General features: G+C 44.2%; 40 protein-coding genes. 17 read left to right on the top strand and 23 right to left on the bottom strand.

The genetic code is table 11. From position 1 onward, the window contains the following. Nucleotides 1-119: 119 nt before the first annotated feature. The 10 genes from LN893_RS13805 to LN893_RS13850 all read right to left on the bottom strand — a co-directional run bounded on the left by LN893_RS13805 (nucleotide 120) and on the right by LN893_RS13850 (nucleotide 12,031). The gene (locus LN893_RS13805) at nucleotides 120-596 is read right to left on the bottom strand and encodes a DinB family protein (RefSeq protein WP_229971002.1); all 477 of its coding nucleotides are present in this window, start codon (nucleotides 594-596) and stop codon (nucleotides 120-122) included. Between the two features lie 331 nt (nucleotides 597-927). Beyond that, the gene (locus LN893_RS13810; RefSeq protein WP_229971004.1) at nucleotides 928-2,061 is read right to left on the bottom strand and encodes an MFS transporter; all 1,134 of its coding nucleotides are present in this window, start codon (nucleotides 2,059-2,061) and stop codon (nucleotides 928-930) included. Nucleotides 2,062-2,292: 231 nt separating this feature from the next. Further along, nucleotides 2,293-2,727, bottom strand: a complete 435-nt coding sequence (locus LN893_RS13815; RefSeq protein WP_229971006.1) for a hypothetical protein — start codon at nucleotides 2,725-2,727, stop codon at nucleotides 2,293-2,295. 147 nt (nucleotides 2,728-2,874) lie between these two features. Continuing rightward, complete coding sequence (locus tag LN893_RS13820; protein ID WP_229971008.1) at nucleotides 2,875-4,326, bottom strand: alanine/glycine:cation symporter family protein; 1,452 nt, start codon at nucleotides 4,324-4,326, stop codon at nucleotides 2,875-2,877. A 429-nt stretch (nucleotides 4,327-4,755) separates the two neighbouring features. Next, entirely contained in the window at nucleotides 4,756-6,753 is a 1,998-nt protein-coding gene (locus tag LN893_RS13825) for a retaining alpha-galactosidase (protein ID WP_229971010.1), read from the bottom strand. Nucleotides 6,754-7,332: 579 nt separating this feature from the next. Beyond that, on the bottom strand, nucleotides 7,333-7,599 hold the full coding sequence (locus tag LN893_RS13830; protein ID WP_229971012.1) for a hypothetical protein: 267 nt from the start codon (nucleotides 7,597-7,599) through the stop codon (nucleotides 7,333-7,335). Nucleotides 7,600-7,836: 237 nt separating this feature from the next. Next, entirely contained in the window at nucleotides 7,837-8,931 is a 1,095-nt protein-coding gene (locus tag LN893_RS13835) for an ABC transporter permease (protein WP_229971014.1), read from the bottom strand. Further along, the gene (locus LN893_RS13840) at nucleotides 8,931-10,043 is read right to left on the bottom strand and encodes an ABC transporter permease (protein WP_229971015.1); all 1,113 of its coding nucleotides are present in this window, start codon (nucleotides 10,041-10,043) and stop codon (nucleotides 8,931-8,933) included. Before LN893_RS13840 ends, LN893_RS13835 begins: the two co-directional genes overlap by 1 nt. A gap of 8 nt (nucleotides 10,044-10,051) precedes the next feature. Next, nucleotides 10,052-11,770 carry an ABC transporter substrate-binding protein gene (locus LN893_RS13845; RefSeq protein WP_229971017.1) on the bottom strand — a complete coding sequence of 573 codons (1,719 nt, stop codon included), beginning with the start codon at nucleotides 11,768-11,770 and terminating at the stop codon, nucleotides 10,052-10,054. A gap of 60 nt (nucleotides 11,771-11,830) precedes the next feature. After that, a complete protein-coding gene (locus LN893_RS13850; protein ID WP_229971019.1) occupies nucleotides 11,831-12,031 on the bottom strand; it encodes a hypothetical protein in 201 nt (66 codons plus the stop codon). Between the two features lie 325 nt (nucleotides 12,032-12,356). Between LN893_RS13850 and LN893_RS13855 the strand changes: the two genes are divergently transcribed. The 3 genes from LN893_RS13855 to LN893_RS13865 are packed head-to-tail and all read left to right on the top strand — an operon-like array spanning nucleotide 12,357 to nucleotide 16,788. Then, nucleotides 12,357-13,844: a hypothetical protein gene (locus LN893_RS13855; RefSeq protein ID WP_229971021.1), complete on the top strand. Its 1,488-nt coding sequence runs from the start codon at nucleotides 12,357-12,359 to the stop codon at nucleotides 13,842-13,844. 59 nt (nucleotides 13,845-13,903) lie between these two features. Continuing rightward, complete coding sequence (locus LN893_RS13860; RefSeq protein ID WP_229971023.1) at nucleotides 13,904-15,412, top strand: hypothetical protein; 1,509 nt, start codon at nucleotides 13,904-13,906, stop codon at nucleotides 15,410-15,412. Between the two features lie 50 nt (nucleotides 15,413-15,462). Then, nucleotides 15,463-16,788, top strand: coding sequence for an MFS transporter (locus LN893_RS13865; RefSeq protein WP_229971025.1), 1,326 nt, complete (start codon nucleotides 15,463-15,465; stop codon nucleotides 16,786-16,788). A gap of 215 nt (nucleotides 16,789-17,003) precedes the next feature. On the opposite strand, the gene LN893_RS13870 is transcribed toward LN893_RS13865, so the two are convergent. Further along, entirely contained in the window at nucleotides 17,004-18,665 is a 1,662-nt protein-coding gene (locus tag LN893_RS13870) for an amidohydrolase (protein ID WP_229971027.1), read from the bottom strand. Nucleotides 18,666-18,674: 9 nt separating this feature from the next. Further along, entirely contained in the window at nucleotides 18,675-19,448 is a 774-nt protein-coding gene (locus tag LN893_RS13875; protein WP_229971029.1) for an AMP nucleosidase, read from the bottom strand. 83 nt (nucleotides 19,449-19,531) lie between these two features. Between LN893_RS13875 and LN893_RS13880 the strand changes: the two genes are divergently transcribed. Continuing rightward, on the top strand, nucleotides 19,532-19,990 hold the full coding sequence (locus LN893_RS13880) for a type I restriction enzyme HsdR N-terminal domain-containing protein (RefSeq protein ID WP_229971031.1): 459 nt from the start codon (nucleotides 19,532-19,534) through the stop codon (nucleotides 19,988-19,990). A 74-nt stretch (nucleotides 19,991-20,064) separates the two neighbouring features. Here LN893_RS13880 and LN893_RS13885 read toward each other — a convergent pair whose 3' ends face one another. The 3 genes from LN893_RS13885 to LN893_RS13895 form a co-directional block, all read right to left on the bottom strand. Then, a complete protein-coding gene (locus LN893_RS13885; RefSeq protein ID WP_229971033.1) occupies nucleotides 20,065-21,942 on the bottom strand; it encodes an LTA synthase family protein in 1,878 nt (625 codons plus the stop codon). A 136-nt stretch (nucleotides 21,943-22,078) separates the two neighbouring features. Next, entirely contained in the window at nucleotides 22,079-23,191 is a 1,113-nt protein-coding gene (ald, locus tag LN893_RS13890; RefSeq protein ID WP_229971035.1) for an alanine dehydrogenase, read from the bottom strand. Nucleotides 23,192-23,407: 216 nt separating this feature from the next. After that, nucleotides 23,408-24,190 (bottom strand): DUF1573 domain-containing protein, encoded by a 783-nt coding sequence (locus LN893_RS13895; protein ID WP_229971037.1) that lies wholly within the window; start codon nucleotides 24,188-24,190, stop codon nucleotides 23,408-23,410. A 194-nt stretch (nucleotides 24,191-24,384) separates the two neighbouring features. On the opposite strand from LN893_RS13895, the gene LN893_RS13900 reads away from it, so the two are divergent. Beyond that, entirely contained in the window at nucleotides 24,385-26,793 is a 2,409-nt protein-coding gene (locus tag LN893_RS13900; RefSeq protein ID WP_229971039.1) for an alpha-ketoacid dehydrogenase subunit alpha/beta, read from the top strand. Nucleotides 26,794-26,872: 79 nt separating this feature from the next. Here LN893_RS13900 and LN893_RS13905 read toward each other — a convergent pair whose 3' ends face one another. Beyond that, the gene (locus LN893_RS13905) at nucleotides 26,873-27,424 is read right to left on the bottom strand and encodes a hypothetical protein (RefSeq protein ID WP_229971041.1); all 552 of its coding nucleotides are present in this window, start codon (nucleotides 27,422-27,424) and stop codon (nucleotides 26,873-26,875) included. 73 nt (nucleotides 27,425-27,497) lie between these two features. Between LN893_RS13905 and LN893_RS13910 the strand changes: the two genes are divergently transcribed. Continuing rightward, nucleotides 27,498-28,493 carry an acyl transferase gene (locus LN893_RS13910; protein ID WP_229971043.1) on the top strand — a complete coding sequence of 332 codons (996 nt, stop codon included), beginning with the start codon at nucleotides 27,498-27,500 and terminating at the stop codon, nucleotides 28,491-28,493. Between the two features lie 33 nt (nucleotides 28,494-28,526). Next, nucleotides 28,527-29,444 (top strand): zinc-dependent peptidase, encoded by a 918-nt coding sequence (locus LN893_RS13915; RefSeq protein WP_229971045.1) that lies wholly within the window; start codon nucleotides 28,527-28,529, stop codon nucleotides 29,442-29,444. 86 nt (nucleotides 29,445-29,530) lie between these two features. Here LN893_RS13915 and LN893_RS13920 read toward each other — a convergent pair whose 3' ends face one another. The 7 genes from LN893_RS13920 to LN893_RS13950 all read right to left on the bottom strand — a co-directional run bounded on the left by LN893_RS13920 (nucleotide 29,531) and on the right by LN893_RS13950 (nucleotide 43,837). Continuing rightward, nucleotides 29,531-30,697 carry a sigma-54-dependent transcriptional regulator gene (locus LN893_RS13920; protein ID WP_229971047.1) on the bottom strand — a complete coding sequence of 389 codons (1,167 nt, stop codon included), beginning with the start codon at nucleotides 30,695-30,697 and terminating at the stop codon, nucleotides 29,531-29,533. Between the two features lie 146 nt (nucleotides 30,698-30,843). Next, complete coding sequence (locus LN893_RS13925) at nucleotides 30,844-31,737, bottom strand: transglutaminase-like domain-containing protein (RefSeq protein WP_229971049.1); 894 nt, start codon at nucleotides 31,735-31,737, stop codon at nucleotides 30,844-30,846. 306 nt (nucleotides 31,738-32,043) lie between these two features. Continuing rightward, nucleotides 32,044-33,111 (bottom strand): hypothetical protein, encoded by a 1,068-nt coding sequence (locus tag LN893_RS13930; protein WP_229971051.1) that lies wholly within the window; start codon nucleotides 33,109-33,111, stop codon nucleotides 32,044-32,046. A gap of 93 nt (nucleotides 33,112-33,204) precedes the next feature. Continuing rightward, complete coding sequence (locus LN893_RS13935) at nucleotides 33,205-33,993, bottom strand: FRG domain-containing protein (protein WP_229971053.1); 789 nt, start codon at nucleotides 33,991-33,993, stop codon at nucleotides 33,205-33,207. 271 nt (nucleotides 33,994-34,264) lie between these two features. Continuing rightward, the gene (tamL, locus tag LN893_RS13940; RefSeq protein ID WP_229971055.1) at nucleotides 34,265-36,643 is read right to left on the bottom strand and encodes a translocation and assembly module lipoprotein TamL; all 2,379 of its coding nucleotides are present in this window, start codon (nucleotides 36,641-36,643) and stop codon (nucleotides 34,265-34,267) included. A gap of 3 nt (nucleotides 36,644-36,646) precedes the next feature. After that, nucleotides 36,647-41,659, bottom strand: coding sequence for a translocation/assembly module TamB domain-containing protein (locus LN893_RS13945; RefSeq protein WP_229971057.1), 5,013 nt, complete (start codon nucleotides 41,657-41,659; stop codon nucleotides 36,647-36,649). 534 nt (nucleotides 41,660-42,193) lie between these two features. Continuing rightward, the gene (locus LN893_RS13950) at nucleotides 42,194-43,837 is read right to left on the bottom strand and encodes a M28 family peptidase (protein WP_229971059.1); all 1,644 of its coding nucleotides are present in this window, start codon (nucleotides 43,835-43,837) and stop codon (nucleotides 42,194-42,196) included. Nucleotides 43,838-44,146: 309 nt separating this feature from the next. Here LN893_RS13950 and paaE point away from each other — a divergent pair, with 309 nt between their 5' ends. From paaE to LN893_RS14000, 10 genes are all read left to right on the top strand, one after another. Continuing rightward, nucleotides 44,147-45,223, top strand: a complete 1,077-nt coding sequence (gene paaE, locus LN893_RS13955) for a 1,2-phenylacetyl-CoA epoxidase subunit PaaE (RefSeq protein WP_229971061.1) — start codon at nucleotides 44,147-44,149, stop codon at nucleotides 45,221-45,223. Between the two features lie 47 nt (nucleotides 45,224-45,270). Continuing rightward, nucleotides 45,271-46,218: a 1,2-phenylacetyl-CoA epoxidase subunit PaaA gene (paaA, locus tag LN893_RS13960; RefSeq protein ID WP_229971063.1), complete on the top strand. Its 948-nt coding sequence runs from the start codon at nucleotides 45,271-45,273 to the stop codon at nucleotides 46,216-46,218. 365 nt (nucleotides 46,219-46,583) lie between these two features. After that, complete coding sequence (gene paaB, locus LN893_RS13965; RefSeq protein WP_229971065.1) at nucleotides 46,584-46,871, top strand: 1,2-phenylacetyl-CoA epoxidase subunit PaaB; 288 nt, start codon at nucleotides 46,584-46,586, stop codon at nucleotides 46,869-46,871. A gap of 3 nt (nucleotides 46,872-46,874) precedes the next feature. Continuing rightward, nucleotides 46,875-47,705, top strand: a complete 831-nt coding sequence (paaC, locus tag LN893_RS13970) for a 1,2-phenylacetyl-CoA epoxidase subunit PaaC (RefSeq protein ID WP_229971068.1) — start codon at nucleotides 46,875-46,877, stop codon at nucleotides 47,703-47,705. Next, the gene (gene paaD / locus LN893_RS13975) at nucleotides 47,699-48,202 is read left to right on the top strand and encodes a 1,2-phenylacetyl-CoA epoxidase subunit PaaD (protein ID WP_229971071.1); all 504 of its coding nucleotides are present in this window, start codon (nucleotides 47,699-47,701) and stop codon (nucleotides 48,200-48,202) included. The genes paaC and paaD overlap by 7 nt, the downstream gene beginning before the upstream one ends. Nucleotides 48,203-48,205: 3 nt before the next feature. Beyond that, nucleotides 48,206-48,991, top strand: a complete 786-nt coding sequence (locus LN893_RS13980; protein WP_229971073.1) for an enoyl-CoA hydratase-related protein — start codon at nucleotides 48,206-48,208, stop codon at nucleotides 48,989-48,991. Next, nucleotides 48,988-50,148, top strand: a complete 1,161-nt coding sequence (locus LN893_RS13985; RefSeq protein WP_229971075.1) for a 3-hydroxyacyl-CoA dehydrogenase NAD-binding domain-containing protein — start codon at nucleotides 48,988-48,990, stop codon at nucleotides 50,146-50,148. Before LN893_RS13980 ends, LN893_RS13985 begins: the two co-directional genes overlap by 4 nt. Continuing rightward, nucleotides 50,145-50,573 carry a hydroxyphenylacetyl-CoA thioesterase PaaI gene (gene paaI / locus LN893_RS13990; protein WP_229971077.1) on the top strand — a complete coding sequence of 143 codons (429 nt, stop codon included), beginning with the start codon at nucleotides 50,145-50,147 and terminating at the stop codon, nucleotides 50,571-50,573. The genes LN893_RS13985 and paaI overlap by 4 nt, the downstream gene beginning before the upstream one ends. 284 nt (nucleotides 50,574-50,857) lie before the next feature. After that, nucleotides 50,858-52,063 carry a 3-oxoadipyl-CoA thiolase gene (pcaF, locus tag LN893_RS13995; protein WP_229971079.1) on the top strand — a complete coding sequence of 402 codons (1,206 nt, stop codon included), beginning with the start codon at nucleotides 50,858-50,860 and terminating at the stop codon, nucleotides 52,061-52,063. Between the two features lie 2 nt (nucleotides 52,064-52,065). Next, nucleotides 52,066-52,710 (top strand): acyltransferase (locus LN893_RS14000; protein WP_229971081.1); only part of this gene is annotated, 645 nt, incomplete at its 3' end.

Consider the following 52,710-nt stretch of genomic DNA (forward strand, 5'->3'; position numbering starts at 1 on the left):
ATAAACTCGCTTTGCAGAAAAGTTATGAAACAGGATAAGGCCTCTAGGCTCGTGCTTACTATCACAAGGCCTCTGGCCTTGAAAAACCTACAAATACCCTAAACCATTTACAAAAGGCTTTACTTCCAAATCCCCAGCAACCTTCTCAACACCAGGATCTCGCCCAAATGATAAGCGTTATGTTCAGCTACAAGCATCGCTTCGCGGAGTAAGTTTTGCCCGCTTCCATGAGCGAAGGGTTCGAAAAGATCGTTGTTCTGGTCTTGTACCAGTTGCACCATAGCGGCAAGCCCTTCTTTGATAGAGTTGATACTTGCATGTAGTGCGGCCTGGTTAGAGGGGACATCTTCTGTTGGCCAGTAGCCCTCAGGCCACGCAGGTGACTCATAAGAAGGATTTCGGCTGAACTCCAGAATGTCGTATAATGCAATGCGCAGGTGTTCTATGAGTTTCCAGAGCGTGTAAGGTAGTTCGGGTACTTTTTTACCTGCATCTTCTGCTGAGATTCCATCGAGTAGTTCATCAAGGGGAGTAAACGCCTGCCCACCCTGCATCAGTTTAACTAACTGATTTCGTAGTTGCTGATCATGTTCCATAGCACTTGTTAAGTTGTTCTATGAAATAAACGGGAATTTAAGCGGTGGGTATTTTGAAAGTGGTATTTTGATATTAGCCTCTGCTTCTTGATCCAACCACCCCCTGCCCCTCCTTTTCTAAGGCGGGGAGATCTTCTTACTGAAGCAACAGCTGTTCCCAAGTAGCCAACTTGCATCAGGCCACACTACTAGTTACCGCTTCGCTCAAACTGGCGGTAGGTATAGATTGTATTGATGAAAACTTCGTTTTTTCCCTTCATAGTTAATTTGGGAAATGTTCGATAACTTAACCAAATACGCTGCAGTACACCTTTAATTTCTAATTTCTCTATTAGTTTTTCAGCTTAAAGAACAGCTGTGAAATGGGTATTAGCATAAGTCCTGAGAGGGCGAAGGTGATAAAGGCAAACTTTAGGCTGGTAGCATGGGCAATGTAGCCGATCAGCGGTGGTCCCATCAGCATACCAACTATACCGTAAGTTACAATAAGAGAAAGGGCTATGCCTGGAGAATACTTTTTGGAGGCACCTGCCAACGTGTACGTCATGGGTATAACAGAGGCTGTGCCAAATCCTACAAGCGAAAAACCGATCATGGCTGGCCAGAAGCTTGGGAAGAGGATGGCCAGTGTAATGCCGCAAAAGATAAGTGTTGCGCTGAAAATATACGTCTTCGGCATGCCGATCCTGTCGATGATCTTATCTGAAATAAATCTGGAGAGCGCCATGAATGACATGAAAATCAGGTAACCAGCCGTGAACACATCTTCTTTTACCACCTGCTGGAAATAGATGCCGCTCCAGTCGAACATGCCTCCTTCACAAACGGCAGCAAAGAATACGAGCAGGCCCAGGTACAGAATATAAGGATCTGGCTTGCCAAAAGCGAGTTTGTTACCAGAGGTGGCTTTGTCGTTTCGGAGCAGAAACCTGGACGCTGTGATGGTAATGAGTATAACAGCTGTTGCAACAGAAAGTAAATGTGGCGTAATAGCAACGTTAAGCGAAACAAGTAGGGTTGTAAAACCAATACCCACAATGCCGCCTGTGCTCCAAAGGGCGTGAAAAGAGCCGTTTATTTTGAGGTCGAATTGTTTTTGCAGTGTAATGGCCTGCGTGTTAACGGCAATGTTGAAGATACGCATGGTTAAGGAGAGCAGGAAGAGCGCCATGATCAGTGCCACCGTGGTGTTGGCAAAACCTATGCAAGCAAGTGCTACCGCATGAAACACCATCGCTGCTGTTAAAGGTACCCTGCTATCGAACTTGCTCACCAGCCATCCTGATAAAGGTAAACCGATAAGGGAGCTGATGGGCATGGTCAGAAGAACGGTTCCCAACTCGGCCTCGTTTAAATGTAAAGCCGCTTTTATGGTTGGTATTCTGGAGGCCCAACTGGAGAAGCTAAAGCCAGAAAGAAAGAAGAATAGACTAAGGGAAATTCGTTGCTTATCTAGTAACCGCATTATCGTAAAATATATGAGCGCAAATATCTGACTTATTTGCGCTCATAGTACGGTTTTAAAGCTGGAAGGGAGAGCTTTATTTTTTGATTAGTTTAGCAGGTAGTACAGTAATTCTCCAACTCTTTTACCGCCTTCGTAAATGAAGAAGGCAGATAACATGATGAAAATATACCTAATATACCTGTTGCTTAAAAAGATGGTGTACTTCTCCATGTGCTTGTTTCGGGTGGTTTACTCAAGTATAATTGTTCTTCTATCGTTTACATCTTTGGGAATAGGAGCGCCATTTAGGAAAGCCTCTTCTATGGTTAAAGAGGAGCAGCACTTTCCAGTTCTGTAATCCAGGTTGAACGAAAGATTATAAAGATCATAACCATCTACTTGTAGAGTATAATCCGTGATCTGCCTGTTTAAATAGACTTCCATATAGCTTTCCGCTGCCTGCTCCACAAAATAAAGTGGTAGGGTGTCTGACGGACTTCCAGCAGCATAAATCTTTACCTGATTTTGCTCTAAAGTACCGTTGCTTATCAAGTTTTCACCCTGCGGGTCTGTCAACTTAAAAACAAATGGTTCCTGTATACACTCCAGATCTTCACATTCATTCCCACAGCCACAAAAGAACAAAAGGGAAAGGAAAAGCAGGACATAAGGGAACCTTATCATAGTTATCTATCAGCTAACGCTAAAATAAAGGCTTGCCTAAGCAAATTAACGGTACAAAATTATGAAGAGAACGAAAGCTATACAGACAGCAGCAGAAAAGTATATTCCTCCAATGGACCTGCTTATGAAGAGCAATCAGAATTTCACCTACGCCACTACTTCTTTTTGTGGAGCCTCCTGCTCTTGCCATTCATCTGCGTTTTTGATACCTAAGCTCACTGGGTTGAATACAGGATCTTTACCTGCATTACGCTGAGCTTGGTAATCTTTAAGGGCACGCAGGGCAGGTTTTCTGAGCAGAATAATAGCGACCACGTTAAGCCAAGCCATTATACCTACTCCAATATCGCCTAAAACCCAGGCAGATTCTGCTGTTTTAACGGAACCGTAGAAAGTTGCAAAAAGAATAAGCCCTCTCAGCGCCCAAAGCGTCCACTTATTTCCTTTAGCATCTAGGTAACTGAGGTTAGTTTCGGCAATGTAGTAGTAAGCCATAATGGTGGTAAAGGCAAAAAGCAACAGGGATATGGCTACGAATCCACTACCTAGCGATGGGAAGTATGTATTAACAGCCTGCTGTGTATATTCTGGACCATAGGCTACACCTGGCAAATTTTCTACTATAAAGCCACCATCTGGATTTACTACATTGTATTGGCCAGTAAACAGGATCATAAAAGCTGTAGCCGTACAAACAAACAGAGTATCCACGTAAACAGAAAATGCCTGTACCAAGCCTTGCTTTACGGGGTGGCTTACCTCTGCAGCCGCAGCGGCATGTGGTGCAGTACCTTGCCCTGCCTCGTTAGAGTAAATACCCCGTTTCACTCCCCAGGAAATAGCCATACCGAAAACACCCGCAAAAGCAGGTTCTATGTCGAAAGCAGACTTCACAATTAGGCTGATGACAGCAGGAACTTCTGATATGTTCATACCGATAATTACTAACGTCATCAGAATGTAAGCACCAGCCATGAAAGGAACAGCAATTTCGGCTACCTTTCCGATACGCTTTACTCCTCCGAAAATAATAAGTGCCAGCAGTGCTGTAATAGCACCACCTGTAACGGCCACAGGTACATCAAAAGCTGTGTTTACACTAGTGGCAATGCTGTTACTCTGCACACCTGGCAGGAATAAGGCCATACTGACAATAGTTGCTACCGCAAAAACTACGGCATACCATTTTATGCCAAGGCCTTTCTCAATGTAATATGCTGGTCCGCCACGGTACTCGCCGTGCTTTACCTGCTTGTAAATCTGGCCTAAAGTAGCCTCTATAAAAGCCGAAGAACTTCCCAGGAAAGCGATCATCCACATCCAGAAAACAGCACCAGGGCCACCCATGGCAATGGCTGTTGCCACACCTGCTATGTTGCCCGTGCCCACACGACCTGCAATGGCAATAGAAAAGGCCTGAAAGGAACTTACTCCTTTGTTAGAGGACTCACCATTGAAAAGCAGGCGAAGCATTTCGCGCAGGTAACGCACTTGCAGGAAGCGTGTTACAACAGAAAAATAAATACCTGCTCCCAGGCAAAGTATAATAAGTGCATTGCTCCAAACAATGTCGTTTATTGAGCTGATGATGTTTTCCATGTAATTCTAGCGATAGGATAAGCTTATCAGAAACGGCTATTGAGCTGTTTTTGAGGTTAAATCATTTTTTTGGCTTCATAAAGTAAGTCATTTTTTTAAAAGCGACCAAGATATTTGGAGGGGGGAAGGACAAATATTCGTCCTTTTGAACTGAAGAGGAGTACTACTGCCAGGGCAAAAGAATTGGAAGGCTCTTTTTGATCTCGCTATACGATCTTTTATTTGATGATACTTTAGAAAGTGGCTTTGGGTAGATACAAGGCCAGAGGCCTTGTGACAGTGAGCACGAGCCTGGAGGCTCGCGCTATGGTTAGTTAATTGATTAAACAGCCCGTTGCTGTACGATTCAACACGGCAACGGGCTGTTTAACTGAATAAAGTACTTATTATTTGAGAATTACAAGTGCAAGGAAAGTGAAAGAGTTGAATCTACTCCTGGTAAATTCGGGCAACATAACCTCCGCCTGGGGCCATGGAGATTTTTAGCTTTCGGTTTTGAGGTACCGAAATGATTTCGTGCTTATAGTCAGAAGCAACACGGTCGGCGTTAATGCCGTCTTTGAAAATCTCGGCCTTGTAATTGCCTTCTCCCATAAAAGATAAGTCAAGCTCCATTTCGCGTGCATCCCAATTTGTTAAAGCACCTACATACCATTCTTTCCCTTTTCTTCTGGCTATAGCTATGTGCTCGCCTATTTTTCCCTCTAAGGCTACGGTGTTATCCCAAACCTCTGGAACAGCGGAAATAAATTTAGTGCTCTCGGCTTCTTTCATGTAGTTTGTAGGGTTGTCGGCCAGCATGTTTATAGGAGATTCAAACACAACATACTCTGCTAGTTGGCGGGTGCGGGTGCCTTGGCTCATAGGTTCCGAGTTGATAGGGCGGTAGTTGCCGCGGGTAGCATTTCGCATAGCTCCCTGGGTGTAGTCTATCGGGCCGGCCAGCATACGAATAAAAGGCATTGTAACATCATACGTTACCTGGTCTACCTCTGGGCTAGACCATTTCATCTGCTCCAAACCGTGTACACCTTCAAAATTGATCACGTTCGGGTACGTACGCTGTAAACCTGTAGGCTTATAAGCACCATGAAAATCGAGGAGTAGCTTATGTTTTGCAGCAACCTCAGCAGCTCTGTAGTAGAAGTCGACAGCCTGCTGATCATCGCGGTCCATAAAATCAACTTTAAACCCTTTTACGCCCATGTCCGCATAATGTCTGGCCACATTTTCCATGTCTCTGTCGAAGGCATGGTAGCCTGCCCAAAGTATAATGTCTACATTTTTCTGCTTTCCGTACGCAATCAGTTCTTGTAAATCTATTTCAGGAACAACCTGCATCAGGTCTGCTTGCAAATTAACGGCCCAACCTTCGTCCAGAATCACATATTCGATGTTATTGGCAGCTGCAAAATCGATGTAGTACTTGTAGGTAGGATTGTTGATGCCAGCCCTGAAGTCTACCCCAGAAACGTTCCAATCGTTCCACCAGTCCCAGGCAACTTTACCAGGCTTTATCCAGGATACATCTTTTACACGAGAGGGAGAGGCTAGCTTATAGACCATATCGCTATCTGCCAGTTCTTTGTCTTCGGATGATATCACCATGGCACGCCACGGGAAGGTGCGGGTACCTGCTGCTTTGGCGATAAAGTTTTCACGCTCCTTTACCAGAAGTTGCAGTTTGTTATGCCCACCTTGCTCTATCTTCTTTGGGTAGGGAGCAAAAACACCTGTCAGCGCAGTGTTGCCATTTTTGTTGATCAGGTACATGCCAGGATAGCTTTCCAGGTCCGCCTCCGTTATCACCACTTTTTTATCTTTGGCAACCACTACCACAAGCGGAAGGAAAGCCAATCTTTCAGAATCAAGTTTTGTGAGTGGGCTGTGGGTGTAGGTGTTTTCGAAAGAGTTCCAGAACTGCTCCTCAATGCTTGTTTCCCTTTCCTGCTTCACGTAAGGCACTATGGCCGTATGATCTGCATTAAAATTGAAGGTAGCTTCTTCGTTCAACACATTGAAATCCTTCTTCTTGTTGGTAGCAAATCGATATGCCACGCCATCGTTGTAGGCTCGGAAAATGACGCTGTAGTCTCCTCTGAAATTCAGAACTAACTCGTTGTAATTGTTTTTCACCTGCGCCCTTTTGTACACTGGTGCCTGAATCGTTTCGTTTACGCTGTTTCGCTTCGAGTTTTTAAGGCGGGGCTTTACACCCAACGATTCGCCATTGGAGAGCTGCATAGAAATAGGCGAGGGAGCAAGCACTACATCTTCTTCATGCGTAACGGAATAGTTGATTTTGTCTTGTAGACCTACTGTTGCTTTTATCTTTCCGTCAGGCGATTGTACCGTATAACTTTGTGCGATGCTAACAGAACTGTAGGAGGTAATGATTAAGACTAATAGTATGAACTTATGCTTCATGGGGTGTAAGTAGTGGCTTGTTTCGGAAATCAACTTACAAAGAATTTGCAGGAGTAAAAAGCAGAGAAGGCTAAAGCAGGTGTATAATTCCTCTCTGTTTAAGAAGATTATGCTACACTGCTCAAATTATCTGTAAAAAAATGCTGAAAAGTAACAGCTGCTTAAATCAGAAATAAAGGAAAAGAGAGGTTGTGGGAGGGAAGTCCTTTTGTTGTTGGAGGAGCACTTCTGAAAGTGAAGTTTGATTTGTAGGTAGACTAAGAGGCTATGTAGTACTGAGGATTAGCACTGCCTTGTAAGTCTTAGAAGTACGAATTAGGTCAAGTGTGGAATATGAGCTCAGCTTAATTTGCGTAAACAGAATTCCTACACATAATAGCAGGAACCTGTTTATTACACAAACAACCAATGTTTACTATAGAGCCTATATTAGTAGAAGCTTCTGAAGCTAAGATTTATTGCAAACGGCTGCACACTTTAATCCTGATGAGAGTTATGCTCCCCACTTAGAATTACCTGCTTATGCTCTAAAAAAGGCTTAAACATGCTGTAGAGCCTGTTCAGCTAGCTTAGTTTTATTTAATAAAGAATGTAAGCCTGACTTTCTGAGGGAGCATAGTTTTCGGCTACGCCAACAAAATAATCCCCAATGAGTATACCCGCACCACTGTCAACTGCCATGGCTCCATCGCGGTAGGTAATCACATCGCCGTCTATGGTAGAGAAATCGTAAGAACTTTCTTCAACAGCAGCATAGCTTTGCCACACCATAAAAGGCTGTATACTAATGCTAAGCACCGTATTCGTTAAACAACTGATGGCTGACGGAGTCATAATTGTGTTCATGTGCCGATTGAGTTATGTTTCAACTCTACAATGTTACTTCACAATATGCTGTTTAAACAGGAATATCTGAACACGAAAGTAACATTATGGATTTTTATATATTTATATAGTAGGATATATGAATACTAGAAAGAAAGATTGTATAATGAAATGCAGGATAGTAATTTTGATACTTTGTTTGCTGAGGGTATGTAATTAGAGAAGCTGTAATTAGTAGATATTGGTATAAAGTAACATTTAACTGGCCTTTCTTTTACCAGTTGATGTTAAAACATGGTGGCTAAAGGTTTGCAAGGCAAGTACAGTTAGGGCCAGAAAAAAGCCAGGGAGTAACACGAGCCACCAAGCACCTGTATTGGATTTAATGCCAGCTATTGTCCTTCCCCAACTTACCAGTGTGCCAGGTATGCCAATCCCGAGGAAAGAGAGGGTGGACTCAAGGGTCATGAGTCCTGCTACACCAAAAGTAAAGGTTACAACCAAAGGGGCCAGCATGTTAGGAAGCACATGCCTGTATACCAGTTTAAAATCGCTTACCCCTAATGCGACTGCGGCCTCAAAAAAGGGTAACTGTTTTACTTTAAGCGTTTCTGCCCTTGCTAAACGTGCAGTACCTGTCCAGTATGTAAAAATAAGCAACATGATCAGTATATAAACTGATGGAGCCATGAACGAAGCCAAAGCCAGGATTAAGATAAGCTTCGGAATACTGGTAAATAATTCGATCAACCTAATCAGTAACCTATCAGCAGGTATAGAGAGTTTACGCTGCAGCAACTGAACTTTCATCAGAAGCGGAAGTAAAAGTTTGATAGCGAGCAACACTATGACAATGGCAATAGAGATACTGACCAAAGTATAGGAGATGCTCTTATCGGTTAGCATTGCTACAGAAGGCAAGTACAAGCCATAGTATACAAAGGCCGCAAAAGCTAAGAGCAGCACTAGCAAACTGGCGAAAGACAATTTTAACTTCTTGTTACCATAAAAAGCGGCAAAGGCACCAAGTAAAGTACCAATAGCAGCTACAGCCAACATAACTGGTATGCTAATAAATACAGCAGTTCGGGCTCCGTACAGGATATTAGCCAGCATGTCCCGCCCAAGCCCGTCAGTGCCTAGCCAGTGGAATGCTTTATCAGGTTGTTTTGATTCCCAAGGGAACGGAGCTTGGTAGGTGTGGGTAAGGTCAAGTTCGTTTGGCAGGTACGGTATAGGCAGCCAAGGTAACACCATAACTAGTATAGTCAGTAACATCAGGTACGCGCAAGCTAGCCTGAAGGAAAGCTTCTCGCGCAACAGAAGTTTTATGTGCAGCCACAGCATCTCCATTAGCCGTTCAGGTTTAGGCGCGGGTCTGCCATTTGGTAAAGAACATCCGAAGTAAGATGGGCTAAGACTTTTATAGTCGCAATAACTAACACGATGCCCACAATCACAGGGTAATCTCTGGCTAAGATTGAATCGATTAGCAGACTGCCCATACCAGGTATGGCAAAAATGGTTTCTATAATAACGGCACCTGCCACCAGTGCAGGTAAAAAATCTGTCAGTAAGGTGATAACAGGTAATAGTGCATTCGGGAGTACATGTTTCCTTATAACTTTTTTCTCTTGTAGTCCTTTTGCTTTTGCCGTTCTGCTAAAATCAGCCAGTAGGGTATCTGTGACAGATCTGTAAATCTGGGTTGTAAGGTAGGGGAGGTTGGCCAGCGTAAGACAAAGGATGGGAAGAACCATGTATGGAAATTTACCTGCCAATTGTTGCCACCAATTTGACCCCATACTGCCGTAATACCCTAAGCCGTAAACTGGGAAAAGCTGTAAAAAGGCAGGGCTCGCAAATAGTACCAGTAACAGCAGGGCCAGCACAAACATAGGTACGCTGTCTAAAACGAAAAGCGAGGGTAGTATAAGTTTGCGTGAAAGCTGCCTACGTTGCTGTGCCAGATGTACACTAACTTCAAGTGCTACAACGGAAGCTAAGGCCATGCTGATAAGCAGAATGAGAAAGGTGTTGCCTATTCTATTGAGCAGGATGTTGCTAACTGCATCTCCGTTTTTGTAAGAGGTGCCTAAATTGCCTTTCACTAAATTAGTGAGCCAGTTGTGGTACTGGTTTAGAGTGCCATGCCACTGTAGGTTTGGTAAGAAAAAGCGGTAGTCTAAGCCTATCTGTTCTGTTACCTCTACCGCTTGAGAAACGGAAGGTTCAGCTAAACTAAAATAGAAGAGGGGCAGGTTTAGGCCAGTTCGTTGTAGATAATCCTGGTATACCTGTTGTCGGCTACTGTTGCTGCCTTTGCTATAATAGCTGTCCTGCTGCAAAATTCTTTCTTCTCCAAAATTACCCGGCAAACTTCTGCTCAGTAAAAAAACCAGCGAAGCTAACAGCCAAAGAAACGGCACCGAAAGCGCAAGTCGTTTAAGCACGTACGGCAGCATGGCTGTTTCTACTCTGATAAAGTAAAAGAGCTTACATCGTAGTTAGGGCGCAGACCAGATACTCGTGTGTCGTCAAACCTCTTGTGAATCGCCAGGCGCTCTTTTTTATAGTATAGCGTTATAAAAACAGCTTCATCGTGTATAATAGACTGTAATCTTTTTAATTGTCTTGCCTTTTCCTGCTCATTTTCTGTTGCGTTAATGGCATCTAAAAGCTCATCACTTTCAGGTGTTCCAAAGCCTGTGTGGTTGCTGCCTCCCTCTTCTGCGAAGGCTGTGTGCAGGAGCGGCTTAAAATTAAAAACAAAAGGATTACCGCCTATAGGCCTGAAAAACATGTCGAAGTTATGAGAGCGGGAACGCTGGCTTAAAAGGCTGCCTTCTAAGGGCTGTATCGTTACAGGTATGCCTGCCTGGGCTGCACTTTGCTGAAAAATAACAGCTGTATTATCTAAAACGTTGTTGCCAGCTCTGTAGTTAAGCTCAATGGTAAGTTGCTGTCGGTCGCCGTTTATAGTCTTGAACCAACCTGCTTGCTCGCGTTGCCAACCAGCAGCTTCTAATAGTTTTGCAGCCACCTGAACTGAGTAGGAGTAAGGTCTTATGTCGCTGTTATAAAATTCCTCGATGGATGGAGGAACAGGACCCACTGAGGCCGTAGCAAAGTTCTCCTGTGTTACCTGAATAAAACTATTCACGTCTAACAAGTGAGCAATAGCCTGCCTTGTCCTTTTATCAGAAAACTTAGGTAAGCGGCTGTTTAGCCCTGCATATGTAAATTCATAGGAGTCAGGTGTATGCAAAGCATAATCCGCCATAAAAGAGTTGTCTTGCTGTAACTGCTTAAATTCAGCAACAGGAATGTTATCCAGCACATCCAGCTGTTTGTTCCGAATAGCCAAAAGTGCTGTGGTGTTATCTGGTATAATCTGAAAGCTGATGCGCTCAGGGTTAGCTGTAAGATGTTTTGCGTCATCTACATTATTTCCCCACCAGTTATCCTTGCGTTTCAAGGTTATGTACTGGCCCGAAACCCATTCATCTAAAACATAACCCGCACTGCCTTGCAGCAGTTGCTTGTTTTTGGCAAAGTCTACGCTGTTAAACTTTTGGGCGTAGGCCTTCAAAGACTTATTGTTTTCTAGCTCAGAAAGGTCTTCCGAAAATGTGGTGACTTTGAAAGGCTTTAAAAGACCTTCAGGGTCAAATAAGTATGCTGGTAATATAAAATAGTCTCCAGACAGCAATACCATTTCGGGCATATAGCCATCACAAACTAAGGTAAATTTCTTAGGACTCTCTTCGTCAACGACGATGTCCTTTATGAATTCAACCTGCGGTTTAAGATGTTCGTTGTTTAGGAGCGGCGCTTTTAAGACTTTGAGGGTAAATGCTACATCATTTGCTGTAACAGGACTGCCGTTACTCCACTTAGCCCCGTCTCTTAAGGTATAGGTAATATAAGTAACCGAATCTCGCCGCTCTACCACTGGCATACTTTCAGCCAGGTAAGGCTTTATTTCATCGTCAGCCAAATCGGCACTTAGCAGACTTTGAAACATTAGGTTTACCACCTGCAACGCCTCAGCGCTATTATAACTAACAGGGCTAAGAGATTCTGGGTCTACAGCAAACCTTAACCTTACCTCATCGGGTTGACGTTTGGTTTGGCTACAGTAAGTAAATAAAAAAAGTAAGCTTAATAAAAGTAATTGTCTAATCCGCATTCTTGATCCCTTTGGCTAAAGTTGTTTCAAAGGCAAGATAGGGAAAGAAAGTTACAGTTATTAATCATTTTCAACCCAGTTTGTGCTGCCACCAAATGTACCCACTGTCCCAGTGTTGTTCTTTTTCTTATTAAAGAAGGTACTTTCTTTCGTTTCTTTTTTAGCATTAGGGCGAGTATATGTATCAGGAGAATTAGTTTCTGATGTTCCACCAAATATTAAAGCTAAGTAAAGGGCGAAGGATGTAAATAGTGATGCCATGATTTTTTAGAGTTAATGTTCATTACAAATGTCGCTGCGCAGTAACGAAATATAAAGGAAGATTATACTGAAAAAGTAACTATAAAAATAATAATACTTGTTGAAGTAATATTAATTACTTAACTCTAAAACCTTATTTTAAATAAATATTTAGTATTTAAATAGAAAAAAAATTTTGTTGATTTTTTAATAAGTAACATTTTTATATTTACAATATTAGTAGTTTTATAGAATAAGTAAAAGGAAATAAGTTCAACTCTGTAACTTTTCTTTTTTTAATAATTTTTATAATTAAGTAAATATTAATGAGCCTTTTTATGAGATTATGCAAGAGTTAACAAGAGTAATTGGGGTTTTAGTAACTAAACTTAATAGTGCCGATTTGGTAAATATTTCGGTTAATAGTAACAGTAAAGAATGTATCTTCATACAAAATATTTCGAATGGTACCTACAAATCAGATATAGAAGCATCTAAAGACCTTTACAAAGCGGGACCTAATGATGTAAGGTACAAAATGCTTAAGCATAGGGTTAGAAAAAGACTTTACCAGTTGCTCCTATCAGTTGAGTTATCAAAAACTAAGTTAAGACACGTATTTCAAAAGGAGCAAGAATGTGTACGTCTTCTTGACCATGCCCAGCTTTTGTTGAGGTTAGCCGAATATGATTTGGTACTTAGTGTGTGTAGTAAAGTGATAAATTTAGCATCTAAATACGGGTTCAACAGTTTGGTTTTAGCAGCTTTGGAACTTGAATTGGCTAGTTTAACAGAAAAAGGAGCCTCTAAACTTTACTTTAAAAGTAAGAAAGTTTATAATGAATATTCTAAAGTCGTTAGTCAGGAAAAAGAGGCAACTTCCCTGTTTCAATTTGCGAAGGTAACAAACAAGATATCTGTTAAAGGTAGAAAAGATCTCTATAACACTTTAAGTACTTATGTTGAAAGACTTGAAGAGTTATGGAAGGAGTCAGGTTCATATGATTGTTTTAATGCCTACTACAAAGTGTCAATTCTATATTATGAACTAGCTGGAAACTTCGATAATATAATTAAGCTAACTGAGGAATCTGCTGCTCTCGTTGAACAGGGGATAGTCAACAAGGATCGTTTTGAATTAAAGTACAATGCTTATATACTTGTATATGCTCATTTAAGAGCTAAGAAATTTGATAATGGCTTAAAGTATGCAGATATGTACTTATGCTACTTTGATCCTCATTCGCATAATTGGTTTTCATTTTTAGAAAATTACTTCTTGCTAGCTGTGCATGCAAATCAGTATGAAATCTCTAACACAGTTTTGAAGCAAGCACAAAGTAATAGTTTCTACAATAAGTTATTTGATACAGCAAAGGAAAGGTGGAAATTATATAGTGCTTACCTTTATTTTATAAGTCCTGCAGCGGCTACATTAGAATCTTTCAATTACTTAGATTTAGTTTTATCAGTTACAGAGTATAGCAAAGATAAACAGGGCTTTAACGTTGCCATCCTTATCCTTCAATTTATGCACTTCTTGCGTAGGGGAGATGCTGAGGCTTTACTCTATCGTATAGAAAGCTTAAAAAAATATATTCTTACTCACCTTAAGGATTCCTTTAGCTTAAGAAGTAAATTATTTCTTAAGTTACTCATCTTAACAGTAACTGAAAATTTTTCTGTCAGTTCATGTAGATTAAAAGGGGAGAAACATTTAAGAAAGCTTAGAGAAACTCCTATTCCTGGAGATGCTTATGCCGAAATAGAGATTGTTCCTTATGAACATCTATGGGAGTTTATCCTTTGTGATTTAGAAAAGATGAGAGCATAGCCAAACCATTTGATTTAAACCCTTTTAGGTTAAATGTTTTTACATTATTTTACCTTTCAATGGAAGAACTGAGGAGACTAGTTAAAATATTCAATGAAAATAAGTTTGACAAAATATATAGTATCTCTTTACTAGAAGAAGACAGCCAAGAGTCAAGGCTATTTAAGCTAGCTAGTTCAAAAAAGAACCTGACAGACAAAGAGGTAGAAGAAAAACTATACTTTGCAGATGCGGGTTCGTCTGCTTACAGGATGCTAAAGTCGCGCCTTAAAAAGAAGCTTTATAAGTCTCTACATTTGCTCGATATGCAAAAGAGATTCTTAAATGAATCCTTTCATGATGAGAAAGATCTTCATGAGCAGCTGTTGACAGTGAGAATTCTAGTAAATGTTGGCGAGTTTACTTTAGCTGAAAAAACAGCAAATCAAGTACTAGCACGCGCAAAGAAGCAAGGGTATGTTCAGATTACTGTTTTTGCTCTTGAAAGACTAGTCGGAATAGCAGTACATGATTCTTCACTTGCAAAGCTTGATTTATACGAAAGAGAACTTGAACATTATAGAGAATTATATAAGCTTGAGGATAAAGCAAGGTCACTGTATCTGAGAGCAAGATTAATACTTAATAGTAAAGTTGAGGAACGTAGCAGGTACATTAACAATGTGCCCTCTATCATAGAAGAACTGAAGCTTGTGTGGCAGACTACAGGCTCTAGTAAAAGCTTTGCGTATTATGTAAGAATTAACTTTTTTTACCTGGAATGTATAGGTGCCTTCAATGCTATTGTAGAGGCTGTTGAAGAAATAAACACTTTAGTATCTAAAGGAGTAGTTGATGCTAACAGTTACAGTGAGCAGTATATTCGTTTTATTTACTTGTATGCTTGCTTACGGGTTAATAGATTCACGGAAGGGCTTGAAAGCGCTGAAAAATTTGAGGCGCTTATTCCAGAAGAAAATATCAATTGGTTTGCTTACAAAGAAAATCACTTTCTACTTGCAGTCCATAGTAGGAATTATAAACTAGCAATTAAAATTCTTAATCAGGTTTCGACTAATGATGCATATCAGAGAATAGGACAAGTTTTTAAAGAAAAATGGAGCGTATTTAAGCGTGCTGCAACGTTTATATTTGGAGTTGATGAAGACATTTCAAATTTACCCTTTGATGATGTGCGGGTTGAGGAGCCTTTATCTTTATCAAAAGATAAACAAGGCTTCAATGTTTTTCTAATCGTCCTCGATTTTATCGAAAAACTAAAGGGCAAGGAATACGAAGCGCTTTTTAAGTTAGAGGAACGTTTACAGAAGTACATTTTAGTGCATTTCAAATCACCAGAAACAGAGCGTAATAAGCTATTGCTAAGATTGCTGCTAACTACTATAAGAGAAGAGTTTGATGCGACAAAGGTAAGAAAGAAAGGAGCCATGTTATTTCAAAAGCTTCAAGCTACACCAGTTCCTGGAGATGCATATGCCGAAGTGGAAATAATTCCTTTCGAACATTTGTGGGAATTTATTTTGGCTCTACTTCCTGTTGGAACAAAATCTACTGTTAAACAAAAGTAAAGTAAGGCTGTGCTGCCTTTTGCATGCAGAAATATTTGCTATATTTCTGCATGCAAAAAAATAATCCCACCGTTACCAGGGCCTGGTGCTTTTATGATTGGGCAAACTCTGTTTATTCACTGGTTATCACGTCTACGATATTCCCGATATATTATAGCGCGGTAGCCAAAAACCCAGAGACAGATTCATCCATAGTCAACTTCTTTGGATTTGAACTGCAGAGTTCGGTGTTATTCTCTTATGCGGTGTCGGGTGCTTTTCTCATTATTGCGGCACTTAGCCCTTTTCTAACAGCCATTGCAGATTATAGTGGGCGCAAAAAGCTTTTTATGCGGCTGTTCTGCTATTTAGGTTCTATATCCTGTGCTGCCCTTTTCTTTTTCACAAAAGAAACCTTCTCCATATCTGTCATTTTTTTCGTGCTAGCCTCTATCGGTTTTAGCGGCAGTATAGTATTTTATAACTCTTACTTACCAGAAATAGCCACCGAAGACCAGTACGATAAGTTAAGTGCTCAAGGCTTTTCATTAGGATATATAGGTTCGGTGTTGCTGCTGGTGTTTAACCTGGCCATGATCATGCAGCCAGGTTGGTTCGGTATTGCTGCTGATAACACAAGCCTCCCGCCACGTATAGCTTTTTTAACGACAGGTATCTGGTGGTTTGGCTTTGCACAATATTCATTTTACCACTTGCCAGGAAACGTGTACCACCGCAAGCCTGGCGGGAGCTGGGTGCTAAACGGCTTTAAGGAATTGCAGAAAGTGCTAAACCAAGTAAAGGAGCTGCCGCTGCTGAAACGCTTTTTGCTGGCTTACTTTTTCTACAACATGGGGGTGCAAACGGTAATGTATGTGGCCACTATCTTCGGGATAGAAGTACTAGCCTTGCCTGATGAAGCGTTAATCATTACGATATTAATCATACAGTTGGTAGCCATAGCTGGCGCTTACGGGTTTGCTGCTCTATCGAACAAGTATGGCAACATCAAAGCGCTTATCATAGCCGTTATTATTTGGATAGGCATTTGCATTGCGGCTTACTTTATCAATTCAGCAAATCAGTTTTATGTGTTGGCGGCTGTTGTGGGTTCTGTCATGGGTGGCATTCAGTCGCTCTCCAGGTCTACCTACTCCAAACTTATTCCTGCCACTACAATAGAGCATGCTTCTTTCTTCAGCTTTTATGATGTGACGGAGAAAATCTCCATTGTTCTGGGTACACTTGCTTACGGTGCCATCGCTCAGCTAACAGGCTCCATGCGCTATAGTATTTTAGCCCTGATCGTATTCTTTGCTCTTGGGTTACTTTTCTTAAGTCTGGTGAAAGGAAAAAGGACACTACAGGCAGAGCAGGAGAGGGTGAAGGTGAGTTAAGGGTTGAGAGTTTAGAGTTAAGAGTTATGAGATGAAGGTGGTTTATTCGGTATCTGTCCACCATAACTGGAAAGCCAACATAAAAAAGATTTACCACACAAGAAACAGACAATGTTAGCTATAAACAAAAAGAGGGCTGCAGTTTAGCTGCAGCCCTCTTTTCAGTTGTACAAAAGCTCGTGTGTCTTATGTACTGATACCTGTGTCGCAAAACATTACTTTTTATACACTTGCTTTCCGTTGATGTAGGTTTGCAGTACCTGCAGGGCCCGAATTTCTTGAGGAGCAACAGTCATCAAGTCACGATCTACGACTATAAAATCAGCGAATTTACCTGGGGCTATACTTCCTTTTTCATTTTCCTCGAAATTTGCTTTAGCAGCCCAAATGGTCATGCCGCGTATCGCTTCTTCGCGTGTCAGGGCATTCTCCATCTGAAATCCTCCGTCAGGATAATTATTTGCATCCTGGCGAGCCACTGCTGCATGGAATCCAAAAATAGGGTTGATATCTTCTACAGGAAAATCACTTCCAAGCGGCATATATCCATTTTGCTGCAACAGTTCCTTGAAAGGATAAGCATGTTTGATGCGTTCGCTGCCAAGTCTCTCGCCAGCCCAGTACATATCCGAAGTGGCATGCGTTGGCTGCACCGAAGGCAGTATGCTGTACCTGCCAAACTTCTGCATATCAGCTGGGTTGATAATCTGGGCATGTTCGATGCGCCAGCGCTTATCATTTTTGCCACCCAATACTTCGCCGTAAATGTCCAGCAACAGGCGGTTTGCGGAATCACCGATGGCGTGTGTGTTCATCTGGAAGCCGTGCTCATTTAGTTGTGCGGCGATCTCCCTGAACTCCTGCTCCGACGCCAGCAGAAAACCAAAGTGGCCCTGGCGGTCGCTGTAAGGCTTGATCAGGTTGGCACCTCTGGAGCCTAGAGCGCCATCAGAATATATTTTGAAAGAGCGAACATTTAGCCAGTCGGTTTTATAAGGGCCGCTTTTGTAGTAGTGGTTCTTATTTTCTTCCGTTGGATTCAGCATGGCGTACACGCGCATCTGCAAATCGCCGCTTTGGTGCATGGCATCCATCAGGTCTACGGTAGCTTTGTCTAAACCAGCGTCTACAATAGTGGTTAGGCCTACGGCAAAGCAGTTTTGCTGTGCATTTTGCAGGGCCTGGCGCTGTTCTGCCTCATCGGGTGCTGGTATTTTGTTGCTGACCATATCCACGGCATTGTCAACAAGTATACCTGTCATCTGGCCGTTTTCGACTTCTACCAGGCCACCCACCATTTTAGTTTGTGGCGTTACTCCTGCTAAATCCAGTGCTTTTTGGTTAGCAAGGGCAGCATGTCCATCCACACGGGTAAGTATAACTGGCGTGTTCGGGAACAGCTGATCCAGCGTGTCTTTAGTCGGAAATTCCTTTACTGCCCAGTCGTTCTGATCCCAGCCTCGGCCTATGATCCAGTCGGCATCAGGATATTTCTCGTGCTGCTCCGTTACTTTCTGTACCACTTCCTTAAAAGACTCCGTGCCCACCAGATCAGCGGTTTGCAAAGAAAGGCCGTAGCGGTAGAAGTGGGAGTGGCCGTCAATCAGACCTGGATAAATAGTTTTTCCTTCCGCATTCAGTTCTTCCGAGGCCTTATAGTTGCCGCGAATCTCATCGGTAGTGCCCACGGCTACAATTTTACCGTCTTTCACGGCGAAGGCTTCGGCTTTATCAAAGTTGTCGTTAACAGTGTAAACATTGCCGTTGTAAACGATCAGGTCTACCGTTTCTGAGCCAGAGTTTGTACTGGTGCAGCTGCTAAAGAGTGAGATGCCCAACAGGGCAGCAGCTGCAAAGGTGCGTATGGTTTTGTTCATTTTACGTATTTATTCGAAACGCATGTGCTTAACGGATTCGCCTGAGTTTATTAACTCTAGCAAAGAATCGATGCCAATGCTTAAGTGCTTTTCGGCGTAGTTTGAGGTTACAAGCTTATCACTTTCAGATGTTTTCACGCCTTCTGGAATCATCGGGTTATCAGAAACAAGCAGCAGCGCACCGTGAGGAATTTCATTGATGAAGCCAACGGTAAAGATGGTAGCTGTCTCCATATCCACACCCATAGCGCGGATCTGGCGCAGGTACTCTTTAAAATCCTCATCGTGCTCCCAAACACGGCGGTTGGTCGTATAAACCGTTCCAGTCCAGTAATCCATTTCATGTTTCTTGATCATGGAAGAAACAGCCCTTTGCAAACGGAAAGAAGGTAAAGCTGGAATCTCGGAAGGAAGGTAGTCGTCAGAGGTACCTTCACCTCGAATAGCCGCAATCGGAAGTATAAGGTCGCCGATTTGGGTTTTCCTTTTCAGGCCACCGCATTTTCCTAAAAAAAGAGCAGCTTTAGGTTTAATGGCAGAAAGCAAGTCCATTACCGTTGCGGCCATGGCACTACCCATACCAAAGTTTATGATGGTAATATTATTAGCAGTTGCTGACTGCATAGGTTTATCCAAGCCTTTTACTTCTACACCGAAGCGGTCGGAGAACATGCGTACGTAATTTATAAAGTTGGTTAGCAGGATATACTCACCAAACTCATCTAAAGGCACCCCCGTGTAGCGAGGTAGCCAATCCTTAACAATTTCTTCTTTCGTCTTCATGATACAATAATGATACTATAAAAAAGCCGCCTTCACATGCCAAGGCTGCTGGGGCGGGAGCTTAAAAACGGTTAAATTGCGGCATGGATACGCTGAACCTGCCACCGTTTGACTACAAAATTAAAAAAACTGGCGACAATTCCCTTATATACGACAAGTTGCGCCGCAAGTACGTGGTGCTGACGCCTGAGGAGTGGGTGCGGCAGCATTTCGTGCACTACCTGGCCAGCACATTGTTATACCCAACTAGCCTGATGAGCATAGAGCGCGGCACTAACTATAACAAGCTTCAGAAACGTACTGATTTGTGTGTATATAACCAACATGGCAAGCCGCATCTGTTGGTGGAGTGCAAATCAGCACATGTTCCTATCACGCAGGAGGTGGTGAAGCAGGTGTCGGTATACAACCAGGTGTTGCGGGCAAAGTTTGTGGTGATCACTAACGGCCTCCAACACTTCTGCTGGGAAGTTGATTTTGAGAAGCAGCGTTATCTGCCGCTGCAGCAGATTCCTGCTTACGATATAAGTGAAGACCGTTAAATGCGAAAGTGTAGACTTCTAAACTTGTCATTTCGAACAAAGTGAGAAATCTGCTGCATGTATAGTATTACATCTTACTTCTCTGCAAAAAAATACAGGTCATTTGCCCTCATTTTGTTTCTGAAATACTGTACATAAGCTTTCAGTTGGTATGCCTGTGCTTCATTTACAGGGGCAGGAGCCATTTCTGGGAAAGTATAGGATTTTACCTGATCGTCGGTTGTGAGTTCTGTCACGCCTTGTTGCTGCACCAGGAAATAGGAGTTGCCGTTAAAGAAGATAGCGCCTCCAGGCTGCGAGCTGTCGAACACGGAGTGGCCGAAGGGCAGCACGTGCTGCGTCGGGATATACAGGTAATCCATAAGCGATGGCATAATATCAGCCTGCTGGGTTACCTGTTGAGGATTTACACCTTCCAATTGCTTAGCTGGATGGAAAATTATAAGCGGCACGCGATACGCTCCTAACTCATTTTGGTAAGCAGGTTTAATACTTTTCTGCGTATGATCTGCGGTAAGTATAAACAAGGTGTTATGGTACCAAGGCTGCTGCGAAGCAGTTTTGAAAAATTCGCGCAAAGCATGATCGGCATAACCAATAGATTCATGTATCTCTAGCTCCCCCTTCGGAAAGCGACCTTTATGCTTGGTAGGTATTGTATAAGGCTGGTGCGAACTCAGCGTGAACAGTGTAGTGAAGAATGGCTGCTGAAAATCATTCAGTTCCTTAGCCACATACTGCAGGTACGGCTCGTCAAAAATACCCCATTGCCCGTCAAAATTTCGCTCCCGAAGCTCCGAAGGATATTCATCCAAACCATAATACTCCTGCATGCCTGCAACTTTTGAGAAATTATTGAAACCCATCGTGCCGTTTACAGCTCCATGAAAAAAGGCTGTTCTGTAGCCGTATTCCTGTAAAATGTTTCCCAAACTATAAAGTTTGTTAGATTGGTATGGGGAGGCAATGTAAGGGTCCAGCATCAGCGAGGGCAGTCCTGACAGTACAGAAGGCAAGCCTTCTATAGATTTTCTACCGTTGGCAAAGTTGTTCTGGAAAAGCACGCCAGCTGAAGCCAAAGAATCCAGGAAAGGGGTGTAGCCTTCGCCGTTATTTAGAGCACCTACATACTCAGACGCAAAGCTTTCCAAGATGATAATCACCACGTTCTCTTTTACAGGAGGCTGAGCGGGTTGAGTATATTGCTTAGGATTGAAATGAAGCGCTGCCAGCAGCTCTTCATCGGTTGCAAAATAATGCTTCTCCTCCAGCTTTGCCTTGCCTATACTTTTAATAAAGGTGAACGGGCTGTTAAGGGAGAGGTGACCCAAAGCTGGAGGCTGTAGCACAAAAGCATGACTGTCGCGCAGGGGTTTTAGCTGTGCGCCTCCCCTTATACCAAGTATACTAAATGCAATCACCAAGAGCAGGCGCAGTGATCGCAGCCATAGTGGGGTAGGGTTGGCAGGAGTATGTTTAGGCGCAGCAGGGTATAATTTGATTAAGGCAATGAGCAGTATAATAAAGCCAACAACCAAGTACCAATAGTAGGAGGCAAGCTGACCTATTTGTGCCTCAATATCATTTGTTATGTTAAACAGCTCATTTGTTGAGCGTCTGCCTATGAAGTTAAAGAACTCTACATCTACCACCGCTAAAGCTATAAATGGAGCATTGGTAAGTATAAACAGCCACTTCAGCACTTTCTGGAAAGTAGGGTGGAACGTATTGCCGACAGGGAAGAGAGAGAGCAGTATAAACAGCCCATTGATGATGATGATGGCAGCTATGTCAAAACGTAAACCATGCAAAAATGCCAATATAGTTTGGCCAAACCCAGCTTCGCTGAAAATACTATAGTTGAAAATGTAGAATAATAGCCGCAACAGCATGTAAAGCGCGAGCACAAGGCCCAACCTGCGGCATAAAAGTTTAAATGAACTATCGAACATGTAGGTTTTTCAAGAGCTGTACTTCTGCAGCTTAAAATCTGTGGCTGCAAAGTTAAAGCAATTATAGGTTTAGCCTAAAACAATAGCGCCTTTCCAACGGGTGCTGGAAAGGCGCTACTAATAACTATAGTTCTAACTATAGAACACTTTCTACAGGAACATAGTCTAAGTTAAAGGCTTCTGCCACTCCTTTGTATACAACTTTACCGTCAACAACATTCAAGCCAAGCTTCAGCTCATTGCTATCGGCGCAGGCTTTTTGCCAGCCTTTGTTTGCTAACTGAATAGCGTAAGGCAAAGTAGCGTTGGTAAGCGCAAGGGTAGAAGTATAAGGTACAGCACCTGGCATGTTCGCCACGCAGTAATGTACCACATCATCGATGATATAAGTTGGGTTCTCGTGCGTTGTAGGCTTACACGTCTCGATGCAACCTCCCTGGTCTACGGCTACGTCTACTACTACTGTACCTGGGCGCATTTCTTTTAGCATATCGCGCGTAATCAGGTGAGGAGCCTTGGCTCCAGGAATTAACACAGCACCAATGATTAGGTCGTGCGTAGAAAGCAGCTCGCGGATGTTGTATTCGTTCGACATGAAGGTGTTCACGTTGGCTGGCATTACATCATCCAGGTAACGCAGACGCTGCAGGTTGTTGTCCATGATGGTTACATCGGCACCCATACCAGAAGCAATTTTAGCAGCGTTCGTACCTACCACACCACCACCGATGATCAATACTTTTGCAGGACGAACACCTGGTACGCCGCCTAAAAGTATACCACGGCCACCCATTGGTTTCTCCAGGTACTTGGCGCCTTCTTGCACAGCCATACGGCCAGCTACTTCAGACATTGGCACCAAAAGCGGGAGGCTTCTATCTGGTTTCTCTACAGTCTCATAAGCTAGGCAAATCGCCTTACGCTCAATCATAGCCATTGTCAACGGCTCGTAAGAAGCAAAGTGGAAGTAAGTAAACAGCAGTTGACCTTCTTTAATTAGGTTATACTCTGGCTCAATCGGCTCTTTTACTTTGATGATCATGTCAGCGATGCCGTATACCTCTTCTATACTTGGTAGTATAGTCGCTCCAGCCTTTTCATAATCAGAATCGTTAAAACCGCTGCCTTCGCCGGCAGTAGTATGTATATAAACTGTATGGCCGTTACGTACCAATTCAATAACACCTGCAGGCGTTACACCTACACGGTTTTCATTATTTTTTATTTCCTTAGGAACACCAACTATCATGTCGTTCTATTATCTTATATATGTTTCTGCAATTTTGCGCAAAGATACTAGAACTTATATGATTTAAAACAAGAAATGCGGCTTGTTATGGTGCTGAAATCAAATAGAAGAAATTGTACGGAAAAATAAGAGGAAAATAGGGGAGAGGGGCTATAAAATGAAAAATGGCAGTGATAGAATCACTGCCATTAGTACAAAATAAAACTATGAAAAAAACTATCTGAAAGGTACTGGCTGTGCGCCTTCCCTTAACATATTTCTTGATACCAGGCTCTCCACCACATTTGCCTTAAGCGTAAGCTTTAAGTCTGGCATTACAATATCATTTGAAAGTATGGTTACTACCTCGTTTTGCTCTTTTAACATTGCAGGAACGTAGGTTAGTTCCAAAATTGCCTGCTGCCCAGGCTTTATTGCGGGTTCTGAAACTTTGTAGCTTACACAGTTACAATTGCTCTTAATACCCTGTACTTGCAGGTCCTGCAAACCTGTGTTTTTTATTCTGAATTTAGCTACAGCTTTTTGTCCTTTTTCAAGTTTTCCAAAGTTGTAGTTTGTACTTCCAACTGCCAAACGCGGAGACTTCGCCTTTTGTTCCGCAGTGTAACTCATTTTTAAATCTTTTGGTCCAACTGCTCCTTTAATGTACAAAGTAGTGTTTGGCGTAGCGGCATTAGAAGTCACTGTTATGGCTTTATGAAACGGACCTGGTCGACCTGTGCTGTTATAAACAGCCTTGATAATACCTGTTTTTCCTGGTAATATAGGGTCTTTTGTCCAGTCTGGTGTTGTACAACCACAAGATGGCTGCACGTGTGCTATAACAACAGGCTGATTGCCCACGTTTTCAACTTTAAACTCATAAGTGGCTTGCACTCCTTCAGCAATAGTGCCAAAATCGTGCATTGTTTTTTCAAACTTTAGTTCGCCCTGTGCATTTGCATTAACACCTGCTAATATAAAGCAAAGAAACATTAAGTAATAAAGATTCTTTCTCATACTCCAAAAAAAAGTAAAAGTAACGTAAAAGGCAATAGTCCTACAACTGAGGCGAACAAAGATACAAAAATCTAAACAAAAAGACAGTATCTAATTTAGTGCCAAACTTGTACTAAAACCTTGCGCATTTGAAGTTAGGCTAATATTTTGTACTTTTGGTGACATTCGAATATCTGAGCATATAGTCTAACAACATGCAAATAGCAGAAGCAACTATTTTACAAAAACTTACGGCCGAAGAGATACTTAACGATTATCGAATTGGCTGGGAAAGCCGATTTGCGAGCCTTACGGGGCGTAAAGAGGTATTCATGGGAAAGGCCAAGTTTGGTATTTTTGGCGACGGCAAAGAAGTTCCACAGTTGGCTATGGCCAAGTTCTTCCAAGCTGGTGATTTTCGCTCAGGATACTACCGCGACCAGACGTTTATGTTTGCCATAGGTGAGCTTACGCTACAGCAATATTTTGCACAATTATATGCTCATACCGATGTAGAAGCGGACCCTTCTACTGCTGGCCGTGCTATGAATGGCCATTTCGGAACCCGTTCGCTGGATGATGAAGGAAATTGGAAGAATTTGATGGAGATTAAAAATTCCAGTGCCGACATTTCTCCAACAGCAGGGCAAATGCCACGTTTAGTTGGTTTGGCCTACGCCTCTAAACTTTATCGCCACAATCCTGACCTCCAGTATTTGGAGCAGTTTTCGAGAAGCGGGAACGAGGTTGCTTTCGGAACAATTGGTAATGCCTCAACATCAGAGGGAATGTTCTTTGAAGCCATCAATGCGGCGGGAGTATTGCAGGTTCCGATGTTAGTTTCTGTTTGGGATGATTGCTATGGTATTTCGGTTCCAGCAGAGTTTCAGACAACAAAGGGCAGCATCTCAGAAATATTATCAGGATTTCAGCGCGAGAGTGAGGGAGGCCAAGGCTACGAGATTTTCAAGGTAAAGGGATGGGATTATGCAGCCCTTTGCGAAACGTATGAAGCTGCTGTAAAGGTTTGCCGCGAACAGCATGTACCCGTGCTGGTACATGTAGAGGAGGTTACGCAGCCACAAGGGCATTCTACCTCAGGTTCTCATGAGCGTTACAAGCCGAAAGAGCGCCTTGAGTGGGAGGCTGAAAACGATTGCCTTAAGAAGATGCGGGAGTGGATAGTTTCAACTGGAATTGCCTCTCCTGATGAACTAGATAAAATAGAGGTTGAAGCCCGTGAGACTGTACGCATAACCAGAGGCAATGCTTGGGCTGAGTTTATGACGGATATCAAATCGACCCATGCAGAAGCGACACGTCTTATACAGAATCTAGCTGCAGCTAGTGAAAACACTGCTGCAGTTGGTGCTATAGCCGAAGAACTTGGTAAAGTTACTAATCCAATCAGATTAGATGCGGTAAGAGCTGCCCGAAAAGCGCTGCGGTATGCACGGCAGGAGCGTAGCGAGGCAAAGCGCGAGCTGGTGGGTTGGCTGGAACAAACTCAGGGCGAAAATGCAGACAGGTATAACTCCTATTTATATAGCCAATCGGAAGAGTCGGCGCTGCTTGTAGAAGAGGTTAAACCAGAATACATAGATGAATCTCCTGTGGTAGATGCCCGTGAAGTGCTACAGGCTTGCTTTGATGCCATGCTGACCCGTGATCCTCGTGTGTTCGCGATAGGGGAAGATGTAGGCTATATTGGTGACGTGAATCAGGCATTTGCAGGACTTCAGGAAAAGCACGGCAAGCTTCGAGTAACCGATACAGGAATCCGAGAATGTACAATTGTAGGTCAAGGAATAGGGGCCGCTTTACGTGGTTTACGCCCAATTGCTGAAATCCAGTACCTGGATTACCTGCTCTATGCCATTCAGATTCTTTCTGATGATTTAGCGACACTACAGTATCGTACAAAAGGAGGACAGAAAGCACCACTAATAGTGCGTACTCGCGGGCACCGCCTGGAAGGGATCTGGCACTCTGGTTCTCCAATAGGTATGATTTTGCATAGTATAAGAGGCATGCACGTGCTGGTGCCTCGCAACATGACACAGGCAGCAGGATTTTATAACACACTTTTAAAGTCTGACGATCCTGCTCTTGTTATCGAGTGCCTAAACGGGTACCGTTTAAAAGAACGTATTCCTGCTAACATTGCCGAGTTTACTATTCCGTTAGGTAAGCCTGAAATTTTAAGAGAGGGTTCTGATATTACTATTGTTACCTATGGTTCCATGTGTCGTATTGTAATGGAGGCTGCTAAACAACTGGAAGAATTTGGAATTTCTGCGGAGGTAATAGATGTGCAAACGCTGCTACCATTTGATTTGGAGCACGTCATATCTGATTCGCTAGAGAAAACAAACCGTGTACTGTTCGCGGATGAAGACGTGCCTGGCGGCGCAACGGCTTATATGATGCAACAAGTAGTAGATGAGCAGGGTGCATGGCGTTGGCTTGACTCTAAGCCGCAGTGCCTTTCGGCACATGCTCACCGTCCTGCCTATGCCACAGATGGTGATTATTTCTCAAAACCTAATACGGAAGATGTGTTTGAGGCAGCTTATGCCATTATGCACGAAGCTGATCCAGATGCGTTTCCTGCTATTTATTAGATCTTTTGAAGGCCTATATAACAGAAAGCCACCAGTTGAAAAACTGGTGGCTTTCTGTTATATAGGCCTTTGGGTCTTATTATTCAGTGAACAGCGTAACAGGTCTAGAAACTGCTACATTACTTATATTAGGCACAGGTCTAGTTCTGTCTAAGATAGATACATGAAACTGAATCACATCTCCTGGTCTAAAAATATCAGAACTGAATTCGAGCTTAAACTTTATTTCACCCTCCAATGGTTCGTTTCTGTCGTCTGCAGAGATTCTTGGAAAGCGGCTGCTGAGTGTAAAGCCTTCTACTGGGAATTCATAAGGAACAAACTGACCTTGCTCGTTCTGCCTAAACAGGTCTACCCTAAAATTGTTGTAATACGGAGAACCTGGCTCAAACGGAGGTTGCATGTCAGAGGAGTTTTGTTCAGTAGAAAGGCCAAGGTTACCGTCGCCGTCTCTGTAGCCAATCACCAGATGAAGGCTATCAATCAACACACCAAACCTCTCATAATGGTATTGTTCTACACGACTAAACTCTATTTCAGGCACTTCGCTGTACTCGGGTTCTTTACGGCAAGAAGCTATAATAAGCACTAGTAACAACAGCGTTGCACTATACTTTAGCAGGTTTTTCATGCAATTTATGGGAAAATGAAGCTAAATTTACTAAATCAAACGAATAGATATCGTATTTGTTATAAGTTATTTCATGGATTTCAAGGCAAGCTTCATACAGGAATTACACCGTCAGCAGCACATAGATTTTACCGCTTCAGCACTAGCACTCTTTAAATACCAGGCGCAGGAAAACAGTTTATATAAAAAATATCTCACTTACCTGAATATCAATATAGAGCAAGTAACATCGCTAAGACAGATACCTTTTTTACCCATAGAGTTTTTCAAGAGCAATACTGTTACAACTGGTACTTTCGACCCTGAAATAACTTTCTACAGTAGTGGTACCACACAAACAGAACGAAGCAGACATTTAGTTTCGCATGTAGATTGGTACACTTATAACACAAAACTCTTGTTTGAGCAGTTCTATGGTTCGCTGCAGGAGTATGTGGTGTTAGCATTACTTCCTTCTTATTTAGAGCAGGGTGGTTCTTCCTTAGTCAAGATGGTAGAGTACTTTATTAAGGAGACAAGGCAGGAGGAAGAAGGATTTTACCTGCACGACCATCAAGGTTTACTAAAAGCGGTACATACGGCAAAAGGCAAAGGTAAAAAGGTATTACTCATTGGGGTGTCGTATGCCTTGCTCGACTGGGCTGATGAACTGCAGGGGCAGGAGGATTTTAATAATGTGATAGTTATGGAGACTGGTGGCATGAAGGGGCGGCGAAAGGAAATGGTTCGTGAAGAGCTGCATGCTTATCTGAAAAGAGGATTTGGTGTAGATACTATACATTCTGAATACGGTATGACAGAACTGCTGTCGCAGGCATATTCGCAGGGCAATGGCATTTTCAGTACGGGCTATACCATGCACGTACTGTTGCGCGACCTTAATGACCCTTTAAGCATTGATCCTGAGTTACGTTCGGGAGGCATAAATATTATAGATCTGGCTAATGTAGATAGTTGCGCTTTTATCGAGACAAAGGACATTGGCAGAATGCGTGCAGATGGTGGCTTTGAAGTACTCGGTCGTTTTGATAACTCGGATATTAGAGGCTGCAATTTGCTTGTTTCATAGCATCTTTTAGGCCGTAAGCACGTTATTTGCTACATGGGATACATTTTCTTTTTTGCTTTAGTGGTGGCCATGCTCATCTTATTTTATCGCTGGGCCACCCGCAAAGGGCGTCGGCGTAAAAAAGTGCTGGCACAGGAGTTTCCAGTGGAGTGGCGTAAGATTTTACGTGATAGGGTAGGCTTTTACCATACCTTGAATGAGGAGAATCAGGCGCGTTTCGAAAAGATGGTGCAGCTCTTCCTTTCTGAAAAACGCATTACAGGTATAGAAACAGAAGTTGACGACACAACTAAGGTGTTGGTGGCATCCAGTGCCATCATACCCATCTTCGGGTTCAAGGATTGGGAATACAGGAATCTAGGAGAAGTTTTTGTTTTTCCTGGCAGCCTGCACCGTTTCAAGCAGGAGGACGGCGAAGCGGTTTCAGAGGTTTTAGGTAAGGTAAACCCTTTTCAGAACGACCATTATGTTACGTTGTCTAAGCCTGCTTTGGAACAAGGGTTTAACGACATGAAAGACCGCAAAAATGTGGGCGTACACGAGTTTGCCCACATGTTGGATCAGGCAGATGGTGAGATTGACGGTATTCCGAAGGCTTATTTGCCAGATGACTTAGTAAGGCCCTGGCAGGACCTGATGTACCGTAAAATAAAGAGTATAAACAAGGGGAATTCAGATATCAACCCATATGGAGCTACCAATGAGGCTGAATTTTTTGCTGTAGTTACCGAATATTTCTTTGAGAAGCCTGGGCAGTTGGCAGAAAAACATCCTCAATTATATGAGCTGCTAACGAAGATATTTCATCAGAATCCGAAACGTAAGTTTCGCTTAGACTTCGGCAGTCTGCTGAACCCTTATGGGAAGAAGCTAGGGCGTAACGAACCTTGCCCTTGCGGAAGTGGAGAGAAGTATAAAAACTGCTGTATGCGAAAGAAATCGGCAGCTTAAAAGTCAGCCATTGTGTGATAAACTGTTTGAAAAGCAAAAGGCTCCTGCATGTAACTTGCAGGAGCCTTTTGCTTTTATAGCTGTACTTAAGATACCACTGGCCTGGCATAAGCTTTTGCGTCATCTGCAGTAATCTCAGGGCCACTCATAATTACTAGCCTTTCTACTACATTGCGCAATTCTCTCACATTACCACGCCAATCAAGCTCTTGCAAATAGGTTAAGGCGTCAGGAGAAATAACCTTGGGCTTATTACCATAGTCGTTAGCGATATCGTTTAAAAATTTCTCTACTAACTCTGGAATATCATCTCTGCGATCGTTCAGCGGTGGTACATGGATCAGTATCACTCCTAAACGGTGGTAAAGGTCCTCACGAAAATTCCTGACTTCAATTTCCTCCAGTAGGTTTTTGTTTGTAGCGGCAAGTACTCTTACATCCACTTGTATGTCTTTGTCGCCGCCAACTCTGGTTATTCTATGCTCCTGTAGCGCACGAAGTACCTTTGCTTGGGCAGAAAGGCTCATATCTCCCACCTCATCGAGGAAAAGGGTGCCACCGTTTGCCTGCTCAAACTTACCGATACGCTGCTTTACAGCAGAGGTGAAGGAACCTTTTTCGTGGCCAAAAAGCTCACTTTCTATCAGTTCGCTTGGTATGGCCGCGCAGTTTACTTCTATCAGAGGACCGCTTGAGCGGTTGCTGTTTTCATGTATGGCTCGGGCCACCAATTCCTTACCAGATCCGTTAGGGCCTGTAATCAGCACGCGTGCATCTGTAGGGGCTACTTTTTCTATGGCTTGTTTTACTCGGCCCAACGCCTCAGAGGTACCCACCATTTCATAAGCTTTCGAAATCTTTTTCTTCAGAATTTTTGTCTCTGTTACCAGACTAGATTTGTCGAGGGCATTGCGTACTGTCACCAAAAGTCGATTTAAATCTGGTGGTTTCTGCAAAAAATCGTAGGCTCCTTTTTTGGTTGCTTCTACGGCAGTATCGATGGTACCATGAGCCGATATCATGATAAAAGGAGTATCAGGAGATATTTCCATGGCTTTTTCCAATACCTCAATGCCATCCATGCCTGGCATTTTGATATCGCAAAGCACCGCATCATACTTCGACTTGCTGATGTGTTGCAAACCTTTTGCACCATCTTCTGCTTCGTCTACCGTGTAGTCTTCGAATTCCAGAATCTCTTTCAATGTGCTACGGATGGCGCGCTCATCGTCAATTATCAGGATCTTGGGCATAGTTTCTTTGTCGTGGGTTCTTCTCCTAAGATTACAAATATTAAGCCACTTGTAAAAGCGGCCGTTCAACTTGTACGGTTAAATATAACACAAAGCTGTTTTAACTTCACAAAATAAAAAGAGCCTGCTAGACTAGCAGGCTCTTTTTATTTTGTGAAAGAAATCACACTGTAAAGTTCTGGTTCTAAAAAAGGGCCACCAGGATGTGCGGCGCTATAGTCAAAGTTTATCCAAAGGTCCCCATTTGTTTCGTGGAAGTGTATTTTTCCTCCGTTCACTTCATCGGGGAACAGGCTTCTAACAGCTAGACTTACCTTGTCGAGATCCTCTATAGTTCCTACTTTAACTTCGGTGTACATGTGGCTCGGAGAGATGACAACACGGGCCTCACCACCAATAGCCATAATAGAAGAGGCCATCAGAATTGCGTAATCATCACAGTCGCCAGCCAAAAGACCTATACTTTCTGTTGGCGGAGAATAATAATCTAAACCAACAGGGTCATTTACATATCTCCAGTTATTGCGCACATGCTTGAACAAGGAAAAATAGCGTGTCAGTTTATTAAACTTCTGGTAGTATTCGTCGTGGAAAAACCTGGTAGAATTTTCAACTGCAAAAGCCCTTACCTCTGGGTGTGTTGGCTGCATGGTGCTTTTTACACGCCTTTCCTGAAAATAAGTACCCTTAACAGGTTTAAAATATGAAACCTTGTGCGGGTTGCTCGTCATGTTTACCATCATGGCATTGTAGTCCGACTGCAGGTTGTTCATTGTATGGTTGTCGAAGGTGCTATTAAAAAATATAGTACCTAGTATACCTACAAACATCAAGACAATAAGCTTTCTGCTGATTTTGGTAACAATTACCGAGATTGCTGCTGCCAGCATCATGCAAATTAGAAAATTAAGCTCTTGATCTACGAAGCTGATACGGGGCAGGTAAAAGCTAATCAGAACCGCCATCGGGAAAACGACTAGTATCTGAATGAATCTGATGGCAAAATTTGCTATCAGGGTAAGATGTAAAATTCGCGTCATAACTTCCTAAGGTTAGAATTTCTGGCGCTTGATACTACAGGTAGATAGACTCGTAAACGATCAAGGCTTTATTTTATCAACGCAAAATCAGGGCCAAAATATTCCATTTCAGGAATAATTTTTTTATAATATTTTGTTGATTCTGCTCCTTCATAAGTTAAGCTAATTTTGCTTCTTACAAAAGATATTGCTAACGTTTTAACAAAAAAACAACTTTTATAAAAGCGATGACTCCACTTACATACAAAAGCCCTGCTACCGTTATGACGCAAGCAGGGCTTTTACAAGTTAACTTTAAATTGAAACTTATTGATACTGAATATATAATGGAGCAGGTTCAAGAGCCAAAATCTCTTTTGGCGTCATCAATCTAGAATTTCGCTTTGTGTCATTTTTATAGAAAACCTTGAAGCCAGTGAATTGGACAGGTTCATTTTTGATGTAGCGACGGAAAGTGTCTTTCTTAAGGGCAGGAGGTCCCCAGCCATCCATGTGCATGACTATCTGCACCTCAGGCCTTAGCTTTATGTTTTCTGTGTTCGTTATCATGCCTTGTGTAAAGCGGTGTACGATCAGCAGCTTAGGGGGCAGGTTATTTTCTTTAGCAACGTCAGCCAGAAACTTTGAGGCATAATTGATGTCTTCCGCATCAAATGTGCCTATTTTTCTTCCTGGAGCATGCCCGCTTTTCATCGAGAATTCAGCATCGATGCCTAAATGAACATGTGGTAACTTTAAGTACGGCAGTAGCCATGGTATTTCTTCCTGCAGGGTGCTTTGCCCGATCTGAATGTCCAGAAAAACGATGGCATCACGTTTCTTGGCCATCTCCAGCACATCATCTATCATCTTGGTGCTCATCCTGAGGCGGTATTTTCCCCCTCTGCCAGGTTTACCCTGCGCTGTGATGACGACGGCATGCAAGGCTGGCTGTACAGGGGTAAGAGAATCTGCTTTAGTCCAGTTTTCAACTTCTTCATCAAGCTTTTGCAGCATTTGCTCTGGCGGATACTCACCCAAAATACCCATTCTCTTCGAAAGCGGATTACCGTAATACGCCACTATGCGCTTGTGGGGCAAAATAGCACCAGCCGTTGGTCTTGGCCCTGGATAGTTCCAGGTAGTGTCTTGTGGTTCCTCAACAGGAGCTTGCTCTGTAACAACTGTATCGGTTTCTACTGCAGCTAGAGGGGCAGGCGCGGCTTCTGCCTGTTGCTGTAGGTTGTTCTCCTGAGAGCATGCAGCGATAAAGAGCAGCGAGAGGCCCACTGCCCAAGTATAAACAGGCGATATAGAATTTTTATAGTTATTAGGTGAGGGCGTAGGAGTATGCGGTCGCTCCCCGTTTTCTTTCCGCAGCACTGGCAAAATCATCAGCTTCAGGGGTAAGGTACAATATGAGGTTATGTGTCTACTAAGTTATACAGAATTACTGCATGTTTCAGCTTATGTATAAATTTAATTTTATCAATGCGTGTAGTGTCGCTTTAGCCAATGGCTCAGTCCTGATAGCCCTGGCAGCAGCACGCGTTCTGTTATGTTTGCCTGGTCCAACTTATCACGCACTTCCCATTTAAGTTCTGCGGGTATGACAACTTTGAAATATAAATCAGGACGATTTTTTAGCCATTGGCTCATCTCTGCCTCCACTTTCGACATCATGGAAAACAGTGCATACTGGTGCACGATTCGAGCATCTAATGAAGGTGGTTCTAGAAACACAACAAAGGTCTCATCTTGCAGATTACCTAATTCCTGTAGCGAAGAGCAAACAGGCTCCAGTAACTCTGGTGTAAATACATTGCCACCTTCCTGAGAAAGCCTGTCTTTAAGCACCTGTGGAAGCTCTTCTTTAGCTTTTACATAATCTACACACCAAATAGCACCGTCGACATGGTATTTCTCTAGGTTTTGGGTTGCAAAGTGCAAGGCAACATAAGGAGAATAAGTCCAGTCGAGGAGGCGGGTAGGTAGGCCGTGGTGCTGTGCCACCGCCAGCCAGTTCCAGATAGAACTTCCTGGGGAAGCGTTGCTATGTGCATACTTTTTAAAATTTCTGAGAATGTGCGGCTCAAACTTCGGGTACTGTTCTCCTATGCGGGCAATGCTAGCTTTCAAGTCGTAGTCTTTACAGCAAGTGCCTCTGTAAACATAAGAAGACCGAAAACGGCTGATCCGCTCATCCCAGGAATGGTCGAACAGCGCTGACTGTAGTTCAAGCCAACTGCCAACTGTAACTTCTTTATTGTTTTCCATAAAAATGTTAGGGATTCTGAATATTGCAGGGGTGCTGGTCGGTCTTGAGCTTATACTTACGTCTGACGCAAATGGTTTGCCTGAATTACCTAGTAAGCATGTTTTTCAGAATCGGCATAAAGATTTAGCTAGATGTACAGATAGAGCTAAGTTCTATAGAGAAAACCAAGACCGCCTTATACTAATGCGCCGTTACAATACCTGAATAAGTTATTAAAGGTGCTTTAACGGCGATTGGATTATGTATCCTGCTGAGGTTTTAGGAGAAGACTTAGAACGGATACCCGATGGCGATGTTTAGCACCATGCTGTTCTCTCCAGTGAAACTTCCACTGAAGTCGCTGATTACATTACGCTGGCCCTGAGGAAGTGAAGGAACTCGAACAGGTATACCTACATCGAAACGAAGTACAAAGAACTCAACATCAACGCGTAAACCAAAGCCAGTACCCACAGCCAGTTCATTTATAAAGTTTTTGGAATTGAACACGCCGCCCTCACGTAAAGGAGTACCATCTTCATCGTACTCCTGCCTAAAGGTCCAGATGTTACCTGCATCTACAAACACAGCTCCTTTAAAGAACCCTGCAATCGGAAAGCGGTACTCTAAATTGCCTACTAAACGTATATCACCCGTCTGGTCGAAGAAAGAAAACAGTGTCGAGTCTGCCACCTGGTAAGTGCCAGGGCCAACACTACGGGCACGGAAAGCTCTTATACTGTTAGGGCCTCCAACTGAAAACTGCTTTACATAAGGTAGAGTGGTGGAGTTGCCGTAAGCATAGCCTGCCCCTGTTACGAGGCGCGTCACTAATTGGCTTTCTTCACCTATGTTAAGATAGTGCCTAAAATCGTTGTCGAGCAGTACGTATTGCGAAAACCTACTTCCTGCAATAGTGCGAGGTTCTTCGGGAGTAGGTGAAGGGAAGCCTGTAGCTGACTGTATGCCATTCAGCAGATTTCCAGATAAGTCGAGTATAACCCTATCGAAGAACTGGTGTGTTCTGTCCTCATACACTTGTGTGCTGTAGGTGAGTTGGTAAATAGAGCCAATGATAAACTGATTTTCGAAGCTGCGCCGCAAGAATGGATTCCGGTTTAAATATTGATCAAACTCAGGTGTTGTATTAGATAGCCGAACATACTGCAGGTTTATCGGTGTAGCATCTATTGTTAGCGTTCGGGTCGGGCGATAGTTATAGCCGTACGTAGCACTATAAGAGTTCATATGGAAAAAGCCAACTCGATTCAACAAGCTAAATCCAGCTCCTATTCTGGTTTGTGGCGCAAACTCTGTTCTTAAGTTACGAAGCCGAAATGGAGACATGATGCGTGGGATATTCAAGGAGGCTCTAGCGCTTATTTCATAAGAAGCCAGATTCTGGTTTCCTGTTTGTTCTACACCTTCTGGGGTGTTTCCTGTCCCGCGGCCGCCAACATAAGACTCAAAAGTGCCTGTAAGCTCCAAGTTTAACAGTTCAGAGCCTTTAAATGCATTCTTGTTTTGGAAGGATATGTTTATGCCTGGCCCAGCGAAGCCGTTTGATTTATTTACCATTTGTGCCTCAGCCCTTAGAGACTTCTTCATGGCTGGTGTCAGGTAAATGAAAGAATCTAGTTTGTTGTTGTTTAGCGTATCTACCTCATACTCTATGTTCACAAATTTATAAGCAGAAAAAGCTGATAGCCTTCTTGTTGTTAAAAGATGCTCTTCGCGTGTATAGAGGCTGTCATGCTCCAGAAAAATACCTCTAAGCAAGTGTTTTGCCTTCACATAATTCTCGTTCGGGATGTAATGATAGCCTCTAAAGTTGATGGTGTCGTTTGTAGACAAGGTATCGCCGGTAGAGTAGTTTGCAAAGATAAAAATATCGTCTAGGGTATAAGGCTGAAGTGACTTAGCTGTGGCTGTGTTTTTTACACGTAGCAGTACGTCTACCTGCCTGTCGCCAACCGTAGTGTCTGCACTAAAAATAAGAAGCTCAGGGCTGAAAAAGTAGAAGCCTTTATTTTTAAGGGCTGCATCTATACGCGCGCGCTCGGCCGTCATGGTTTCCAAGTCGTAAGGGTCCCCAGGCTGTAACAGCGATTCATTTTTAGTTTGCTTTATATCTCGATGAACAGGCAGAGAGTCATTTAATACATATTCTATTTTTCTTAAGCGATATGGCTCACCTACGTTGGCAGTCCAGTTTACAGTAGCTTTTTTGTTTTCTATGGTTGCGGTGCTACCGACGGTATTGTTAAAATAGCCTCGGTTGTGCAGGCGGCTACTCATTATATCGCTGACGGTGCCTGTATCCAGTTCTGAGAAAAGAACAGGAGGCTCTCCCAATTTTGTCATGATCCAGTGCTTTACGCCTTTTTCCTTCTCTGTGTAAAAAGCATTGTATATTGCCAGCTTTGGGCGCATGCCTATTATAGACACGTTTGGTTTAGGGCGTACCGTCTGGCTAAGTTCGCCCTCTAGCTCAGAGGAGCGGTTGCTGCTATCTTTTTCTCCTTTTACTTTTACATCATAACCCCAAAAAAGAGCTTCTCCCTCGGGTACTACCTTGGTAACGCTGCAGCCTGAAGTAAAAAGGAGTGTTAGCAGTAGCGATAGAACATATTTGCCTTTAGATGTAATCAAAGGTTTTATAGCTGACATAGATTATTGTTGTGTACTCTCTTCTTTAAGTTCGTTCTCTTCTTTTATCGCCTGTTGCTTTTGGCGGTACTTTCTGGATTCTTCCTGTTTGCGTTGCTCTTCTCTGCGCTGTACTTCTTCTATGCTTCGGAAAAGGTCTGCAAAGTCATTGTACTCCCTTACATAAATGAGAGAAACACCTGTTGAACGTACGTCGCCTCCCTCTAATACGCCTTCGTACTGGTTACGCTGAAAACCTCGAACACGTAATCTGCCATCTTCAGTAAGAGAATATTCAACAGAAATATCGCCACCAAAGCCGCTCATACTTTGATTTGATCTGTTGCCGCCTTCCAATCCGATGTCAGTACCTACTCGCACTGTAAGTCTGTCATTCAAGAACTGCTGGCGTAGTGCCACATTCAGATCGGTACGACCCTGGGCAGATCCTGAAGAATGATCTTGGTAAGAATCTACTCCAAGCTCAAGACCTAAGCCACCAGCGTAGCGACTCGTGAGGTTGTTTAGCTGATCAGACAACACCCCGCTCAGACTGTTGCGAGCTGAAGCTTCTAATCCTCCGCCAGAGCTTGCGAGTGGGTCTGGTGCCAGAAAACGATTAAGTACCAAGAGGGCAAATACCTGCTTATTCAATTCTGATTCATCTTGCCGCAAGTTGCCCAGGCTTGTTAGTACCTGTTCTGGAACTTCACCTTGCTCTTCTTCTGCCAGCTGAATGTCAAAGCCAATGTTTGGAGTTAGCAAATCGTCTGTTACATTTACCAGTACCTGGAACTCAACCTGGTTCTGTAAAGCGGGGTTTTGTGTGCCTGCTATCTGAGAAGCTACTAATTCCTGTGGAGCTGTCCTAACACTATAAATAGCCGTAATGTCCATCGTAGCCTGTAGCGGATCGCCTGACCAACTGATGTAGCTGCCTTCAGCTATGTCGAGTTCTCTGGAAGCCAGGTCATAAAAGTCCATGCTGTAGCGGCCTTCTGTAATGGTATACCTGCCATTCATGTTAATTTCACCGCTTGGCCTCATGCCTATGTATAAAGGATCTGCGGTTCCTCTTACCACCAGGTTATCACCCGTAGTAGGGTCTATCACAATAGTTATAGGAGTGGCATCCGTTACATTGATTTGTGCTTCTATATCAGCTCCAACAAAGCCTGTTACCTCGACAGAGTCCTGCTCCCCAGGTTTGCTGATAATTTGAGTCATATCGGGGCTGAGGTTTACAAATTCTACAATTCCTTCCCTTTCAGCGGCGCCAGTTCCATCTGCAGGAATCACGGTTGTAAAGTTGGAGCCATCCAAAACAGTTATTTCTACCTGCACAACTGGCTGTGCCATATCACCTGTAATAGCGGCCTCAGCATTCATCCATACTGTTCCGTAGAATAGGTCGCTGTCCTGAGCGGTAGAGTTCATAGCTAAGAACCTGTCGGTTGTGGCAGTAAGATCGAACTGATAGTCTGTATAGTCCTGTGTCGACACGATTCCATTTACTTCCAAGTCATTTCCTAGTGAGTCTGTTATTGTAAAATTCGGAAAACGGATGCCTTGTTCATCAAATACTAGGCGCTCATCCTGCAAACGGTATAGGGAGTTGAGCATACTTATATTAAACTGTGCCTGATTAAAGTTAAGCTGGCCAGTTATGTTAGGGTCATCCAGGGTGCCTGTGATACGCATGTTGCCATTGGCAGTACCGTCCATGTCTTTCACCATGCCTTGCGTAAAACCTTCGAGGGCGGCTAGGTTTAGGCTGTTTATGTTGGCATTAAAGTTTAGCAGGCTGGCATTCGGTTGCGCTTCATAAAAACCTGTTATCGTCATCTGGTTTCTATTTCCTGTTAAGGCTGCCTCAATATTGTAGCGGTTTTCAGTGGAACTGCTAGCTTCAAGCGCAATGTTGCCAACTGGTATACCCATATAAGCAAGCTCAGATACATTAAGGTCTGAAGTAAAGGCTAAAGTGCCCTGCATTAAGTTTCGAACTGTTGCCTCGCCATTTATAGTACCTACTATCATGCTATCCTGCTGCTGAAACGATTCCATGATATAGCCGATCTCAAAGTTGTTGAAGCCAACTTGCAGCGGCGCATTAGCCGTCATTTCGCCCACACTATTAAGGGAAAGCGAGGAGTTGCCACGCGACAGCACTATGTTATTTGCATATAGTAGATCTGCACCAAATTGCAAGAAGTTGTCCTGCGGCACCGACCAATCCTGACTGTTGATGACTAACTGATCGGGGTTGAAAGAAAAACGATAGCCCCTGCCAATGCTGTTCAGCACACCGCCTATCACAAACTGATCTTGTGCGGCGGCACTGTCTGTAATGGCAAGTCGAACGGACATCTCGTCATCACGAGCGGCACCGCTTACTGTTACGTTCTGAATATTTAGCGATGGCGAGTTAAGCTCACGCAGTGCCATGGTATAGCCAAGTTCCTGCTCGTTTCCTCTCACTGTCAAATCCAGATCTTCCAAAATAAAGTCTGTATATTCTACTAGATTAAGGTGCCCGTCCACCCTAAACTGCTGCGTTTGGCTGTTGAACTCTCCTGTAATAGGTTCAGAAGGTTGTAAACGCTCTAGTCCTGGTACAAAGGACGTTATCAGGTTTGTTCTCTTAATGTTCACCACAAATGAGAAGTCATCCAGCGAAATTTCGGCAGGGTAGGGGGGATCTGGCTGTAAATCGAAGTATGACGAAAAATACTTTTGCATTGCTGTCGGAAGCGTCTCCAGGCTGTTGCCAAAGTGCATTTCGGCTGCTGCAATATTAGAGTTAAGGTTTATGTCTGCTCCATCACCTTGCTGATCTATAGTTAATTGTAATGAGTCAACAGGGTAGTCGGTCTGTTTGTGCTGTATAAGGAGGTTGTTGGCGTCTAAACGTCCGCTTATAGAACTGGCATCAGCTCCCGTAAAATCACCCGTCAGCTGCCCGCGCACACTTAGTTCATCAGGGTATAGGTTCAAGGCCTGGAGGTCCAGGCTTTCTATGTCGGCTGTAAAGGCATAAGATGGTTGTTCGCTGTTCCGCAGATTAAAATCACCGTCTAGGGTAAAGTTCAGGTTTTCGTCATCGGCTGAGGCTTGGACTTGGTAAAGGTTCTGGTTGATGGTAGCGTTTAGGTTGATGCCATTGTAAGTATAGTTGTTGTAATCCAGGCGCTGCACCTGAGCCTCTATGTTGGCCCTCATGGTTTCTGGTGTAAGGCCGGTTCCCCTGGCTCTCGCTTCAAGGGCTATCTCACCCACTCCCAGGCTGTCTGGAAGCATCTGCCCCAGGTCAAATCCACCAGAACGTACAGTTGCTGTAAAACTCTCGTTTGCGCCCATGTCCACTACAGCAGCTACGTTACCAAACGATGTGCGCAAATCTGCATTTGCATCGAAAGCAGTAAGGCTGCCCCTGTAGTTACCAGTGAGGCTCATCTGAGCTGGTAGTTGTATATCGGGCGGTATAGTGCCTGGCGGAGAAAGAGCCTTTATGTCGGTGCGAGTGGTGGAAAAGCGGTTTATATCCAGGTTCATGTACAGGTTGTCTGGGTCCATGGCATTACGCACGTTTCCGCTAACAGCTACATCAGTTCCTGTCAGGCCAGCTAGCCTAAAGCTTTCGATAGAAAGATTGTCCATTGGTCCTCTAACCTCGCCGCTAAGCCTTAACGTGGAGTTGGCAACATTTCTGAAAGAAGGATTGTCGAGCAGGAAAGGGGCGAAGTACTGCACATCGCGCATCCCGATATAGCTATTTTCGATATCTATGTTCAGTGCCACGAGTTCAGGATTCTCAGCTACGGCATCCAGAGAAGGATAACTCACGGCTAACTGGTTTTGTAAACGGCTATTACCTGTTTTCAAGTCAAGGTTTGCCAGGCTTGCGCTGGTAGAGTCGAGGCTGATGGCAGCTTGAAAGTTCTCAACTCTAAAGCCGCTCTGCTCTGTTAGCTTTAGCTGATTCAAATTCAGACCCATGCGGTTCTGACTATAAAGTATATCTTCAGCCTTGAAAACTATATTGCGGAACAGCATGTGGTTGTAATCCATGCCTCTTTTCTGGCGTCCTTCATTAAAGTTGTCGAACTTTACCTGTAATCCTGTTACATCTATCTCCCCAAGGTTCACCACCCAATCCACGGGTTGTCCTTGTGTGTTTTCAACCGACTCATCCAGTTCCTTTACCGTCCTCTCTGGGTTCACAGATAAAGAGTCTGGGCTTTTGTTGTTGTTCTGGGAGTATACCAGGGCTGTATTGTGCAGGTCGAAACTCCTTAAATCAATCTTTGCTTCATTGAGGTTTATATTATCTGATACTAGTTCAGATTTGCCTAATGCCAGTTCTATACTTTGATCCGATACCTGGCTAAAATAACTTAAGTCTATATTTTCGAGCATTACCCTGTTAATGCCAAAGTCAACTTCCAGCGGCTCTGACTCCTCTTCAGTATCAGGAGGCAATTTTGTTTGTACATAGTTCACGCCTGTGTTGCGCAATTCTACCTCGTCAACCATATAGCGCTGGGCATCCAGGTCCAGTGCTTCCATAGTGGTTACAAACTGTCCGATCCTTGTGGTTATCCAATTGCCTCCAAGCTCATCTTTGAAATTAACATACACATTATCAATTTGTATAGTGCCTACATTGAAAGTAAAACCTCCAGTTGTGTCGGCGGGTTGAGCGGCGGCTGTATCTGTTGCAAAAGCCTCTGTTATAAAGTCGTAGTTAGTAGAGCTGTCTGGCCTGATGTGGAGCTTGAGCGTTGCGTTTTGGAGGTGTGCATTGCTGACATTCACTTCGCTGCTCAGTAAGGCAAAGATGCCAATATCAACACCAAGGCGTTCGCTATACCAGAGCGTATCCTGTTGCTGGTCCTCCACATACACGTCTTCCAGCACAAGGGCATTGCGCCAGTCTGTGGTAAAGCGTCCAATTTCCACCCGCGTGTCAAGGGTATCAGATAAGTAAGATGCTCCTTTCTGGGCCAGGAAATTCTGAACCTGTGGGAACTGCAAGGCTATAATTATAAGTAGGATTAAGCCGACTATAAAAATTAACAGCCAGAGAAGCCCTTTAAGAAAGACACGACCGATATGTTTAGCTGAAGCGATAGGATTATATATTTAAGTTTACTGATAGCCTTTACGGGAAAATTTAAACAAGGATAGAAGCAAAGCAAAAATAAGAAACTCTCAGTTTACCCTCTTTCCCAGCTGTTAAGCAAAAAAAGAACAGAATTCTGACAATATTGTTTATCCAGATAACCGTATAATTGTTACAATTATAATATAGAAAAGAACAGTGCAATTATTTTATTGAATGCGTTCGCCTTTCTTTCATCACTTTTAGAGGATATATCAACTGAATGTTATTGCACAAAATGTATGGATTGGCTTTCAAGATAATTTTTCTGCCTTAAGCAACTCTTTCAAAAAGGCTTGTAAATATGTGCTAAAAGGGGTTTTTAGCGGGTACTGTAGCCTAAAAAGCAAAATGCCAGTTCAACATGTTGAACTGGCATTTTGCTTTTTAGAATATAAACTGAACTATCAGTTTTGGAAACGTTCTCCAAAGAAGTCGCCTGGGTTCCATGTCGGGCGCTCAGCGTTCTGAGCCACCTGATAGCCTATCAGGAAGTTTAGCTGCACGTACTTTTTTCCTGCATCAAAGTCGAAGGTGCCATCTATCTGGTCCTGGGGCTTGTGATAATAAATAGCACGCCATTTTTCTACCTGCTCATTTAGGTTGTTTTTACCATCGGCTGTCTTGTTCCCATACTTTATGTGAAGTGACGGAATTCCCTGAATTACAAAGCTATATTGGTCGCTTCGGACAAAACGGTTTTGGTTTGGCTCTGGGTCGGGTTCCACTTCAATGCCTAAGTAATTTCCTGCTGCTTCCACCTGCTTTGCAAGCGAAGAATGGTCAGCTCCTAAAGCAGTTGCAGACAGCAGCGGGGCAATAATGGTAGGCATGTCTGTATTGATGTTAGCCACTATATTTTGCTTTGGAACAGTAGGGTTGCTGGCAAAATAAGCAGACCCCAACAATCCCATTTCCTCTGCCGTGACCATTACTATGAGTACAGAACGCTTCGGTTTCTCTTTCAAATTAGAATATATTTTAGCAATCTCTAATAAGCTGGCAACACCAGAGGCGTTGTCGTGGGCGCCGTTGTAAATCGAATCACCGTTCACAGGTCTGCCAATCCCTACGTGGTCAAGGTGCGCACTATGCACTACATACTGGTTCTTCAGCAGCTCATCTGAGCCTTCTATTTTGCCTACTACATTGAAGCTTTGGATATCTTCAAACGAAGAAGTATAGTTTACCTTTACCGTATGGTTTAGCGCTGCTGATACTGTGACGCCTTCTCTCATAGATGTTAGTGCAACAACGGGGTCTACATCAGCTTGTGATAAGAGACTTGCGAAGGTGTTGTAATTGATGGAAGCCAGTAGCTTTATATCCTCGGAAACATACGTTCTGGAGGCAGCCACACTACCATTCGGAGCTATCACACTGTTTATGCCGCCTCTCAGGTTCGGAAGGCGCATGCTTGGGCTTATATTCCCCATCATCACTCCTACAGCGCCATGGTCTGCGGCGGTTTTTAATATAGTTAACAGATCAGTGCTGTTCGATGCAACCGTGTTCGGAAATTTTGTTGGGGCTCCTCTCACAATCACTACAATCTTCCCTTTTGCGTCTATGTTGGCATAATCATCATAACCTAGCTCAGGCGAGCTAATACCAAAACCCGCAAATACTAAAGGAGCTTCTACAGTTATTTGCTCTTCTTTTGGGTTAGGATAAATTACAAAGTCCTGTTCGTGTGCCAGGTTGGTAGCCTTTCCATCTTTATCTAAACTAGTGATAGAAGCCGCTGCTCCTGGTGTAGCTTTTCTGATGGTAAGGTGTTGCAGATAAGTGTTATCTTCTCCAGCTGGTTTCACGCCGAGCGCTTGGAATTGGTCTATTACATAATCTGCCGCCATTCGAAAACCTTCCGTTCCTGGCTTTCGGCCCATTAGCTTGTCATCCGCTAGGTAGCGAATATGGGCTTCTATGGCTTTGGGCTTCACCTTCTGCATTGCCTTTGCCACAGGCTTTTTCACCTTTAGTTCCTGTGCAGAAGCTTGTAGGGTTATAAAGGAGAGACTCAAGTAAAAGAGCAGCTTAAACTTCTTCATGTTTTGTTTTTATTGATCGATAGCATCAAAGGTAACCATAAATGCTAAGACGGATAAGTGGCTTTCGCTTTAGTTGATTTTCCAATTCCTTGGTTTTATAAATTCAGGGTTACCCAAATGCACTTATAACGAAACTTAAAAATAGCATCTTAGGTAAGTAATTTTACTACCTAACGTTTGTTAGGAAGTAAAAAAATCTTAACTTGAGTAGAGACGTTTTTAAGGGAGCCTGAGGTTTATATTTTCAAGGAAAGACCAGAGCTAAATTAGCAGCATCAGCATAAAAATATAAAGAGCAAAGGAACATTCATGAGCAGATTCCACAAAGTCCGCATCAAGTCCATCAAAAAAGAAACACCTGACTGCGTAACCGTAGCGCTGGATGTGCCGTCGGAACTGCAGGATACCTTTCGCTATACACAAGGGCAGTACCTTACTTTCAGGCGCGACTTTGATGGTGAGAAATTGCGACGATCGTACTCTATCTGCTCTAGTCCCTTAGAAGGTGAATGGAAGGTCGCCATTAAGAAAGTGCCTGAGGGGCGTTTCTCTGGTTATGCCAATGAAGGGCTGCAGGTGGGAGAGGAACTGGAGGTGATGCCGCCCATGGGGCGCTTCTATACAGATCTTGATCCTGCCAACGAGAAACTTTACGTGGCATTTGCCGCAGGCAGTGGCATTACGCCAATCCTCTCTATCGTGAAAACCATTCTGCTGACAGAGCCTAAGAGCCAGATATATCTGATCTATGGGAACCGTGGTCGTAACTCCATTATTTTTAAAGAAGAAATAGAAGGGCTAAAGAACAAGCACATGGATCGCCTGAGCGTGTACCACATCCTGAGCCGTGAGCAAGGCGACACAGAACTACTTTTTGGGCGTATAAATAAAGAGAAGACAAAACTTTTCCTGGATAACATTATTGCACCAGCGCAGATCGACGAGTGCTTTATCTGCGGACCTGAGGAAATGATTTTCGGTGTGAAGGATGTTATGCAGGAAGCTGGCGTGGATGCTAATAAAATTCATTTCGAGCTTTTTGCTACTGGAGATAAGGGACAGCAATCGCAGCAAAAGAAGAAAATCTCAAATGGCGCAGCTGACAAGCAGAGCCACGTAACGGTGAAACTAGATGGAAATGTGCTGCAGATGGAGATGTCGTACTATGGGCGAACCATTTTGGAAGCGGCAACTGAGCTAGGCGCTGACCTGCCTTATTCCTGCAAAGGCGGCGTGTGCAGTACCTGCCGTGCCAGGGTTGTGGAGGGAGAGGTAGAAATGGATGTGAATTATTCACTGGAGCCTGAAGAGGTACAAGCAGGTTACATTCTCACCTGCCAGTCGCGCCCGCTGACAGAGAAGGTGGTGGTTGACTTTGACCAGTAAATTGCTTAGCTTTAAATGCTAACGAACGTTAGTTTAAATATATTGCTATGGAAGAAGTACAAGTAAACCTGGAGGAGCAGTTTGAGGAGAAGGTTGCCCAGGATGTAAGAATAGAACCGAAGGATTGGATGCCTGAGGCCTACCGCAAAACACTTATCCGACAGATTTCACAGCACGCACACTCCGAAATTGTTGGCATGCTGCCCGAAGGCAACTGGATTACGCGCGCCCCATCGCTAAAGCGAAAGGCTATACTTTTATCAAAGGTGCAGGACGAGGCGGGGCATGGGCTGTACTTATACAGTGCCGCCGAAACCCTCGGTGCTTCACGCGACCAGATGATAGCCGACCTGCACTCGGGCAAAGCGAAGTATTCCAGTATCTTCAACTATCCTACGCTTTCCTGGGCTGATATTGGAGCCATTGGTTGGCTGGTGGATGGGGCTGCCATTATGAACCAAGTACCACTTTGCCGTACTTCTTACGGGCCTTATGCCCGTGCCATGGTGCGGGTGTGCAAGGAGGAGAGCTTTCACCAGCGCCAAGGCTTCGAGATTATGATGACTTTGTGTAACGGTGCAACTGAGCAGAAGGAGATGGCACAGGAAGCTTTTAACCGCTGGTGGTGGCCTACCCTGATGATGTTCGGACCGAAGGATGAAGAATCACCGAATACAGAACAATCCATGCGCTGGCGCATCAAGCGCTTCACCAACGATGAACTGCGCCAACGCTTTGTAGATATGATGGTGCCGCAGGCAGAGTATTTAGGTTTGAAAGTACCTGATAAAGACCTGAAGTGGAACGAGGAGAAAAACGGCTACGACTTCGGCCCAATAGATTGGAACGAATTCTGGAATGTTGTAAAGGGCAACGGCCCCTGTAACAAACAGCGCATCCAAACTCGAGTGAAAGCGCACGAAGAAGGAGCCTGGGTGAGAGAGGCCGCCCTGGCACACGCCGAGAAAAGGGCAGCAAGAGGGAAAGCGGCGTAGAACAGACAAATGACTGTTTGACAAAAGACTGTTTGACAAAAGACAAAAAAACAGGTAGTCATGAAGTGTGTTACTAAGCTTTGTCAGCTATGAATCAATGTTCTTCTCAAGGTGCAGAAATGTCGATTTTTTGTTTGAGCGTTCAGCGAGTTTGGAGCGTCTTGATTCTTTTGCACTCCCCTCCTTTTTTCAAGGAGGGGTGCCGCAGGCGGGGTGGTTAAACTCTTTATTGATGGCCCCTACCCCCATCAAGGAGAAAAATAAGGCCCAGCCGGCGAAGCGAAAAGCCAGCAGAAAGAGATGTAGTTTCAAGTTGAGCAAATATGAACTATAAGTTACGATCAGTTTAAACTGAAACATAAACTATGACACAAAAAGAATGGCCACTATGGGAAGTTTTTATCCGAAGCAAACAGGGCCTCGACCATAAACACGTAGGCAGCCTGCACGCAGCCGATGCCGAAATGGCAATCCAAAATGCGCGCGATGTGTATACCCGCCGTATGGAAGGAGTGAGCATTTGGGTGGTGGAGTCGAAGCATGTACACGCCTCTAACCCCGACGATGCCGAGGCCTTTTACGACCCGGCAAACGACAAAGTGTACCGCCACCCTACTTTTTACGAGGTGCCTGCGGAAATCAAAAATATGTAAGCCATGCCTGAACACGGACATAAGACACCACACCTGCAGGAGCATTTACTGAACATTCCTGTTCCTGACTATGCGCCCGAACTCCGCCAGCTGGTTTTCGACTATACCTTGCAGCTGGCAGATACGAGTCTTATACTGGGGCATCGGCTATCGGAGTGGTGTGGGCACGGGCCTATACTGGAGCAGGACTTAGCCATGGCCAACATTGCGTTGGACCTGATCGGGGAAACCCGAAGCCTGTACCAGTATGCTGCTACTTTAGAAGGAAAGGGCAGAACGGAAGATGACCTGGCATACTTGCGCAGTGCGGTGGAGTATAAGAATCCGCTGCTGGTAGAGCAACCTAACGGCGACTTTGGAGACACCGTGATGCGGCAGTTTCTTTTCGACGGTTTTCATTATTTTCTACTGAAAGCGTTGAAGCATAGTTCCGACCAGGGATTGTCAGCCATTGCGGCGAAGTCATTTAAAGAGGCCAGTTACCATATCAAGTGGAGTTCGGAATGGGTTATTCGCCTGGGCGATGGTACCGAAGAAAGTAAGCACAGAATGGAAAAAGCAGTAGGCAACCTTTGGATGTATAGCGGTGAGTTGTTTATGATGACCGACACCGAAAAGCAGCTGTTAGAAGCAGGTATACTGCCTGATTATACTTCTATCAAACAGCAATGGGATGAGCATGTAGCGAAAGTGTTCTCTGAAGCAACCTTAGAAGTTCCGCAGCAGGTGTACATGCAGCAAGGCGGTAAGATGGGCAAACATTCAGAGCACTTAGGGTACATCCTTACTGAACTACAATACCTGCAGCGCACATATCCTGGCTTGGAATGGTAAAAACAAAGGCAACAGACATAGAGAAAGTTTGGGAGTACCTGGAGGAGGTAACCGATCCTGAGATACCCGTACTGAGCGTGGTAGACTTGGGCGTGGTGCGCGACGTGCAGATAGAAGGGGAGCAGGTGCAGGTTACGATTACCCCAACATACTCAGGTTGCCCTGCCATGAATACAATTGCCACCGATATAAAGCTCAAGCTACTTTCTGAGGGTTTCGCAAAAGTAAGTATAGATTTGAAGCTCAGCCCCGCCTGGACCACCAATTGGCTCTCAGAGGCAGGAAAAGCAAAACTGGAAGCTTATGGCATAGCGCCACCTGTTGAACCCGAAGGCGATATCCATGCGCTTTTCGGCAGGAATACTACCGTACGCTGCCCACTCTGCCAATCAGAAAACACAAGGCTTATCAGTCAGTTTGGCTCTACTGCCTGCAAAGCCTTTTATCAATGCAATGAATGCCTGGAGCCCTTCGACTACTTTAAATGCCTGAAATAAAACATGAACGAAACAAACCCCATCAAATTTTCTATTGAAGCAGGCGTGGCTACCATCACCCTGAATCGACCTGAGGTATACAACAGCTTTAACGCAGCCATGGCCCTAAGCCTGCAGGAGCAGCTGCGCCAATGCAACGAAAACCCTGAGGTGCGGGCGGTGCTGCTGACAGGGGCTGGAAAAGCCTTTTGCGCTGGGCAGGATCTGGCCGAAGCCGCTGGTCCGCAAAGTATGGAAATCTCCGATATTGTGGTGAAACACTATAACCCGATCATTTTGCTGTTGCGTTCGTTGGAGAAGCCTGTGGTAGCCGCTGTTAATGGCGTTGCCGCTGGCGCTGGCGCCAACATTGCATTAGCCTGCGATATTGTGGTAGCCAAAGAATCAGCTTCTTTTATTCAAGCGTTCAGCAAAATCGGCCTTATACCTGACAGTGCAGGCACTTTTTTCTTGCCGCGCCTGATAGGCATGCAGCGGGCCAGCGCTTTGATGATGACAGGCGACAAAGTGAGTGCGAAGGAGGCTGTGGAAATGGGGATGATCTACAAAGCTTTTGCCGATGATGCGTTTGAAGCTGAAGTACAAAGTTTGGTGCAGAAGCTGGCACAAATGCCTACCAAAGGTCTAGCGTATACAAAACAATTGCTTAACTGCACCTATCAATTCAACCTGGAGGAGCAGCTTACGAACGAAGCAATCTTCCAGCACAAGGCAGGCCAAACTTCCGATTTTAAGGAAGGCGTGCAAGCCTTTATCGAGAAGCGTAAACCAAACTTTACGGGCCAATGATTGTAGGGATTATAGGAAGCGGCGCTATGGGGTCGGGTATAGCCCATGTGGTGGCAACAGCTGGCCACCAGGTATACCTGCTCGATAAAAACAGCAAAGCTTTGGAGCGTGCAAGCCAAACTATAAAAGGTGGATTAGATAAATTAACAGCCAAAGGGAAAATTTCCGAAGCCAGGGCTAATGAAATATACTCCCAGATTAAGTTAACTGAGTCGCATCAGGACTTCGGAGCGTGTGAATTAGTGTTGGAAGCTGTTGTAGAAGACCTGGAAACAAAACAAAACATTTTTAAAGAGGTCGAAATGATTGTGCAGGAGAAGTGTATTCTGGCAACGAACACGTCTTCACTCTCGATCACTTCCATAGCTGCTGCTTGTAATAAACCAGAACGTTTTATCGGCATCCACTTCTTTAATCCTGCGCCTGTAATGCAACTGGTAGAGGTGATTCCTGCTGTGCAGACGAGGGCGGGGCTGGCGGAAGATATAAAACAACTGGTGCAGCAGTGGGGGAAACTTCCTGTGGTTGCCAAAGACACCCCAGGCTTTATTGTGAACCGTGTGGCGCGGCCATTTTACGGTGAGGCCATCCGCATATTGGAAGAAGGTATAGCCGATGTCTCTACCATCGACTGGGCTATGACCGAGTTGGGCGGCTTCCGCATGGGTCCCTTCACGCTCATGGACTTCATCGGCCATGATGTAAACTATAGAGTAACCGAAACTGTGTTCGCCTCCTTTTTCTACGACCCCAGGTACAAACCCTCGTTCACGCAGAAGCGACTATTTGAGGCAGGCTACTATGGGCGTAAGTCGGGCCGTGGGTTTTATAGTTACCAGGAGGGGGCAGCGCAGCCAGAATCGAATCGTGATGAAGCATTGGGCAAGTATATTTTGAATCGTATTTTGGCGATGCTGATCAACGAGGCAGCCGATGCGCTGGCGCTGAACATTGCTTCAAAAGAAGATCTGGAAACCGCCATGACCAAAGGCGTAAACTACCCGGAAGGTTTACTGGCCTGGGCCGATGATTGGGGGCTGGAAAAGGTGCTGGAAACGCTGGACGGACTGTACGAGGAATACCACGAAGACCGCTACCGCGCCAGTGTACTTCTCCGTAAGATGGTAAAAGTAAACAAAGCCTTTTTTTCAGCATGAAGGAACAAGATAAAACGATAAGCAAGGCCGATGAGGTGCTGCAGCGCATGCTGGCAAAAGATGCCTTCAGCAAGTGGCTTGGTTTAGAGGTAGACGAAATAGGAGAGGGTTTTTGCCGTCTGCACTTTCAGGTGCGGGAAGATATGCTGAACGGCTTCGGTACACTGCACGGTGGTGTTACCTATGCCGCCGCCGACAGCGCCTTTGCCTTCGCTTGTAACAGCCACGGTCGCCTTAGCGTCGCCCTCAGCACTAGCATGGATTATCTGGAAGCGGGTAAAATAGGAGATGTACTGACAGTAGAGGCAAAGGAGGAAGGTCTGAAAAACAAAATTGGTGTATACCAGATCCGCATCACAAACCAAGAAGGTCTGCTGCTGGCGCTGTTCAAAGGCACCTCCTACAGAACGAGTAAAGAAGTATAGAAAGGTTGATTTCTCTCTTTGGGTTTTATCTTGTAGGGACAAACAAAACAGCAAATTATGCCGCAAGTTTAGCGATAGCATAACTTGTGGTTGCACATGAGGCCAGTCTGTAACTGGCGTAGACATGTAGAATTTAATTCCGTCATGCAAGTTGAAAGCTTGCCTCATGAAAGTTCCAAGTTGAAAACTTGAAGCATTGTATAGAGGTTGATTTCGACCCTACATGATTATCATCGGAGGGACAAGGGGAATGCTTTACACTCCTAAGAAACTTTAAAACATACATGAAAGAAGCATATATCATTGATGGCATCCGCACCCCGATAGGCAATTTCGGTGGCACTTTATCAACTATAAGACCAGACGATATGGCTGCGCTGGTGATAAAAGAACTGATGAAGCGTAACCCTTCTGTTGACGGTGCTGAGATTGCAGACGTGATTTTAGGTTGTGCCAACCAGGCAGGTGAAGATAATCGGAACGTGGCGCGCATGGCACTATTGCTGGCGGGGCTGCCATTCTCTGTACCTGGCGAAACTATAAACCGCCTCTGCGCTTCGGGACTTTCAGCTGCCGTGGCAGCCAGCAGGGCCATTCAATGCGGCGACGGTGATTTATTTATAGCGGGTGGCGTAGAGAATATGACACGCGCGCCTTGGGTGATCTCCAAAGCAAGTACGCCTTTCGGCAGAGATGCCCAGATGTTCGACTCCAGCTTCGGGTGGCGGTTTGTGAATCCGAAAATGGAGGAGCTCTTCGGTACTGACGGTATGGGCCAAACAGCCGAAAACCTGGCTCAGCGCGACAACATTAGCAGAGAAGATCAGGACCAATTTGCGTTATGGTCGCAGCAGAAAGCGGCGGCAGCACAGCAGCAGGGACGTTTTGAGGAAGAAATTATACCTGTAGAAATCCTGCAGCGCAGAAGCGATCCCATTCAGTTTGACAAAGACGAGTTCATCAAACCTGCCACCACCATAGAGGCTTTATCTAGACTTCGCCCTGCCTTCCGCAAAAACGGAACCGTAACGGCTGGCAATGCATCAGGTTTAAATGATGGTGCTGCGGCTCTTTTATTAGCTTCCGAAGCAGGTATAAAAAAACATAACCTAACTCCAAAAGCACGAATGGTAGCCATGGGAGTAGCAGGCGTAGAGCCGCGCTACATGGGCATGGGGCCTGTCCCAGCTTCTCAAAATGCCTTAAAAAAAGCAGGTATAACCATAAACGATATCGATGTGATTGAATTAAACGAGGCCTTTGCTTCGCAGTCGCTGGCTTGTATTCGAGGATTAGGATTGGAAGATAAGGACCCGCGCATTAATCCGAACGGCGGCGCTATTGCCTTAGGGCACCCGCTGGGCATGAGCGGAGCCAGAATACTTAAAACGGCTGCCATTGAGCTGCACAAACAGAACAAGCGCTATGCCTTAGTTACTATGTGTGTGGGGGTAGGGCAAGGCTATGCCGTGGTGATAGAAAAAGTATAACTATGATTTACGAGTTCAACGGCTATAGACCAGTTGTGCACGAGTTCGCTTTTGTGCATCCGCAGGCGACGGTAACGGGCAACGTGATCATCGGGAAAAATGTGTATATCGGGCCAGGGGCAGCGGTGCGTGGCGATTGGGGCGAAATCATTATAGAAGATAATTGCAATGTGCAGGAGAACTGCACCATCCATATGTTTCCAGGCGTTACGGTGCGACTGAAGGAGATGGCACATATCGGACACGGAGCCATTATACATGGTGCCACCATCGGCAGAAATGTGCTTGTAGGGATGAACGCCGTGATTATGGATCGGGTGGAGATCGGCGACGAAAGTATAGTGGGGGCTTTAAGCTTTATCAAGGCAGATGAGAAGATTCCGCCAAGAAGTTTAGTCGTAGGCAATCCGCACAAGATCATTAAACAGGTAAGTGATGAAATGATCGGCTGGAAGACCGAAGGCACGAAAATTTATATGAGATTGCCAGCGGATCTGCATGCCACCCTGAAGCCTTACGAGCCTTTGCGCGAGGTGCCAGCGGATAGGCAGAAGCAGGAGGATAAGTATAAGACGTGGAATGAGACGAAAGGGGGACCTCCCCCTTCCCCCAATGCCGTCAACTTAAGGTTCTTAGTTCGTATAAAC

Source organism: Pontibacter harenae (assembly GCF_020907245.1).
GTDB lineage: Bacteria > Bacteroidota > Bacteroidia > Cytophagales > Hymenobacteraceae > Pontibacter > Pontibacter harenae.

Bases quoted from the DNA above. Each gene is read 5' to 3' on its own strand.
- paaB (WP_229971065.1), top strand. From the start codon at position 46,584: ATGACACAAAAAGAATGGCCACTATGGGAAGTTTTTATCCGAAGCAAA.
- LN893_RS13825 (WP_229971010.1), bottom strand. From the start codon at position 6,753: ATGAAGCATAAGTTCATACTATTAGTCTTAATCATTACCTCCTACAGT.
- LN893_RS13905 (WP_229971041.1), bottom strand. From the start codon at position 27,424: ATGAAAAACCTGCTAAAGTATAGTGCAACGCTGTTGTTACTAGTGCTT.
- LN893_RS13850 (WP_229971019.1), bottom strand. From the start codon at position 12,031: ATGGCATCACTATTTACATCCTTCGCCCTTTACTTAGCTTTAATATTT.
- LN893_RS13875 (WP_229971029.1), bottom strand. From the start codon at position 19,448: ATGAAGACGAAAGAAGAAATTGTTAAGGATTGGCTACCTCGCTACACG.
- LN893_RS13855 (WP_229971021.1), top strand. From the start codon at position 12,357: ATGCAAGAGTTAACAAGAGTAATTGGGGTTTTAGTAACTAAACTTAAT.
- LN893_RS13820 (WP_229971008.1), bottom strand. From the start codon at position 4,326: ATGGAAAACATCATCAGCTCAATAAACGACATTGTTTGGAGCAATGCA.
- LN893_RS13830 (WP_229971012.1), bottom strand. From the start codon at position 7,599: ATGAACACAATTATGACTCCGTCAGCCATCAGTTGTTTAACGAATACG.
- LN893_RS13880 (WP_229971031.1), top strand. From the start codon at position 19,532: ATGGATACGCTGAACCTGCCACCGTTTGACTACAAAATTAAAAAAACT.
- LN893_RS13870 (WP_229971027.1), bottom strand. From the start codon at position 18,665: ATGAACAAAACCATACGCACCTTTGCAGCTGCTGCCCTGTTGGGCATC.
- paaD (WP_229971071.1), top strand. From the start codon at position 47,699: ATGGTAAAAACAAAGGCAACAGACATAGAGAAAGTTTGGGAGTACCTG.
- LN893_RS13860 (WP_229971023.1), top strand. From the start codon at position 13,904: ATGGAAGAACTGAGGAGACTAGTTAAAATATTCAATGAAAATAAGTTT.
- LN893_RS13920 (WP_229971047.1), bottom strand. From the start codon at position 30,697: ATGCCCAAGATCCTGATAATTGACGATGAGCGCGCCATCCGTAGCACA.
- LN893_RS13885 (WP_229971033.1), bottom strand. From the start codon at position 21,942: ATGTTCGATAGTTCATTTAAACTTTTATGCCGCAGGTTGGGCCTTGTG.
- tamL (WP_229971055.1), bottom strand. From the start codon at position 36,643: ATGTCAGCTATAAAACCTTTGATTACATCTAAAGGCAAATATGTTCTA.
- LN893_RS13810 (WP_229971004.1), bottom strand. From the start codon at position 2,061: ATGCGGTTACTAGATAAGCAACGAATTTCCCTTAGTCTATTCTTCTTT.
- LN893_RS13910 (WP_229971043.1), top strand. From the start codon at position 27,498: ATGGATTTCAAGGCAAGCTTCATACAGGAATTACACCGTCAGCAGCAC.
- ald (WP_229971035.1), bottom strand. From the start codon at position 23,191: ATGATAGTTGGTGTTCCTAAGGAAATAAAAAATAATGAAAACCGTGTA.
- LN893_RS13805 (WP_229971002.1), bottom strand. From the start codon at position 596: ATGGAACATGATCAGCAACTACGAAATCAGTTAGTTAAACTGATGCAG.
- LN893_RS13925 (WP_229971049.1), bottom strand. From the start codon at position 31,737: ATGACGCGAATTTTACATCTTACCCTGATAGCAAATTTTGCCATCAGA.
- paaI (WP_229971077.1), top strand. From the start codon at position 50,145: ATGAAGGAACAAGATAAAACGATAAGCAAGGCCGATGAGGTGCTGCAG.
- pcaF (WP_229971079.1), top strand. From the start codon at position 50,858: ATGAAAGAAGCATATATCATTGATGGCATCCGCACCCCGATAGGCAAT.
- LN893_RS13895 (WP_229971037.1), bottom strand. From the start codon at position 24,190: ATGAGAAAGAATCTTTATTACTTAATGTTTCTTTGCTTTATATTAGCA.
- LN893_RS13935 (WP_229971053.1), bottom strand. From the start codon at position 33,993: ATGGAAAACAATAAAGAAGTTACAGTTGGCAGTTGGCTTGAACTACAG.
- LN893_RS13845 (WP_229971017.1), bottom strand. From the start codon at position 11,770: ATGCGGATTAGACAATTACTTTTATTAAGCTTACTTTTTTTATTTACT.
- paaA (WP_229971063.1), top strand. From the start codon at position 45,271: ATGGAAGAAGTACAAGTAAACCTGGAGGAGCAGTTTGAGGAGAAGGTT.
- paaC (WP_229971068.1), top strand. From the start codon at position 46,875: ATGCCTGAACACGGACATAAGACACCACACCTGCAGGAGCATTTACTG.
- LN893_RS13900 (WP_229971039.1), top strand. From the start codon at position 24,385: ATGCAAATAGCAGAAGCAACTATTTTACAAAAACTTACGGCCGAAGAG.
- LN893_RS13930 (WP_229971051.1), bottom strand. From the start codon at position 33,111: ATGATTTTGCCAGTGCTGCGGAAAGAAAACGGGGAGCGACCGCATACT.
- LN893_RS13950 (WP_229971059.1), bottom strand. From the start codon at position 43,837: ATGAAGAAGTTTAAGCTGCTCTTTTACTTGAGTCTCTCCTTTATAACC.
- LN893_RS13865 (WP_229971025.1), top strand. From the start codon at position 15,463: ATGCAAAAAAATAATCCCACCGTTACCAGGGCCTGGTGCTTTTATGAT.
- LN893_RS13980 (WP_229971073.1), top strand. From the start codon at position 48,206: ATGAACGAAACAAACCCCATCAAATTTTCTATTGAAGCAGGCGTGGCT.
- LN893_RS13840 (WP_229971015.1), bottom strand. From the start codon at position 10,043: ATGCTGCCGTACGTGCTTAAACGACTTGCGCTTTCGGTGCCGTTTCTT.
- LN893_RS13985 (WP_229971075.1), top strand. From the start codon at position 48,988: ATGATTGTAGGGATTATAGGAAGCGGCGCTATGGGGTCGGGTATAGCC.
- LN893_RS13915 (WP_229971045.1), top strand. From the start codon at position 28,527: ATGGGATACATTTTCTTTTTTGCTTTAGTGGTGGCCATGCTCATCTTA.
- paaE (WP_229971061.1), top strand. From the start codon at position 44,147: ATGAGCAGATTCCACAAAGTCCGCATCAAGTCCATCAAAAAAGAAACA.
- LN893_RS13815 (WP_229971006.1), bottom strand. From the start codon at position 2,727: ATGATAAGGTTCCCTTATGTCCTGCTTTTCCTTTCCCTTTTGTTCTTT.
- LN893_RS13835 (WP_229971014.1), bottom strand. From the start codon at position 8,931: ATGGAGATGCTGTGGCTGCACATAAAACTTCTGTTGCGCGAGAAGCTT.